Source organism: Streptomyces sp. NPDC006602 (assembly GCF_042870385.1).
GTDB lineage: Bacteria > Actinomycetota > Actinomycetes > Streptomycetales > Streptomycetaceae > Streptomyces.
In genome coordinates, this window is sequence record NZ_JBIAHG010000007.1 from 171,260 (window position 1) to 227,484 (window position 56,225).

Sequence of the window (56,225 nt, forward strand, 5' to 3'; positions counted from 1 at the left end):
GCGCCCCGGCGGGCGCGTACTCCGCGGCGGACGCAGTCTCCGGCGCCCTCGCAGGCACCCACCCCGTCGACGCGGCCCACTCCGCCGACAGCCCGTACCCCGGCGCCATGTCCGGACGGCCGCACTCCGACGGTCCTCCCTTCGCCGCCGACCTCGTCCGCGGCCCCGGCGACCTCATGCCCGCCGTACGCCGCCTTCTGCGTGGGATCGTCGTCGTCGGGACCCTGGAAGACGCCGAGGATCTCGTCTACGCGCGGCCCGATCTCACCGCCGTCACCGCTGAGGGCGACCTGCTGGGCGCGCACTTCGCGCAGGGTGGGTCCGCGGGGGCGCCCAGCCTGCTCGAGGTGCAGGCGTCCGTGGACGAGGCCGCGGCCGAGCTCGAGGAGCTGGCCGTACGGTGCGAGGCGCTGACCGAGGCGCAGCACGCGGCGGGGGAGCGGCGTAGGGAGTGTGCCGCGAGGGTCGAGGAAGTGGCGGAGCGGCGCCGGGCCGCCGACCGGGAGAAGTCGGGTGTAGCGCAGCAATTGGGGCGCCTGTCCGGGCAGGCGCGCGGGGCCGCGGGGGAGGCCGAGCGGTCCGTGGCCGCCGCCGCGCGGGCTCAGGAGGCGCTGGACAAGGCACTCCAGGATGTCGAGGAACTCGCCGAACGGCTCGCCGTCGCCGAGGAGATGCCGGTCGAGGAGGAGCCCGACACCTCGGTACGGGACCGGCTCGCCGCCGACGGGGCCAATGCCCGGCAGACCGAGATGGAGGCCCGCCTCCAGGTCCGTACGCACGAGGAAAGAGTCAAGGGCCTGTCCGGACGGGCCGACTCGCTCGACCGGGCCGCCCGCGCGGAACGCGAGGCACGCGCGCGTGCCGAACAGCGGCGGGCCCGCCTCAGACACGAGGCGACCGTCGCCGAAGCCGTCGCCTCCGGTGCCCGGCAGCTGCTGGCGCACGTCGAGGTCTCCCTCGCCCGCGCCGACGAGGAGCGCACCGCCGCCGAGGCCGCCAAGGCCCGCCGTGAGCAGGAGTTGGCCGCCGCCCGGAACGCGGGGCGTGATCTCAAGGCGGAGCTCGACAAATTGACGGATTCGGTCCACCGGGGCGAGGTACTCGGCGCGGAGAAGCGGCTGCGGATCGAGCAGCTGGAGACCAAGGCGCTGGAGGAGCTCGGTGTGGAACCGGCGGGGCTCGTGGCCGAGTACGGCCCGCACCTGCTGGTACCGCCCTCGCCCCCCGCCGAGGGCGAGGAACTGCCGGAGGACCCGGAGCACCCGCGCAACCAGCCGAAGCCGTTCGTCCGGGCGGAGCAGGAGAAACGGCTGAAGGCGACCGAGCGGGCCTATCAGCAGCTCGGGAAGGTGAATCCGCTCGCCTTGGAGGAGTTCGCGGCTCTGGAGGAACGTCACAAGTTCCTCAGCGAGCAGCTCGAAGACCTGAAGAAGACCCGGGCCGACCTGCTCCAGGTCGTCAGGGAGGTCGACGAGCGCGTCGAGCAGGTCTTCACCGAGGCATACCGGGACACGGCCCGCGAGTTCGAGGGCGTGTTCAGCAGGCTGTTCCCGGGCGGCGACGGGCGACTCATCCTGACCGACCCGGACAACATGCTCACCACGGGCGTGGACGTCGAGGCCCGGCCGCCGGGCAAGAAGGTCAAGCGGCTGTCCCTGCTCTCGGGTGGTGAGCGCTCACTCACCGCCGTGGCGCTCCTGGTGTCGATCTTCAAGGCGCGGCCCAGCCCGTTCTACGTCATGGACGAGGTCGAGGCGGCGCTCGACGACACCAACCTCCAGCGGCTGATCCGCATCATGCAGGAGCTGCAGGAAGCCTCCCAGCTGATCGTGATCACGCACCAGAAGCGGACCATGGAGGTCGCCGACGCGCTGTACGGCGTCTCCATGCAGGGCGATGGTGTGTCGAAGGTCATCTCGCAGCGGCTCCGCTAGATACGTGCTGCCTACACCGACTGCGACCTGCACGTTTCCATAGCTTCAATTCTTGAACACAAATCCCTCACCTCGCCGCTCGAAGTCCACGGCAGGCGAAGTATTGACTTCGATACTTGAAGGAATAGTCTCGGCAACGTTGTTTTTACCTTCAGTGGTGAGCGACGTGAAGGGTTCGCCCCCACTCCGGCAGCGTTGCCGGTGGCCCGAGGAGTACACGTGACCAGCACAGCGCAGGCACCCAAGTCAGGAGCCGCATCGGCTCATCCCGATCATCTCGGGCACGTCATCTTCATCGCGGCGGCGGCCGCGATGGGCGGTTTCCTCTTCGGCTACGACAGCTCCGTGATCAACGGCGCCGTCGAGGCCATCCGTGGCCGCTATGACATCGGCTCCGCGGCGCTGGCCCAGGTCATCGCCATCGCGCTGATCGGCTGTGCCATCGGTGCCGCGACCGCCGGCCGCATCGCCGACCGCATCGGCCGCATCCGGTGCATGCAAATATCGGCCGTCCTGTTCACGGTCAGTGCCGTCGGTTCGGCGCTCCCCTTCTCGCTGTACGACCTCGCCTTCTGGCGTGTGATCGGCGGCTTCGCCATCGGCATGGCCTCCGTGATCGGCCCCGCCTACATCGCCGAGGTCGCCCCACCGGCCTACCGCGGTCGCCTCGGCTCGTTCCAGCAGGCCGCGATCGTCATCGGCATCGCGATCTCGCAGCTGGTCAACTGGGGTCTGCTGAACGCCGCGGGCGGTGACCAGCGTGGCAAGCTCATGGGCCTGGAGGCCTGGCAGGTCATGCTCGGCGTCATGGTCATCCCGGCCGTCCTCTACGGCCTGCTCTCCTTCGCGATCCCCGAGTCCCCGCGCTTTCTGATCTCCGTCGGCAAGCACGAGCGGGCCCGCGAGATCCTCGAAGAGGTCGAGGGCAAGAGCGTCGACCTGGACGCCCGCGTCGCCGAGATCGAGCACGCGATGACCAGCGAGCACAAGTCCACCTTCAAGGACCTGCTCGGCGGCTCCTTCTTCTTCAAGCCGATCGTCTGGGTCGGCATCGGCCTGTCGGTCTTCCAGCAGTTCGTCGGCATCAACGTCGCGTTCTACTACTCCTCGACGCTGTGGCAGTCGGTCGGCGTCGACCCGACGGACTCCTTCTTCTACTCCTTCACGACGTCGATCATCAACATCGTCGGCACCGTGATCGCCATGATCTTCGTAGACCGCGTCGGCCGTAAGCCGTTGGCCCTCATCGGCTCCGTCGGCATGGTGATCGGCCTCGCGCTGGAGGCCTGGGCGTTCTCCTTCGACCTGGTCGACGGCAAGCTGCCGGCCACCCAGGGCTGGATCGCCCTGATCGCCGCGCACGTCTTCGTCCTCTTCTTCGCCCTGTCGTGGGGTGTGGTCGTCTGGGTCTTCCTCGGCGAGATGTTCCCGAACCGGATCCGCGCCGCCGCACTGGGTGTGGCCGCCGCCGCGCAGTGGATCGCCAACTGGGCCATCACCGCGAGCTTCCCGTCGCTGGCCGACTGGAACCTCTCCGTGACCTACGTGATCTACACGGCCTTCGCCGCGCTCTCCATCCCGTTCGTCCTCAAGTACGTCAAGGAGACGAAGGGCAAGGCGCTGGAGGAAATGGGCTGAGCCTCGTATTGAGGCCCTCGCACTCGAGGGGCCGGGCCAAGGTCCCCGCTGCCCGCCCCTCGACACCCGTAGGACGTACTGCCCCGGCTCACCCGGCCTTCACGGTCCGAGCCGGGGCAGCACGTCTTCGCAGAACAGCCGCAGGCTCCGCCACCCCTCGTCCACCGGCATCCCGCCCGCCAGCGGATGCAGGACGAGGTTGTCCAGACCCTGGGCCACGCACGCGTCGGGCGTGAGGATCCGGTACACGCCCTCGGCGCGCAGCTCGTCCACCGTCGTGGCCGCCGACCGCACCGCCGAGCGGATGTCGCCGGACTGCCAGGAGGCGTACGTCCGGGCCTCGTGCAGGAAGTGCTCGCCGTACGCGGCCCACGCCTCGTCGGGGTCCTCGGCGAGGTGGATCAGGGGAGTCTCGGCGGCGGGCATCATGGTCCAGCCCTCGGTGCCGTACTCGACGAGCCGCTCCTTGTAGTACGCCTCCAGCTCCGGCAGGTGCGCGCTGGGGAAGAAGGGCAGGCCGAGCCGGGCGGCCCGGCGGGCGGCGGCCTTCGAGGAGCCGCCGACCAGGAGCAGGGGGTGCGGGTCGGAGTACGGGCGTGGGGTGACCCGTACCGTACGGCCCCGGTACTCGAAGGGCTCGCCCGTCCAGGCCTTCAGCACCGTCTCCAACAGCTCGTCCTGGAGCCGGCCCCGCCGTTTCCACTCCACGTCGAACTGGGCGTACTCCTCGGGCCGGTACCCGATCCCGGCGACCGTCACCAGCCGCCCGCCGCTCAGCAGGTCCAGTACGGCGATGTCCTCCGCCAGCCGCAGCGGGTCGTGCAACGGGCCGATCACCGCCGAGACGGTCACCGCGATCCGGCGCGTGGCCCCGAACACCGCGCCTGCGAACGCGAACGGCGAGGGCAGCCAGTTGTTGTCGACGCCGTGGTGCTCCTCGGTCTGCACGGTGGTGATCCCCTGGCCGTCGGCGTAGGCGGCCATTTCCAGGGCGGCCCGGTAGCGGGCGCCGAGCGAGGCGGGGGTGGCGCCGGGCTCGACCAGGTTGAAACGGACGACGGTGACGGGCATGGGAGCCCCCTTCGCCGGGCGGGTGGGGTGCCGGTGCTGGGGGAGATTAGCTGACGGTTCGTCAGGTAACCAGGGGTAGGGCGTGCCCCCGTTCCGTGCCCCGTTCGGTGGCGCGGGCGACGGACCAGGCGGGGAGGGGTCGCGCATACTGGACGAGTTATGGAAATTGTCATCCTTGCTGTAGTCATCGCCGTGGTCCTGCTCGGTGTGCTCGGCGGGCTCGTAGTCGGCAGCCGGCGCAGGAAGCCGCTGCCCCCGCCGCCGCCCACCGCCCCCGACATCACCGCCCCTCCGGCCGAGCCACACATCGGCGACGAGGCCGAGACGCCGCGCGACGAACCGCGCCGGACGATCGAGGAGGTGGACCTCCCGGACGGCTCGGCTCCCGTCGCCGTGGAGGAGCCCCCCTCCGTCCCTGAACCCGAGGCTCCCGAGCTCGAGGTCCCCGAGCCGACCGAGGGCCGCCTGGTCCGCCTGCGCGCCCGCCTTTCCCGCTCGCAGAACGCCCTCGGCAAGGGCCTGCTCACGCTGCTCGCGCGCGAGCACCTCGACGAGGACACCTGGGAGGAGATCGAGGACATCCTGCTCACCGCCGACGTCGGCGTGCTGCCCACCCAGGAGCTGGTCGAACGCCTGCGCGAGCGCGTGAAGGTGCTCGGCACCCGCACGCCGGACGAGCTGCGCGCTCTGCTGCGCGAAGAGCTGCTCAAGCTGGTCGGCACCGACGTCGACCGCACGGTCAGGACGGAGCCCGAGGCCAGCAAGCCCGGCATCGTGATGGTCGTCGGTGTCAACGGCACCGGCAAGACCACCACCACCGGCAAGCTCGCCCGCGTCCTGGTGGCCGACGGCCGCAGCGTCGTGCTCGGTGCCGCCGACACCTTCCGCGCCGCCGCCGCCGACCAGCTGCAGACCTGGGGCGACCGGGTCGGTGCCCACACCGTGCGCGGCCCCGAGGCCGGCGACCCGGCCTCCGTGGCCTTCGACGCGGTCAAGGAGGGCAAGGAGATGGGCGCGGACGTCGTGCTCATCGACACCGCGGGTCGCCTGCACACCAAGACCGGCCTCATGGACGAGCTCGGCAAGGTAAAGCGCGTCGTCGAGAAGCACGCGCCCCTGGACGAGGTGCTGCTCGTCCTCGACGCGACCACGGGCCAGAACGGTCTGGTGCAGGCCCGGGTCTTCGCCGAGGTCGTCGCCATCACCGGCATCGTCCTCACCAAGCTGGACGGCACGGCGAAGGGCGGCATCGTCATCGCGGTGCAGCGCGAGCTGGGTGTGCCGGTCAAGCTGGTCGGCCTGGGAGAAGGCGCGGACGACCTGGCGCCCTTCGAGCCGGAGGCGTTCGTGGATGCGCTTATCGGAGACTGACCTGCAGACATCCGTATGCGGTCGAAGAAGCGCCCGCCCCCAAGGTGCAGTTGGGGCCGGGCGCTTCGCTGTGTACGCCTACGCTCGCGACCGGTGCGCCACGTAAGCCAGCGTCCCCAGCAACAAGCGCGCCGCCGGCGGCTTCGTCGCCGTGTCCAGTGACGGCGGCCGCAGCCAGCGCGCCGGACCCAGCCCGCCCCGGTCGGACGGCGGAGCGGTGATGTACGTGCCGAGGCCGAGGCCGTGGAGGTCCAGGGAGGTGGGGTCGTCCCAGCCCATGCGGTAGAGGAGCTCGGGGAGTCCGGCGGCGGCGCCGGGGGCGACGAAGAAGTGGGCGCGGCCCTCGGGGCCGACGGTGACCGGGCCGAGGGGCAGGCCCATGCGCTCCAGGCGGACCAGGGCACGGCGCCCGGCGGGCTCGGCCACCTCGATCACGTCGAAGGCCCGGCCGACCGGCAGCATCACCGCGGCGCCGGGGAACTCCCCCCAGGTCTTGGTGACCTCGTCGAGGGTCGCCCCGGCCGGGACGTGCGGCGCGAAGTCGAGAGGATGGGCGCCCGGGGCGGCGCAGTCGGCGCGCCCGCACGAGCAGACGCCCGCGGCGGCGCGCGCCCCCGGGACCACGTCCCAGCCCCAGAGTCCGGTGAACTCGGCGACGGTCGTGCACTCCGAAGAGCGGCCGCGCCGACGCGAGCCGGAGCGGATCTCCCGAATGCCGCCGATCGTGAAGCCCATGCCCCCTCCAACGGGTCCGGCGTGCCGGTGGTTACGTGGCGAACGCGAAATGTGACTCTCCGTTGCCATGCCCCGTGCCACTTACAGGTCATGGCGGCGCCCGGAAGCACCCCGGGTGGTGCGCTCAGCCCCGTGCGCCCCAGAGTGCACCGCTCCGCCCACTCCCGGCCGTCCTCTGTCAAGTGAATCGTGCGGAGGTGAGCGTGAGTTCATTCGAAGGGGTGGCGAATGGTGGCGTTTCCGGGATCGCCGTGGCTGGACGCGTGATCGTAGGATTACTTTGAGTGCATGAGGCCTGGGGGCACATGCACTCGTGGGTATGCCGGAGGCAACCCGGCTTCCCGTTCGAAGGATGACAACCACCGGACGGGCGGCCGTATTTACCGGCATTCTGATAGGGCTTGGCGCACTCAGTGACAAGTGGTCTCAGGGATGGGGGCGTTCCAGTGAGCGGCAACGGCGGTAGCGGGACGGGCGCTGCAAACGCAACGAACGCTGACAAGCGCCCGAACGAGCTGCTCACTTCGTGGTTCGTGCGCAGCGGCTGGTCCAAGGGCGAGCTCGCCCGCCAGGTCAACCGCAGGGCCCGCCAGTTGGGCGCCAACCACATCTCCACCGACACCTCGCGGGTGCGCCGCTGGCTGGACGGCGAGAACCCCCGCGAGCCGATCCCCCGGATCCTGTCCGAGCTGTTCTCGGAGCGGTTCGGCTGTGTTGTCTCCGTCGAGGATCTCGGCCTGCGTACCGCCCGTCAGTCACCCTCCGCGACCGGCGTCGACCTGCCCTGGACGGGCCCGCAGACGGTGGCCCTGCTCAGCGAGTTCTCGCGCAGCGACCTGATGCTGGCGCGGCGCGGCTTCCTCGGGACCTCGCTGGCCCTGTCCGCGGGCCCGTCCCTCATCGAGCCCATGCAGCGCTGGCTGGTGCCCGCGCCCCCGTCCCCGCACCACGAGCCCGAGCCGTCCTCGTCGTCCTCGGCCCGCCGCGGCCGGCTGTCCAAGCCCGAGCTGGACCTCCTTGAGTCGACGACGGTGATGTTCCGCCGGTGGGACGCCCAGTGCGGCGGCGGCCTGCGCCGCAAGGCGGTCGTCGGTCAGCTGCACGAGGTGACCGACCTCCTCCAGGAGTCGCAACCCGAGGCCACCGCCAGGAAGCTGTTCAAGGTCGCCGCCGAGCTGGCGGAGCTCGCGGGGTGGATGTCGTACGACGTCGGGCTGCAGCCCACCGCGCAGAAGTACTTCGTGCTCGCCCTGCACGCCGCCAAGGAGGCGGGCGACAAGCCGCTCGGCTCGTACGTCCTGTCCAGCATGAGCCGCCAGATGATCCACCTCGGGCGGCCCGAGGACGCCCTGGAGCTGATCCACCTCGCGCAGTACGGCAGCCGGGACTGCGCGAGCCCGCGCACCCAGTCCATGCTGTATGCGATGGAGGCCCGCGCCTACGCCAACATGGGGCAGCCCGGCAAGTGCAAGAGGGCGGTCCGGATGGCCGAGGACACCTTCGCCGACGCCGACGAGTGGGACGAGCCGGACCCCGACTGGATCCGCTTCTTCTCCGAGGCCGAGCTGTACGGCGAGAACTCCCACTCCTACCGCGACCTCGCCTACGTCGCCGGCCGCAGCCCCACCTACGCCTCGCTGGCCGAGCCTCTGATGCAGCGGGCCGTCGAGCTCTTCGCCCAGGATCCCGATCACCAGCGTTCGTACGCACTCAATCTGATCGGCATGGCCACGGTCCATCTGCTCCAGCGGGAGCCCGAGCGGAGTGCGGTGCTGGCCACCAAGGCCATGCTGGAAGCCAAGAAAGTGCGCTCGGAGCGCGTCAACACTCGTATTCGAAAGACGGTCGACACGGCTGTACGCGATTTCGGCGATCTCGCCGAGGTCGTGGACCTCACCGACCAGCTCGCGATCGAGCTCCCCGAGACCGCTGAAGCGGTCTGAGACACCGGCAGAACCCCTGAACCCCGGCCACGGCCGGCCTTCCCGAACTGCCCGACTCGGCTCCCCCCATGCCAGGTCATCGGAAGGTCGACCGTGGCCGGTTTCCTGCCTTCGCCAAAGGTTGCGCCACGATAACGATCGACGCGCCCAATATCTGCCAGTTCATCTAGGCGTAACACACGGGGCGCCTTCGTCACGGCGGCGAAACAACGAGGGGCTTCGACCGAAACGGCGCTGCGTCAATCTCATGGCGCATAACCGGCCCACCCCTCAAATCCGCTCAGGCTTCGCCCGCACGGGGCCGTACCAACGACGAGGAGACGCCGATGGCACCAGCAGCCATCACGCTCGCCGCAGAAGCACCCAAGCTGTCTGCCGCCAACACTGGCTTCATGCTCATCTGTTCCGCCCTGGTGCTGATCATGACTCCGGGTCTTGCCTTCTTCTACGGAGGCATGGTCCGCGTCAAGAGCACTCTGAACATGCTGATGATGAGCTTCATCAGTATCGGGGTCGTCACCATCCTGTGGGTGCTGTACGGCTTCTCCATGGCCTTTGGTACTGACTCCGGCAGCATCATCGGATGGAACTCCGACTGGGTAGGCCTCAGCAACATCGGCCTGACGGAGCTGTGGGATGGCTACACCATCCCGATCTTCGTCTTCATGATCTTCCAGATGATGTTCGCCATCATCACCCCCGCCCTGATCAGCGGTGCCCTCGCGGACCGCGTGAAGTTCACCGCGTGGGCGCTGTTCGTCGCCCTGTGGGCCACGGTCGTCTACTTCCCGGTCGCGCACTGGGTCTGGGGCGCCGGTGGCTGGGCCTTCGAGCTGGGCGTCATCGACTTCGCCGGTGGTACGGCGGTCCACATCAACGCGGGTGCCGCGGCACTCGGCGTGATCCTGGTCATCGGCAAGCGGGTCGGGTTCAAGAAGGACCCGATGCGTCCGCACAGCCTGCCGCTGGTCATGCTCGGCTCCGGTCTGCTGTGGTTCGGCTGGTTCGGCTTCAACGCCGGTTCCTGGCTCGGCAACGACGACGGTGTCGGCGCGCTGATGTTCGTCAACACGCAGGTCGCCACCGCCGCCGCCATGCTGGCCTGGCTCATCTACGAGAAGATCCGCCACGGCGCGTTCACCACGCTGGGCGCGGCTTCCGGTGCCGTCGCGGGCCTCGTCGCCATCACCCCGTCGGGTGGTGCCGTCTCCCCGCTCGGCGCGATCGCCGTCGGTGTCATCGCCGGTGTCCTGTGCGCCATGGCCGTCGGCCTGAAGTACAAGCTCGGCTACGACGACTCGCTCGACGTCGTCGGTGTCCACCTGGTCGGCGGTGTCGTCGGCTCCCTGCTGATCGGCCTGCTCGCCAGCGGCCACGGCCAGTCCACCGTGGAAGGCCTCTTCTACGGCGGCGGCATGACCCAGTTCTGGAAGCAGTGCGCCGGTGTCTTCGCGGTGCTCGGCTACTCGCTCGTCGCCTCGGCGATCCTCGCCTTCCTGATCGACAAGACGATGGGTATGCGGGTTCCCGAGGACGTGGAGGTCGCCGGTATCGACCAGGCCGAGCACGCCGAGACCGCATACGACTTCAGCGGCGCCGGCGGTGGTTACGACCGCAGCGCCGTGCCGGCCCCGCCCGCCTCTGAGTCCAAGAAGGTGGACGCATGAAGCTCATCACCGCCGTCGTGAAGCCCCACCGGCTCGACGAGATCAAGGAAGCCCTCCAGGCCTTCGGGGTCCACGGCCTGACGGTCACCGAAGCGAGCGGCTACGGTCGTCAGCGGGGACACACCGAGGTCTACCGCGGTGCCGAGTACACGGTCGACCTGGTCCCCAAGATCCGCATCGAGGTGCTGGCCGAGGACGACGACGCAGAGGGTCTCATCGACGTCATCGTCAAGGCGGCCCGCACCGGCAAGATCGGTGACGGCAAGGTCTGGTCCCTCCCGGTCGAGACCGCCGTACGGGTCCGCACCGGCGAGCGCGGCCCGGACGCGCTCTGACAGAAGAACAGAACAGGAGCCACTGGGTGACGAGTACGGACGTGCGCAAGGATGCAGAGGACTCGGGACCCAGCGGCTACGCGGCGGCCCGGCTGCGCCTCCTCACTGAGGGGGCGCGGTCCGGGCCGCCGCGCCGTGCCGCCCTCGCCGAACTGACCGACGACTGGCTGTCGGGCCTGTTCAACGCGGCGGGGGAGGCGCTGCGCGGGGTCTCCCTGATCGCCGTCGGCGGCTACGGCCGCGGTGAACTGTCCCCACGCAGCGACCTGGATCTGCTTCTGCTGCACGACGGCAGCGACTCCGACGCGGTCGCCGCACTGGCCGACCGCATGTGGTACCCGGTCTGGGATCTCGGCCTCGCCCTCGACCACTCCGTGCGTACGCCGGCCGAGGCCCGCAAGACCGCCGGCGAGGACCTGAAGGTCCAGTTGGGGCTGCTGGACGCCCGGCACCTCGCGGGCGACCTCGGTCTCACCGCGGGATTGCGTACGGCCGTCCTCGCCGACTGGCGCAACCAGGCGCCGAAACGTCTCCCCGAGCTCCAGGAGCTGTGCGCCGAGCGCGCCGAGCGGCAGGGCGAGCTGCAGTACCTCCTGGAGCCGGACCTCAAGGAGGCTCGCGGCGGTCTGCGCGACGCCACCGCCCTGCGCGCCGTCGCAGCCTCCTGGCTCGCCGACGCCCCGCGTGAGGGCCTCGACGACGCCAGGCGCCGGCTCCTCGACGTCCGCGACGCCCTGCACCTGACGACCGGGCGGGCGACCGACCGGCTCGCCCTCCAGGAGCAGGACCAGGTCGCGGCCGAGCTCGGGCTCCTGGACGCCGACACACTCCTCCGGCAGGTCTACGAGGCCGCCCGTGTCATCTCGTACGCCAGTGATGTCACCTGGCGTGAAGTGGGGCGCGTGCTCCGGTCGCGGGCTGTGCGGCCGCGTCTGCGCGCCATGCTCGGGGGCGGCAAGCCGGTCTCCGACCGCTCGCCGCTGGCCGAGGGGGTCGTGGAGCAGGACGGCGAGGTGGTGCTCGCCCGCGCCGCGCGCCCCGAACGCGACCCCGTGCTCCCCCTGCGTGCCGCGGCCGCCGCCGCGCAGGCCGGGCTTCCGCTCTCTCTGCACGCCGTACGGCGCATGGCGGCCGCCGCCCGCCCCCTGCCCGCGCCTTGGCCCGCCGAGGCGCGCGAACAGCTGGTGACCCTCCTCGGCTCCGGCCCGCCCACCATCGACGTATGGGAGGCGCTGGAGGCGGAAGGCCTGATCACCCGCCTGCTGCCCGACTGGGAACGGGTGCGCTGCCGGCCGCAGCGCAACGCCGTGCACGTCTGGACCGTCGACCGGCACCTCATCGAGACCGCCGTCCGCGCCTCCGAGTTCACCCGCCGCGTCAGCCGCCCCGACCTCCTGCTGGTCGCCGCGCTGCTGCACGACATCGGCAAGGGCTGGCCCGGCGACCACTCCGTGGCCGGCGAGATCATCGCCAAGGACGTGGCCGCCCGCATCGGCTTCGACCGCGCCGACGTGGCGGTGCTCGCCACGCTCGTACGCCACCACCTGCTGCTCATCGACACCGCCACCCGGCGCGACCTGGAGGACCCGGCCACCGTGCGCTCGGTCGCCGAGGCGGTCGGCTCGCAGAGCACGCTGGAGCTGCTGCACGCGCTGACCGAGGCGGACGCGCTGGCCACCGGACCGGCGGCCTGGTCGTCCTGGCGGGGCTCGCTCGTCGCCGACCTGGTCAAGCGGGTCCACGCGGTCCTGTCAGGCGACCTGCCGGACGAACCCGAGTCCGCCACGCCCACCGCCGAGCAGGAGCGCCTGGCCATCGAGTGCATCGCCACCGGCGGACCCGTGCTCGCCCTGCGCGCGCAGACCGAGCCGCCGCCGACCGACGAGCAGCCGCCCGGCGATCCCGAGCCGCTCGGTGTGGAACTGCTCATCGCCGTACCCGACCAGGCGGGCGTGCTGCCCGCGGTGGCCGGCGTCCTCGCCATGCACCGCCTCACGGTCCGCACCGCCGAACTGCGCGCCCTGGACCTGCCGGACGGTGTCGAGGGCTCGGTGCTGCTGCTGAACTGGCGGGTCGCCGCCGAGTACGGCTCCCTGCCCCAGGCCGCCCGGCTCCGCGCCGATCTCGTACGCGCCCTCGACGGTTCCCTCGACATCACCGGCCGCCTCGCCGAGCGCGACGCCGCCTATCCCCGCCGCCGGGGAGTCGTGGCGCCGCCGCCCCGGGTCACCGTCCACCCGGCCGCGTCCCGGCTTGCCACCGTCATCGAGGTCCGCGCTCAGGACGTACCGGGCCTGCTGCACCGCATCGGGCATGCGCTGGAGGAGGCGGGCGTGCGGATGCGCAGCGCGCATGTGAGCACGCTCGGGGCCAACGCGGTCGACGCCTTCTACGTGACCGGGCCACAGGGCGCGCCGCTGCCCAGCGAGGAGGCGGCGAGCGTGGCACGGAAGCTGGAGGAGACACTGCGGGGATGACCCGCGCGGGGTGGTCCGGACTGCGCCCTCGGCGCTGAAGCGTCGAGGCAGCGTCCCCGCGGAAGCGGGCTGCCGTCCCCGTCTGCTGTATGCGGCGGGCGGGGGCGATTGCCTTGCGCGGCCGGATACCCTGGAAGACGCTCACACTGCCCCCGACTCCGAGGACCGACGCCGCCGTGTTCGATACTCTCTCCGATCGCCTCTCAGCGACCTTCAAGAACTTGCGCGGCAAGGGGCGCTTGAGCGAAGCGGACATCGACGCCACGGCGCGCGAGATCCGCATCGCGCTCCTCGAAGCCGACGTCGCCCTGCCCGTCGTCCGCACGTTCATCAAGAACGTCAAGGAACGCGCGCTCGGGGCCGAGGTCTCGCGGGCGCTGAACCCGGCCCAGCAGGTCCTGAAGATCGTGAACGAGGAGCTCGTCACGATCCTCGGTGGTGAGACCCGCCGCCTGCGCTTCGCCAAGCAGCCGCCGACCGTGATCATGCTGGCGGGTCTGCAGGGTGCCGGTAAGACCACCCTCGCGGGCAAGCTCGGCCGCTGGCTGAAGGAGCAGGGCCACTCGCCCATCCTGGTCGCCGCAGACCTCCAGCGCCCGAACGCCGTCAACCAGCTCAGCGTCGTCGCCGAGCGGGCCGGCGTGGCCGTCTACGCACCCGAGCCGGGCAACGGCGTGGGTGACCCGGTCAAGGTCGCCAAGGACTCCATCGAGTACGCCAGGACCAAGGTCCACGACATCGTGATCGTGGACACCGCCGGCCGCCTCGGCATCGACGCCGAGATGATGCAGCAGGCCGCGGACATCCGGGACGTGGTCTCGCCCGACGAGATCCTCTTCGTCGTCGACGCCATGATCGGTCAGGACGCGGTCAACACCGCCGAGTCCTTCCGCGACGGCGTCGGCTTCGACGGCGTGGTGCTCTCCAAGCTCGACGGTGACGCCCGCGGTGGTGCGGCCCTGTCGATCGCCTCGGTGACCGGCAAGCCGATCATGTTCGCGTCGAACGGCGAGAAGCTCGAGGACTTCGACGCCTTCCACCCTGACCGGATGGCCTCCCGCATCCTCGACATGGGTGACCTGCTCACCCTGATCGAGCAGGCGGAGAAGACGTTCAGCCAGGAAGAGGCCCAGCAGATGGCCTCCAAGCTGGCGTCCAAGAAGGGCCAGGACTTCACCCTGGACGACTTCCTGGCCCAGATGGAGCAGGTCAGGAAGATGGGCAGCATCTCCAAGCTGCTCGGCATGCTTCCGGGCATGGGCCAGATCAAGGACCAGATCAACAACCTCGACGAGCGCGACGTCGACCGCACGGCCGCCATCATCAAGTCGATGACCCCGGCCGAGCGCCAGGAGCCGACGATCATCAACGGCTCGCGCCGCGCCCGTATCGCCAAGGGCTCCGGTGTCGACGTCAGCGCGGTCAAGGGCCTGGTCGAGCGGTTCTTCGAGGCCCGCAAGATGATGTCGCGCATGGCCCAGGGCGGCGGCATGCCCGGCATGCCGGGGGTCCCGGGCATGGGCGGCGGCCCCGGCAGGTCCAAGAAGCAGCCGAAGAAGGCCAAGGGCAAGCAGCGCTCCGGCAACCCGATGAAGCGCAAGCAGCAGGAGCAGGAGGAGGCCGCCCGCCGCGCCGCAGCGGCCCAGAACGGCGGCGCCTTCGGCGTGCCGGGCCAGCAGGCTCCTCAGGACTTCGAACTGCCGGACGAGTTCAAGAAGTTCATGGGCTGACAGCCATCACTCCTCGACGTACCGAGGGCGTCCTTCCTGCGAAGGGCGCCCTCGGTACGTCGAAGAGGCCGACGCCTAGGGAACTCGCGCTATCAGGTACCGGAACACGTTCGGCATCCACACCGTGCCGTCCCGGCGCTGATGCGGATGCAGGGCCTCCTTCAGCTCCTTGTCCACCTGGACCTGGTCCGTCGCGGAGACCGCCGCGTCGAAGAGGCCCGTCGAGAGCAGTCCGCGTACCGCGCTGTCGACGCCGGCGTACCCGAAGGGACAGGAGACGCGGCCGGAGCCGTCCGGCTTGAGGCCGGCCCGGTGGGCGACCTCCTCCAGGTCGTCCCGGCGGGCGAGGCGCCAACTGCCGGTACTGCGCAGCGGATCCGCCAGCTTGGTGGCCACCCGCAGCACGGACGACGTGGCGCACCGCTCCGGCGGACCCCACCCGGCCAGCACCACCGGCGCCCCCCGCTCGGCGAGCGGCACCGCCGAGGCGAGCAGCTCCTCGAGCCCTTCCGAGTCGCCCGCCAGACAGCCGATGGGCTCGAAGGCGGTCACCACCGTGTACGCGGGCGCAGCCGCGTCGGCCGCGTCCCCGGGCGAACCGTCGACCAGCCGGACACCGGCACGGGTGCGCGCGCCCCACGTCTGCGGCACCAGCCGCTCGCGCGCGAGGGCCAGCCGTTCGGGGGAGGAGCCGTCGACACCGGTCACCGCGGCACCTCTGGAGGCCGCTATCAGCAGGGCGAGCCCGGAGCCGCAGCCGAGGCCCAGCAGCCGCGAGGCCGGGCCCACTTCCAGTCGCTCGTAGACGGCCTCGTAGAGCGGCACCAGCATCCGCTCCTGGATCTCCGACCAGTCACGCGCGCGTGCACCGAGGTCCACACGGGGTGGCTCTCCCGTATGAGACAGGTGCTGCCGCACGAGCGTAGGTGTCATAGGTAAGCGCCCCAATCCGCCGAGAGTTGCCCCAGTGCCCGATTCCGTAGCCCCCGTGACGTCCGCACGCACTCCCCCCCCGTATGCCAGATAACTCCGCACTCGACCGTGCGTCCAGGGGTTGTCGGGCCCGGCTTGCGGGTTGGCGGTGCGAGTGGCGAGAATTCACATACCGGCAATCTGGGCCCGTACGATCGCGCCATGGCAAAGGCACCCGTACTCACGCCCCGCGCGGACGACTTCCCGCGCTGGTACCAGGATCTGATCAGCAAGGCCGAGCTTGCCGACAACGGGCCGGTGCGCGGCACCATGGTGATCCGACCGTACGGGTACGGGCTGTGGGAGCGGATGCAGGCGGAGATGGACGCCCGCATCAAGGAGACGGGCACCCAGAACGCGTACTTCCCGCTGCTGATCCCGCAGTCGTACCTCGCGCGCGAGGCGGACCACGTCGAGGGGTTCGCGCCCGAGCTGGCCGTGGTCACGCACGGCGGCGGCAAGGAGCTGGACGAGCCCGCGGTCGTCCGCCCCACCTCCGAGATGATCATCAACGACTACTTCTCGAAGTGGGTGCAGAGCTACCGCGACCTGCCCCTGCTGATCAACCAGTGGGCGAACGTGGTCCGTTGGGAGCTCAGGCCCCGTCTGTTCCTGCGGACCAGCGAGTTCCTCTGGCAGGAGGGCCACACCGCGCACGCCACCTTCGAGGACGCGCGCGACTTCGCCTCCCACATCCATCGCCAGGTCTACGAGGACTTCATGGTGAACGTCCTCGCGATGGACGTCGTCCCCGGCCGCAAGACCGTCAAGGAGCGGTTCGCCGGCGCGATCAACACCCTCACGCTCGAAGGCATGATGGGCGACGGCAAGGCTCTCCAGATGGCCACCAGCCACGAACTCGGCCAGAACTTCGCCAAGGCCTTCAACACCTCGTACCTGTCGAAGGACGGCACGCAGGAACTGGTCTGGCAGACCTCCTGGGGCTCGACCACGCGCATGATCGGCGCCCTGGTGATGATGCACGGCGACGACAACGGCCTCCGGGTCCCGCCGCGCCTGGCGCAGATCCAGGCCGTCGTCCTCGCCATCAAGGGCGACGAGGCGGTTCTGGCCAAGGTCCGCGAGCTCGGCGACCGGCTGAAGGCAGCGGGTGTACGCGTCCAGGTGGACGACCGGGTGGACACCCCCTTCGGCCGCCGCGCTGTCGACTGGGAGCTGAAGGGCGTGCCCGTACGGATCGAGATCGGGCCCCGTGACCTGGAGAACGGCACCGCGATGCTGGCCCGCCGCATCCGGGGCGGCAAGGAGCCGGTGGCCCTGGACGCCCTCGTCGGTCTCCTCCCCGCGATCCTCGAAGAGGACCAGGCCCTGCTCCTGAAGCAGTCCCGCGAGCGCCGCGAGTCCCGCACGTCCGAGGTGTCGACGATCGACGAGGCCGTCGAGGCCGCCGTCGCCGGCGGCTGGGCGCGCATCCCGTGGGCGACCCTCGGCGAAGAGGGCGAGGCCAAGCTGGCCGACCACGCGGTGACCGTACGGTGTCTGGTCAGCGAGGACGGGTTGGTGCCGGAGGACGGCGACGCACCGGGTAACGTCGCGATCGTCGCGCGCGCTTACTGAGTAGCGGCCTTCCGGCGGAAGAGCGACCGAAACGCCTCTTGCGCAACTGCGGACCCCAGTGACCCCGGCGCGCGGACACCGTCTACGCGCTGGGGCGTACGTCAGACTACGCACCGGCTTGCTACGAGCTGTGAGGCTTATCCGCAGATCAGCGCATCCGCCCTCGTCAGGACGCATCAGCGGCAACTGACGGGTACGTGCAAATTATTTGGGATGCCCCGGAATCGGAACACAGGGGCACTCTGGCTCGTTGTCATTACGTGAGCACGACACAGACACCACCTGTTCTCGCCGCAGAGCTGGCGCAGGCGTGGGCCGACATTCAGCGGTACCACCCCGAGCTGCCCGATCTTGCCGCGCCAGAGTCCCTGATCGGGGAGTCGTCGTCCGCGTGCGGTCACGAGCTCTCCTTCGAGCGACTGCTTCACGAGGCAGTCCATGGCATCGCCGCCGCGCGCGGCATCCGCGACACGTCCCGTGCCGGCCGCTACCACAACCGCAGATTCCTCGCGATCGCCGAGGAGCTGGGCCTGGACCACCCCGAGGAACCGCACCCCAGCAGCGGTTTCTCCCTGGTCACGCTTACCCCCGAGGCGAAACGCCGCTACCGCCCGACCAGCGAGCGACTGCAGCGTGCCCTCAAGGCGCACTCGGTGGCCACCACCTCCGACACGTCCCGCACCTTCCGCGGCCCGGCCGCCCGCCACGGCTCCTCCGGCGGCGGCGTCCGGGTCAAGGCGGTCTGCGACTGCGGCCGCAACGTCCGGGTCGTCCCGTCGGTTCTGGCCCAGGCGCCGATCGTGTGCGGAGGGTGCGGGAAGCCGTTCCGCATCCCAGAGGGAGTGGGCGCGGCGGCGAGCTGACCGCCACACCGGCATCTCGTGGGTGCCGGACGAGCGGATGGCCCCGGGCGTGGGATGCCGTTGCGTACGGCCGCAGCGGCACCCCGCGGCGCCGGGTGCTGCTCCGGCATGCCTCGGCGCACCCGCGGTCCGAAGCGACCCGCCGGGTATGGCACAATGGCTAGCTGTACTCGACAGCCGCACAGGAACCCTCTCGCCTCCGGCTGACGCGTCCATCGGGCACTCGGGTACCGCAACCCCACGCGGCCATCTCGCCGTGCCCAACCACGTCAAATCCAGGAGAACCCACTCCCGTGGCAGTCAAGATCAAGCTGAAGCGTCTGGGCAAGATCCGTTCGCCTCACTACCGCATCGTCGTCGCCGACTCCCGTACCCGTCGTGACGGTCGTGCGATCGAGGAGATCGGCCTGTACCACCCGGTGCAGAACCCCTCGCGCATGGAGGTCGACGCCGAGCGCGTGGCCTACTGGCTCTCCGTCGGCGCCCAGCCGACCGAGCCCGTGCTCGCCATCCTGAAGAAGACCGGCGACTGGCAGAAGTTCAAGGGCGAGCCCGCCCCGGCTCCGCTGCTGCAGCCGGCCGAGAAGGCCGCGCGTCCGTCGTTCGAGGCTCTCGGTGGCGACGACGAGGGCAAGGGTGAGGCCATCACCCCGAAGAAGAAGGCTGAGAAGAAGGACGACGCCTCCGCTGAGTCCGCGTCGACCGAGGCCTGAGCATGCTCGAGGAGGCTCTCGAGCACCTCGTGAAGGGCATCGTCGACAACCCTGACGATGTGCAGGTCGCCTCGCGCGACCTGCGTCGCGGGCGGGTGCTGGAGGTCCGGGTCCACCCCGACGACCTCGGCAAGGTGATCGGCCGCAACGGCCGCACGGCACGTGCCCTGCGCACCGTCGTGGGCGCCATCGGCGGCCGTGGTGTCCGCGTCGACCTCGTCGACGTCGACCACGTCCGCTGACGCCAAACGCAGTACCGGCTCGGGCCGGGGAGGGCCACTGGGCCGTCCCCGGCCCGATGTCGTATGTTCCGACGTCGAATGCGCGACGTCGGACGGCCCGTCGTATGACAGGAGAGCAAGCACAGTGCAGCTGGTAGTCGCACGGATCGGCCGTGCCCACGGCATCAAGGGCGAGGTCACCGTCGAGGTACGTACCGACGAGCCGGAGCTCAGGCTCGCTCCCGGCGCCGTCCTGGCCACCGACCCGGCCGCCACCGGTCCGCTGACCATCGAGACGGGCCGAGTCCACAGCGGCCGCCTCCTGCTGCGCTTCGAAGGCGTGCACGACCGCACGGCCGCCGAAGCGCTGCGCAACACCCTCCTGATCGCCGAGGTCGATCCGGAGGAGCTGCCGGAGGACGAGGACGAGTACTACGACCACCAGCTCATGGACCTGGACGTCGTCACCAAGGACGGCGTCGAGGTGGGCCGGATCACCGAGATCTCGCACCTGCCCTCCCAGGACCTCTTCATCGTCGAGCGCGCCGACGGGAGCGAGGTGATGATCCCCTTCGTCACCGAGATCGTCACCGAGATCGACCTCGGGGAACAGCGGGCGGTCATCGATCCGCCGCCGGGCCTGATCGACGACAACGCGGAGATCGCGTCGGCCAGGGACTCCTCCGGGGAAGAGGCGTAATGCGGCTCGACGTCGTCACGATCTTCCCCGAGTACCTGGACCCCCTGAACGTCTCCCTCGTCGGCAAGGCACGCGCGCGTGGACAGCTGAACGTCCACGTGCACGACCTGCGGTCCTGGACGTACGACCGCCACAACACCGTCGACGACACTCCGTACGGCGGCGGTCCGGGCATGGTCATGAAGACCGAGCCCTGGGGCGAGGCGCTGGACTCCGTCCTGGCCGACGGCTACGAGACCGGCTCCCACCGGCCCGCCCTCATCGTCCCCACCCCCAGCGGCCGCCCCTTCACCCAGGAACTCGCCGTCGACCTCTCCGAGCGCCCCTGGCTGATCTTCACGCCGGCCCGTTACGAGGGCATCGACCGCCGGGTCATCGACGAGTACGCGACCCGGATGCCGGTCTACGAGGTCTCCATCGGCGACTACGTCCTCGCCGGTGGCGAGGCGGCCGTACTCGTCGTCACCGAGGCCGTGGCGCGGCTGCTGCCCGGTGTCCTCGGCAACGCCGAGTCGCACCAGGACGACTCCTTCGCGCCCGGGGCCATGGCCAACCTCCTGGAGGGGCCCGTCTACACCAAGCCGCCCCGGTGGCGCGACCGCGGGATCCCGGACGTGCTGCTCAGCGGCCACCACGGCAAGATCGCACGCTGGCGCCGGGACGAAGCACTGAAGCGTACGGCGGCCAACCGGCCCGACCTCATCGAGCGCTGCGACCCCAAGGTCTTCGACAAGAAGGACCGCGAGATGCTCTCCATTCTCGGCTGGGCGCCGGATCCGGCCGGGGAGCCGTACGGCCGATTTTGGCGCAGGCCAGAGGGCATGGAACAATAGGCTGCTGTTGTGCGTCGTCCGGCGTGCGTCCCTGCCGCAGGGGGACACGACGCCCGCCCCGACCCGCGCGACCCCACCCAGAAACCTAGTTTCCGTTGATGACCTGTGGCATCAGCGAGGAAAGCAGACGAAATGTCCAACCTGCTCGACATCGTCGACTCCGCGTCGCTGCGCAGCGACGTCCCGGCCTTCCGCCCGGGTGACACCGTCAACGTCCACGTCCGCGTCATCGAGGGCAACCGCTCCCGTGTGCAGCAGTTCAAGGGCGTAGTCATCCGTCGCCAGGGCGCCGGTGTCCGTGAGACCTTCACGGTCCGCAAGGTCTCCTTCTCCGTCGGCGTCGAGCGCACCTTCCCGGTGCACACCCCGATCGTCGAGAAGATCGAGCTCGTCACCCGCGGTGACGTGCGTCGCGCCAAGCTCTACTACCTGCGCGAGCTGCGCGGTAAGGCCGCGAAGATCAAGGAGAAGCGCGACAGCTGATCTCGCGCGGGGTCCCACAGAGGGGCCGGATAGCATCTGGCCCCGATGGACACCGAAGCACAGCCGACGGAGCGCGACCGCTCCTCCAGCCCTTCCGATGCCGAGGAGATCTCGGACACAGGAGGACCGGAGGACCGGTCGCGTTTCGTGTTGGTGTCGCGAGCCGCCGAGTGGCTACCCGGCGGGCGGATCACCCTGACGCTGCTGGCCTGTCTGCTGTTCCTGCTGCTGCTCGGCAACTTCGTGCTGCAGCCCTTCCAGATTCCCAGCGGATCCATGGAAGGCGGATTGAGGATCGGGGACCGCGTTCTCGTAAATAAGTTGGCGTACCGTTTCGGTGCCGATCCGCAGCGCGGCGATGTCGTCGTGTTCGACGGAACCGGGTATTTCGGGGACGGGGACTACGTCAAGCGCGTTGTGGGGGTCGGGGGAGACCACGTGGTCTGCTGTGACAAGGAGGGGAGGATCGAGGTGAACGGCCGGTCGGTCGACGAGTCGACGTTCCTGTACGCCGGTGACAGCCCCTCCACCGTGCCCTTCGACGTCGAGGTGCCCGCCGGCACCCTGTTCGTCCTCGGTGACCACCGCAGCGACTCCAGCGACTCCCGCGACCACCTGGGCTCACCGGGCGGCGGCATGATCCCCGTCGACGAGGTCATCGGACGGGCCGACTGGATCCTCTGGCCCGCCGGCCACTTCACCCGCCTGCACCGCTCCGGTGCCTACGAGCGCGTGCCCGCCCCGGAGGCGAGCGAGCCGAAACCGGCGGACGGCGCCCATGGGTAACCGCGGCAAACCGCGCGGCGTGTCCGAGAGCGCCGCCGACAACCTGCTGCCCACCGGCTCCCGACGCTCCTTGGGCCCGGCCGGCGGTCGTACCCGCGCCGAGCGGCGCAAGCTCCAGCGCAAGGTCAAGCGGCGTCGCAGGCGCGGAGCGGTCAAGGAGATACCGCTCCTCGTCGGCGTCGCCGTCCTCATAGCCCTCGTCCTGAAGACCTTCCTCGTCCAGGCGTTCGTCATCCCGTCCGGCTCCATGGAGCAGACGATCCAGATCGGCGACCGGGTGCTGGTCGACAAGTTCACCCCGTGGTTCGGCTCCGAGCCCGAGCGCGGGGACGTGGTCGTCTTCAAGGACCCCGGGGGCTGGCTCCAGGACGAGACGACGACCACGAAGAAGGACGACCCCATCGTCGTCAAGCAGGTCAAGGAAGGGCTCACCTTCATCGGTCTGCTGCCGTCCGACGACGAGAAGGACCTCATCAAGCGGGTCGTCGGAGTCGGCGGCGACCGTGTCAAGTGCTGTGACACGCAAGGGCGGGTCACCGTCAACGGCGTTCCCCTGAACGAGGACTATCTGTATCCCGGAAACGCCCCGTCCACGACACCGTTCGACATCACCGTCCCGAAGGGACGACTGTGGGTGATGGGCGACCACCGGGCCAACTCCGCGGACTCCCGCGCGCACCAGAACACCGACTACGGCGGCACGGTCTCCTTGGACTCGGTGGTGGGCCGGGCCAGGGTCATCGCCTGGCCGTTCGGCCACTGGAGCTCGCTGAAGGAGCCGCAAACCTACGCTTCCGTGTCCGACTCGGCGTCCGGGTCGACCGCGGCTCCCCAGATGTCGCTTAGGGTTGATCCCGACGATCCGAACGCATCGATCCGACTCCCGAGCCCTGCGGAACTCCCGCTCGTTATGGGAGTGGTGGGCCTGCGCCGAATCTGGGGCAGGCAGCGGCACAGAGTAAGGAGTTGGCGTGGGGGATGTGGCGGTTGGCGCACGGTCCGGGCACGACGGCGAGGAGCACCGCGGGCGCCCCGCGGAATCAGCCGGCCCGGCCGCGGACAGCGCCGTGACCTCCGGGAGTGACTCCGGGGTGACCAAGGACGGCACGAGGACCGAGGAGACCGGGACGGACGACCAGGGCTCGGGTGGCTCGACCCCCAAGGAGAAGAAGCCGCGCTCTTTCTGGAAGGAACTGCCCATTCTGATCGGCATCGCGCTGGTACTCGCGCTGCTGATCAAGACGTTCCTGCTGCAGGCGTTCTCGATCCCCTCCGACTCGATGCAGAACACCCTGCAGGAGGGTGACCGGGTCCTGGTGGACAAGCTCACACCGTGGTTCGGTTCCGAGCCCGAGCGCGGCGAGGTCGTCGTCTTCCACGACCCGGACAACTGGCTCGCGGGCGAGCCGACGACGGACCCGAACGCGGTGCAGACCTTCCTCAGCTGGATCGGCCTGATGCCGTCCCCGTCGGAGAAGGACCTCATCAAGCGGGTCATCGGCGTCGGCGGCGACACCGTCTCCTGCAAGGGCACCGGCCCGCTGATGGTCAACGGCAAGGAACTGAACGAGCCGTACGTGTACCCGGGCAACACCCCGTGCAGCGACGACGAGGGCGGCCAGTTCACCGTGAAGGTCCCCAAGGGCTCCATCTGGGTCATGGGCGACCACCGGCAGAACTCGCGCGACTCGCGCTACAACCAGAACGACAGGCACAAGGGCATGGTCCCGGTCGACGAGGTCGTCGGCCGCGCCATCGTGAAGGCCTGGCCGATCAGCCGCTGGGGCACCCTGCCGGTCCCGGACACCTTCGACCAGTCCGGCCTGAACACCCAGTCGTCGGCGTCCGCCGCCCTGACGGTCGCGCCGGACGCGCTGGCCTTCGTGGGTGTGGTGCCGGTGGCGCTGTGGCGCCGTCGGAAGATCGCCGTCGCCGTGACCCGCTGAGGTCAAGCCTCGACAAAACCCTCGCGGAGCTTGTGACCTTGGTCGCGGCCGAAGGGCTGACCGGGTCAGGTACCGCCGGGTAGGGTGCGGACCCATGGGTGGCGAGAGCACGACGCGTACGGCCCCGCGCAGCGGCGGCACGGACACAGGCCCGGTGGGCAGCCGGACCGGACAGCGACTGTCCGGACTGGCCGTCGCGCTGGGCCTTGTGCTGTTCCTCGGGGGCTTCGCCTGGGGGGCGGTGGTCTACCGCCCCTACACCGTGCCCACCGGTTCGATGACGCCCACGATCGCTGCGGGCGACCGGGTTCTGGCCCAGCGCGTGGACGGCGGCGAGATACGCCGTGGCGACGTCGTCGTCTTCACGGACAGGAATTGGGTGAGCAACGCGCCCGTGGTCAAGCGGGTGGTCGCGATCGGCGGCGACACGGTGGCCTGCTGCAGCGAGGGCAAGCTGACCGTCAACGGCAAGCAGATCGACGAACCGTATCTGCCGGAGGGCAGCACGGCCGAGATCACGGGCTTTCCGACCGTGACGGTGCCGGAGGGCCGGCTGTTCCTGCTGGGCGACGAGCGAGCGGGCTCCCTGGACTCCACGGCCCACCTCACGGACGCGGCGAGCGGCACGGTGGCCCGGAGCGCCGTGACGGCCCGGGTGGAGGCCGTCGTCTGGCCCATGAACGGCATGCTGGAGCGGCCGACAGGCTTCGAGGCGCTCGGCGCGCTGTCCTCGCCGGGCCCGCTCCGTACGATCGTCGCGCTGATCGTCATCGGGGCCGTGCTCGTCCTCGGCGGTGGCGCGTACGGCCCGGTCGCCAAGCTGCTCGGCGGGCGCTCCCGGACGCGGACGGAGCCGGTCGGTGCCCGCTGAGGCGACGGACGCCGACCGGGACACGTACGAGGGCGGTCTGCGCAAGGTGGCCCGGGTCGTCCTCCTCGATCCCGAGGACCGCATCCTGCTGCTGCACGGCCACGAGCCGGACGATCCGGCCGACGACTGGTGGTTCACACCCGGCGGCGGTCTGGAGGGCGACGAGACACGTGAAGAGGCCGCGCTCAGGGAACTCGCGGAGGAGACCGGCATCACCGAGGTCGAGCTCGGCCCGGTGCTCTGGCGGCGGAGGTGCTCGTTCCCGTTCGCCGGCCGCCGCTGGGACCAGGACGAGTGGTACTACCTGGCCCGGACCACCCAGACGGCCACCGCGGCCACGGGGCTGACCGAGCTGGAGCGGCGCAGTGTCGCCGGAGCTCGCTGGTGGACGTGTCAGGAACTGAGCCGGGCACATGAGACGGTGTATCCGACCAGACTGGCCGAGCTGCTGCGCAGGCTGCTCGACGAAGGTACCCCGGCCGGACCCGTGACCCTGGACACCGAAATCGTCTAGGGGCTGGCGGGACTGGCGCACAATGGTGGGATCGCACGGCTGAAGGGGAACATGCCATGAGCGCCGAGGACCTCGAGAAGTACGAGACCGAGATGGAGCTCAAGCTCTACCGGGAGTACCGCGATGTCGTCGGTCTGTTCAAATACGTGATCGAGACCGAGCGGCGCTTCTATCTGACCAACGACTACGAGATGCAGGTGCACTCGGTCCAGGGCGAGGTGTTCTTCGAGGTGTCCATGGCGGATGCCTGGGTGTGGGACATGTACAGGCCGGCTCGGTTCGTGAAGCAGGTGCGGGTACTCACGTTCAAGGACGTGAACATCGAGGAGCTGAACAAGAACGACCTGGAGCTGCCCGGCGGGTGAGGGGCGGCTGAGGTTCCCCCGCCGGAGTGGCGGAGTTTTCCACAACCGGTGAGTAGTCCACCAAGATCAATTTGGTCGGCCTGTTTGCGTGACGGTTGGCGCCGGAGGTGGTGCCGATATGAACACACATCAGGCACGCAGTGCCCTTGGCAGGTACGGCGAGACGCTGGCCGCGCGGCGGCTGGCGGAGGCCGGGATGACGGTCCTGGAGCGAAACTGGCGCTGCGGCAGGACCGGCGAGATCGACATCGTGGCTCGGGACGGCGACGTCCTGGTCGTCTGCGAGGTCAAGACACGACGGGCCGGGCCCTTCGAGCACCCGATGGCCGCGGTGACACCCGACAAGGCGGTGCGCCTGCGAGGTCTCGCCGAACGCTGGATCCACGCACACGGAGGAGCGCCGCCGGGCGGCGTCCGCATCGACCTGGTGGGCGTCGTCCTGCCCAGCCGCGGCGCGCCCGTGGTCGAGCACGTGCGGGGCGTGGTCTGAGATGGGTTTCGCACGTACGTGCTCGGTGGCGCTCGTGGGCGTCGAGGGCGTGGTGGTCGAGGTCCAGGCCGACCTGGAACCCGGGGTCGCGGCCTTCACGCTGGTGGGGCTGCCGGACAAGAGCCTGACGGAGAGCCGGGACCGGGTTCGGGCGGCGGTGGTCAATTCGGGCGCCTCGTGGCCCCAGAAGAAGCTGACGGTCGGCCTGAGTCCGGCATCCGTCCCGAAGAGCGGCAGCGGGTTCGATCTGGCCATCGCCGCCGCGGTGCTGGGGGCGGCCGAGCGGGTCGATCCGCGGGTGCTTGCCGACATCGTGATGATCGGGGAGGTGGGACTCGACGGCCGGGTGCGGCCGGTGCGGGGCATCCTCCCGGCGGTGCTGGCCGCGGCGGACGCCGGCTACGAGCAGGTCGTGGTGCCGGAATGCGCCGCCGCCGAGGCATCCCTGGTGCCCGGTGTGTCGGTGCTCGGGGTGCGCAGCCTGCGGCAGCTGATCGCGGTCCTCGCGGACGAGCCCGTGCCGGACGAGGAGCCGGACGACGTGGGCCGCCCCGACCCACTCCTCGCTGGCCTGCGCGTACCGGGCACCGGCGCGGCCACCGGGATGCACAGCACGGGTGCCGGACAGCTCGACCACGACCTCGCCGACGTCGTGGGCCAGACCTCGGCGCGCACGGCCGTGGAGGTCGCCGCGGCGGGCGGACATCACCTGTTCCTGGAGGGTCCGCCCGGCGCAGGGAAGACGATGCTCGCGGAGCGGCTGCCCGCCATCCTCCCGCGCCTCGGCCGGCAGGATTCGCTGGAGGTCACAGCGGTGCACTCGGTGGCGGGCCTGCTGCCTCCGGGCAAGCCCCTGATCGACGTCGCCCCCTACTGCGCCCCGCACCACTCGGCGACGATGCAGGCGCTGGTCGGCGGGGGTCCCGGCATCGCCCGGCCCGGCGCGGTGTCGCTCTCGCACCGAGGTGTTCTGTTTCTGGATGAAACACCCGAATTCAGCAGTCGGGCCCTGGACGCCCTCCGGCAGCCCCTGGAGGCGGGGCATGTCGTGATCGCACGCAGTGCGGGCGTCGTGCGCTTCCCGGCGAGGTTCCTGATGGTGCTGGCGGCCAATCCCTGCCCGTGCGGCCGCTTCTCGCGGACGGACGACCTGTGCGAGTGCCCGCCCTCCTTGATCCGGCGCTACCAGGCCAGGCTGTCCGGCCCCCTGCTCGACCGGGTCGATCTGCGGGTCGAGGTGGACCGGGTCACCCGCGCCCAGCTGACCGAGCGCGGCGCCCGGGGCGAGTCCACGGCCACGGTGGCCGACCGGGTCCGGGAGGCCAGGGAACGAGCGGTGGCCCGGCTGGCCGGTACGCCGTGGCGCACCAACAGCGAGGTTCCCGGACGCGAGCTGCGCAGCCGCTGGAGTGCCGTACCCGGCGCCATGGACGACGCGGAGCGGAACCTGGAGCGGGGCGTGCTGACCGCTCGCGGGATCGACCGCGTGCTGCGTGTGGCCTGGACCGTCGCGGACCTCGTCGGTCACGACCGTCCCGACGCGACGGACGTCGCCCTGGCGCTGCAACTGCGCACGGGAGTGCCGCGGGGTGTCCCCATGGCCATCGGAGCGCTGACGTGAGCGTCGACGACGAGCCGGACGGCGAGCTGGTCGGACGCGTCTTCCTCGCCCGGGTCGTCGAGCCCGGTGACGAGGTCGCCGGGCGGTGGGTTCGGGAGTACGGGGTGGGGGAGGTGGTCCGGCGGTTGCGGGGAGGTGGGGTGCCGTTTCCGGGGGTGAGCGACAAGCGGTGGACCGGGTTGCTCGGACGGGCGGCGGCGGCCGAGCCCGCGCGGGATCTCGCAGTAGCTCAGGAGGCCGGTGTGCGGTTCGTGCGTCCGGGTGACGCCGAGTGGCCGGGGCAGCTCGACGACCTGGGAGACGCGCGGCCCGTGGGGCTGTGGGTGCGCGGAAGGCCCAGCCTGCGGATGTGGGCGCTGCGGTCGGTGGCCGTCGTGGGCGCCCGCGCCTGCACCGAGTACGGCGCCCACATGGCGGCCACCCTCGCCGCAGACCTCGCCGAGCGCGGCTGGGTCGTGGTGTCCGGCGGTGCCTACGGGGTCGACGGCGCCGCCCACCGCGGTGCCCTCGGCGCCGGCGGCGCCACCGTCGCCGTACTCGCCTGCGGAGTGGACCGGCCCTACCCGCGCGGACACACCCAGTTGATCACCAGGATCGCGGAACAGGGGCTGGTGATCGGGGAGTTGCCGCCCGGCGATCACCCGACGCCGAGCAGGTTCGTGCTGCGGAACCGGGTGATCGCCGCGCTCACCCGGGGCACGGTCGTCGTCGAGGCCGCCCATCGCAGCGGTTCGCTGGTGACGGCACGTGCGGCCCAGCGTCTGGGCCGACACACCATGGGCGTGCCCGGACCGGCCACCAGCGGCCTCTCGGCGGGTGTGCATGAGCTGCTGCGCGGGGACGCGGTGCTGGTCACGGACGCCGCGGAAGTCGTCGAACTCGTCGGCGACATGGGGGAGCTGGCGCCGGACCGGCGGGGGCCCGTGCTGCCACGCGATCTTCTCGACGCCGCCGCCCGGCGGGTCCTGGCCGCGCTGCCAGGGCGCAGGGCGGCGACACCGGACGAGATCGCGCGCGGCGCGCTGACGACCCGGGACGACGCGATCGCGAGACTGTACGAACTCCGATCACTTGGTTACGTCGAACGACACGGCGACGGCTGGAAGTTGACACGCCAGGCGATGATCTCCGCGGACGGTGGTGGACGCGGGTATTGACCGAGCGTGTTCGGCCGTCCGGGGGAAACCTGATGCCCTTGGAAATTCCCGCAGTTGGCGGCGTCCGGTGATCACGTAGAGCGACGGGTGTGACTCGGCGGGGCGCCCAGCGGAACGTATCTGCGCATGGCCGGAGGCACGTAGTTCGCTCACCGCGACACTTCAGTCACGCTACGCTCACGTGGATTCCGACATCAGGCAGGCGAAGACAGGCGACTCGGCACCAGAACGACATCAGCCCGACAGCTCACCCAGGAACCCCCACTTCACGGCAGAACGGCACAAGGCGACGAATGCCCCAGCACACCTCCGGGTCCGACCGGGCGGCGATCCCCCCAGCCGCCCGCGACGGTGGCAGCGTGCGGCCGCCCGCTCCCTCGACACTCGACGAGCTGTGGCGGTCGTACAAGGCGACGGGGGACGAGCGGCTGCGCGAGCAGCTGATCCTGCACTACTCACCGCTCGTGAAGTACGTGGCGGGACGGGTGAGCGTCGGGCTGCCGCCCAATGTGGAGCAGGCGGACTTCGTGTCGTCGGGGGTCTTCGGGCTCATCGACGCGATCGAGAAGTTCGACGTCGACCGGGAGATCAAGTTCGAGACGTACGCGATCACCCGGATCCGGGGCGCGATGATCGACGAGCTGCGGGCGCTGGACTGGATCCCGCGGTCCGTGCGGCAGAAGGCGCGCAACGTAGAGCGGGCGTACGCCACGCTGGAGGCGCGGCTGCGGCGGACACCGAGCGAGGGGGAGGTCGCCACCGAGATGGGCATCGGGGTCGACGAACTCCACGCCGTCTTCAGTCAGTTGTCGCTGGCCAACGTGGTGGCGCTGGAGGAGCTGCTGCACGTCGGCGGTGAGGGCGGCGGCCGGCTGAGCCTCATGGACACGCTGGAGGACACCGCCGCGGACAATCCCGTGGAGGTGGCCGAGGACCGGGAGCTGCGGCGGTTCCTGGCGCGGGCGATCAACACGTTGCCCGAGCGGGAGAAGACCGTGGTCACGCTGTACTACTACGAGGGGCTCACGCTCGCCGAGATCGGGAACGTGCTGGGGGTGACCGAGAGCCGGGTGAGTCAGATCCACACCAAATCGGTGCTCCAGCTGCGGGCCAAGCTGGCGAGTTTCGGCCGCTGAGGCGGTGGAGCCGGGGAGCCACTCCCGTCGGCGGTGGTCCGTCCGTAGAGTGGTTGACGTGCCAAGGATTAGAGCGGCCTCCGTGGCCGAGCACCGGTCGATGCAGCGAGCCGCCCTGCTGGACGCGGCTCGTTCCCTGTTGTCCGAGGGCGGGACGGAGGCGCTGACCTTCCCGGCCCTGGCCGAGCGGACGGGGCTCGCGCGGTCGTCCGTGTACGAGTACTTCCGGTCGCGGGCCGCCGTGGTCGAGGAGCTGTGCGAGGTCGACTTTCCCGTCTGGGCTGCGGAGGTGTCGGCGGCGATGGAGCGGGCCGGGACGCCTGAGGGCAAGGTCGAGGCGTATGTGCGGCAGCAGCTGGCGTTGGTCGGGGATCGGCGGCACCGGGCTGTGGTGGCGATCTCCGCGAGTGAGCTCGACGCGGGGGCTCGGGAGAAGATCCGGGCCGCGCACGGGGGACTCGTGGCGATGATCGTCGAGGCGTTGGGGGAGATGGGGCACGAGCAGCCTCGGATGGCGGCGATGTTGTTGCAGGGGGTTGTGGACGCGGCCGTGCGGCGGATTGAGCTGGGGGCGGCGGAGGAACCTGCGGTGATTACCGAGGCCGCGGTTTCCATGGCACTGCGGGGTGTCCAGGGCTGAGGCCGAATGTGGGCGGGGGTGGGTCGCGCAGCCCGGTGCTGACCGGTGCCGCTGCGCCCACCCGTGCCGCCCCAGCGGCACGACTGCCCGCAGCTGCGGAGGTGCCCGCTTGCTGGTTCGGTTACGAGGGCGTCGGTAGACCGATCACTGGCAACAGTCGTGACGGGCCTCGATGTAGTAGCCAGGGTGGCAGCAGCGACAGCGGGTTCAGGTAGGTCCCGGCTCTTTTCAGGCCCCAGTGCAGGCACGTGCTCGTGCAGTGGGAGCCCGTCGGTTCGACCGTGCCCACCGGCTCGCCCGCTGCCAGCTCGTCGCCCTTCTTCACCGAGGCCCGGACCGGCTCGTATGTCGTCCGGAGTGGTGGGGCGCCCGTTCCCGGCAGTTCCACCGCGATGACGCCCTTGCCCGCCACCCGGCCCGCGAAGGACACCCGGCCCGCCGCGACCGCTCGTACCGGTGTGCCGGGAGCGGCCCCGAGGTCGATGCCTCGGTGGCCGCGGCCGTATGGCGTCGCGGGGGGTTCCCAGCCGCGCAGGACCGGGGGGCGGTCGCCCACGGGCCAGGTACGGCCGAGGGGCGGGACGGAGGTGTCCGTGGCCGCCGGGCCCAAAGGGGTCGGCCGGCTGGTCGACGGGGGCGTGCAGGTCAGCACCGCCGCCGTGAGAAGCAGCAGCAACCCCGTCCACGCACCCACACATCGCGTACATCGCATCGCTCGCATGCGAGAACCGTCCCGCACCCGCCTCGATCGCGGCCTGGACCTGTGGACCACTCCCGGGTTGTGGACAGCGGCGTCACCCGGTACCTCCCGGGTCCCGTACACTTCTTCTGGCGATCCGGGTCACCGGGTCGACTTCGCACGCCCCGACATCAGGCCGTCAAACAGCCGGTGTCAGCGCCTCTCGGTCCCTAGCGGCACGGCGCATCGCGGGCGTCAGGAGCGAGTGCCATCCGGCACCCGCGGCACAACCGAGAACACCAAGGAGAACGGCCATGGCCGTCGTCACGATGCGGGAGCTGCTGGAAAGCGGCGTCCACTTCGGTCACCAGACCCGTCGTTGGAACCCGAAGATGAAGCGGTTCATCTTCACGGAGCGCAACGGCATCTACATCATCGACCTGCTCCAGTCGCTGTCGTACATCGACCGCGCCTACGAGTTCGTCAAGGAGACCGTCGCCCACGGCGGCACGGTCATGTTCGTCGGCACGAAGAAGCAGGCGCAGGAGGCCATCGCCGAGCAGGCCACCCGCGTCGGCATGCCCTACGTCAACCAGCGCTGGCTGGGCGGCATGCTCACCAACTTCTCGACCGTCTACAAGCGTCTGCAGCGCCTCAAGGAGCTCGAGCAGATCGACTTCGAGGACGTCGCCGCGTCCGGTCTGACCAAGAAGGAGCTTCTCGTGCTCTCGCGCGAGAAGGCCAAGCTGGAGAAGACCCTCGGTGGTATCCGCGAGATGTCCAAGGTGCCCAGCGCCGTCTGGATCGTGGACACCAAGAAGGAGCACATCGCGGTCGGCGAGGCCCGGAAGCTCAACATCCCGGTCGTCGCCATCCTCGACACCAACTGCGACCCCGACGAGGTCGACTACAAGATCCCGGGCAACGACGACGCGATCCGCTCCGTCACGCTGCTCACCCGTGTGATCGCCGACGCGGTCGCCGAGGGCCTCATCTCCCGCTCCGGTGTCGCCACCGAGGGCAAGGGCGACAAGGCCGCGGGCGAGCCGCTGGCCGCGTGGGAGCGCGACCTGCTCGAGGGCGAGAAGAAGGCCGACGAGGCCGAGGCCCCCGCCGCTGCCGAGGCTGCAGCCGAGGCCCCCGCCGCTGAGGCTCCGGCCGAGGAGGCCGCTGCTGAGGCTCCGGCCGAGGCTGCCGCCGAAGCCCCCGTCGAGGCCGAGGCCCCCGCCGCCGAGGCCCCCGCCGCGGACGCCGAGCAGGCCTGACCCTCACACACCTTCGGGTTCTGGACGGCGGGGGCCCACGAAGCCCCCGCCGTCCGGCACCGGTAGATCTTCAGACTTCGAGAGAGATTCCAGAATCATGGCGAACTACACCGCCGCCGACGTCAAGAAGCTCCGCGAGCTCACCGGCGCCGGCATGATGGACTGCAAGAAGGCGCTGGACGAGGCCGAGGGCAACGTCGAGAAGGCCGTCGAGGCGCTCCGCATCAAGGGCCAGAAGGGCGTCGCCAAGCGCGAGGGCCGCTCCGCCGAGAACGGCGCCGTGGTCTCGATCATCGCCGACGACAACTCCTCCGGCGTTCTCGTCGAGCTGAAGTGCGAGACGGACTTCGTCGCCAAGGGTGACAAGTTCCAGGCCGTCGCCACCACGATCGCCGAGCACGTCGCCAAGACCGCCCCGGCCGACCTCGAGGCCCTGCTCGCCTCCGAGATCGAGGCCGGCAAGACCGTCCAGGCGTTCGTGGACGAGGCCAACGCCACCCTGGGCGAGAAGATCGTCCTGGACCGCTTCGCGGCGTTCGCCGACGGCTTCGTGACGGCGTACATGCACCGCACGATGCCCGACCTGCCGCCGCAGATCGGTGTCCTGGTCGAGCTCGACAAGCCCAACGCCGAGATCGCCAAGGGCGTCGCCCAGCACATCGCCGCCTTCGCGCCGAAGTACCTCTCCAAGGAGGACGTGCCGGCCGAGGTCGTCGAGTCCGAGCGCCGCGTCGCCGAGGAGACCACCCGCGCCGAGGGCAAGCCCGAGGCCGCCCTGCCGAAGATCGTCGAGGGTCGCCTCAACGGCTTCTTCAAGGACGCCACGCTGCTCGGTCAGCCGTACGCGCTCGACAACAAGAAGTCCGTCCAGAAGGTTCTGGACGAGGCGGGTGTCACCCTGAAGCGCTTCTCGCGCATCAAGGTCGGCATCTGAGTCCGTACCGCGATCGACGGGCGACCCCGATAGGGTCGACAGCAGTCGTCCGCGTACGCCGCCACCTGTGTGTGGCGGACGACAGCAGATCTGACGAGGAGGCCATTGCCGCGCATGGGATGCGAACCACACCCCGCCGGCAATGGCCTCCTCGTATGTGCACCATGAGGAGAACGCCATGACCACCAAGGCCCAGAAGAGCGACGACGGCAAAGTACGCGGGCGGTTTCTGCTGAAGCTGTCCGGAGAGGCGTTCGCCGGTGGCGGGGGCCTGGGCGTCGACCCCGATGTGGTGCACAAGATCGCCCGCGAGATCGCGGCGGTCGTGCGGGACGGCGCGGAGATCGCCGTCGTCATCGGCGGCGGCAACTTCTTCCGCGGTGCCGAACTGCAGCAGCGTGGCATGGACCGGGCCCGCTCGGACTACATGGGCATGCTCGGCACCGTCATGAACTGCCTCGCCCTTCAGGACTTCCTGGAGAAGGAGGGCATCCAGTCCCGGGTGCAGACCGCCATCACCATGGGGCAGGTCGCCGAACCGTACATTCCGCTGCGCGCCATCCGGCACCTGGAGAAGGGCCGCGTGGTCATCTTCGGCGCCGGTATGGGCATGCCGTACTTCTCCACCGACACCACCGCCGCCCAGCGTGCCCTGGAGATCGACGCCGAGGCGCTGCTCATGGGCAAGAACGGCGTGGACGGGGTCTACGACTCCGACCCGAAGACCAATCCCGACGCGGTCAAGTTCGACGCCCTCGGCTACGGCGAGGTCATCACGCGCGACCTCAAGGTCGCCGACGCCACCGCCGTCACGCTGTGCCGCGACAACAAGCTGCCGATCCTGGTGTTCGAGCTTCTGGCCGAAGGCAATATCGCGCGCGCCGTCAAGGGTGAGAAGATCGGCACGCTGGTGGGTGACCAAGTCAGCCAGGGCTGATGACCCTGACCGGGGGATGGACAATGTCCCGCCGGTCGGGAACCGTGCAAAAGGAAGACGCGACGCAGCCGGCCGCCGCCCCGTCAAGGAACCGCAGCCGGGCCTACTTCAAGACACGCAGGAGCAAGTGGTGATCGAAGAGACCCTCCTCGAAGCCGAGGAGAAGATGGAGAAGGCCGTCGTGGTCGCCAAGGAGGACTTCGCCGCGATCCGCACCGGCCGTGCGCACCCGGCGATGTTCAACAAGATCGTGGCCGACTACTACGGTGCGCTGACGCCGATCAACCAGTTGGCTTCGTTCTCCGTGCCGGAGCCGCGCATGGCGGTCGTGACCCCGTTCGACAAGAGCGCGCTGCGCAACATCGAGCAGGCGATCCGGGACTCCGACCTGGGCGTCAACCCGAGCAACGACGGCAACATCATCCGGGTGGTGTTCCCCGAGCTCACCGAGGAGCGCCGCCGCGACTACATCAAGGTCGCCCGGAGCAAGGCCGAGGACAGCAAGGTCTCCATCCGCTCGGTGCGTCGCAAGGCCAAGGACGCCATCGACAAGCTGATCAAGGACGGCGAGGTCGGCGAGGACGAAGGCCGCCGTGCGGAGAAGGAGCTCGACGACACCACCCACAAGTACGTCGCCCAGGTGGACGAGCTCCTCAAGCACAAGGAAGCGGAGCTGCTCGAGGTCTGATGAACGACTCTTCCTGGGGGCCGCCGCCACAAGCCGGGTACTGGGGGCCGTCCGAGCAGGGGCCGGTCCAGGGGGCTGCCCCGCCGGGTCCCGCGTACGATGCGCATGACGCGCAGCACACTCGGCCCATGCCCATCGCGCCCGACGTACCCGCACACGGCGGAGACCAGGATGACGACCGGGGGGCCGCTCGGCTGAGCGGCCCCTTGTTCCGCGACGAGACGCCGCAGCCGCCGTACGACGTACGGCAGTCGCAGCAGTACGACCCGCCGCAGGCCCCGTCCTACGGCCCTTACGACATGCCGCAGACGCCGTCCTACGGGACGGTGCCGCAGAATCCGGAGCCCATGCCCGACTCCTCGCAGCCGGCGTCCGCGCCGCAGAAGAAGAGCGCGGGCCGCGACCTGAGTGCGGCCATAGGGGTCGGTGTCGGCCTGGGCGTGGTGATAGTCGCGTCGCTGTTCTTCGTCAAGGCCGTGTTCGTCGGCGTGATAGCGGTCGCCGTCGTGGTGGGCCTGTGGGAGCTGACCAGGCGGCTGGAGGAGCGCAAGGGCATCAAGGCGCCCCTCGTTCCGCTCGCGCTCGGCGGCGCGGCCATGGTCGTCTCCGGGTACGTCCGGGGTGCCGAGGGCGCGTGGGTCGCGATGGCGCTGACCGCGCTGGCCGTCCTGGTCTGGCGGATGACGGAACCGCCGGAGGGCTACCTCAGGGACGTCACCGCGGGCGTCTTCGCGGCCTTCTACGTCCCGTTCCTGGCCACGTTCGTCGCCATGATGCTCACCGCCGACGACGGCCCGCGCCGCGTGCTGACGTTCCTGCTCCTGACCGTCGTCAGCGACACCGGGGCGTACGCCATCGGCTGGCGCTTCGGCAGGCACAAGCTCGCCCCGCGCATCAGTCCCGGCAAGACCCGCGAGGGTCTGGCCGGCGCGGTGAGCTTCGCCATGGTGGCGGGCGCGCTCTGCATGGAGTTCCTGATCGACGACGGCACCTGGTGGCAGGGCCTGCTGCTGGGCTTCGCGGTCGCGGCCAGCGCCACGCTGGGCGACCTCGGCGAGTCGATGATCAAGCGGGACCTGGGCATCAAGGACATGGGCACGCTGCTGCCGGGGCACGGCGGCATCATGGACCGCTTGGACTCGCTGCTCCCGACGGCTCCGGTGGTCTGGCTGCTGTTCGTCGTCTTCGTCGGGTCCGGCTGAGGTGATCTTCGTCGGGTCCGGCTGACCGGCGTACGTCGTTTTTCGTAGGGCCCCCGCTTCGGTGGGGGCCCCACGTGTTCCGGGTGATGGCCTCCGCGGTCGCCAAGTGGGACGATTCCGGTGTAAGCCCGCAAATGGGTTCACCGTGGAAGGAGGGCGCGATGTCCGCCATCCGAGAAGTGATCGACGTCGACTGCAGCCCCGACGACGTCTACGCGTATGTCACGGACCCCTCTCACCTGCCGGACTGGCAGCTGAGCGCGGTCTCCGCACAGCGGCTCGACGAGGGTCCGCTGCACGAGGGCTCCCGGGTCCGGGTCACCCGGCGTATCGGCAGCCGCGAGATGCCGATGACCGTGGAGTTCACCGAGATGGTCGCGCCGCTCAGCTGGGGTCTGCACGGTGTCGACGGTCCCGTCAGGCCGCGCGTCCACGGCGAGATCGAACCGCTCGACGAGGGCCGGCGCTCCCGCGTGACGATCGACATCGACTTCGAAGGTCACGGCCTCGGCAAGGTCCTCGTTCCTCTCGTCGTCCGCCCGCAGCTCCGCAAGGAACTGCCGCGCGACGAGCGACTGCTCAAGGACCGGCTGGAGCACCCGATGGCTTAGGCCGGCCAAAAGCGCGTTGTGAGGCGGCGTGGTCAACGTAGCTGGTTGACCAGAGCGAATGCCTCCTCGGTCTTGGGGTGGGTCTCGCCCAGTCGGGTGCGCAGGATCTGCGCACCTCGGTGCGCGAGGTCCGCTGCGGTCGGGTCGTTCAACGTGTGCAGGGTCCGGGCCTTGAGCAGCAGGACGTACCCGATGTACAGGTGGTCCGGCGCGTAAACGGCCTCGCGGATCCGCAGCGCCCGCGAGATCAGCGGCAGGGCCGTGGCGTGGTCGCCGAGGTCGAGGTGGACGTTCGCCAGTGCGATCAGGTCGAAGCTCACGTACGGGTCGACCGGCCCGTACGCCGCCTCGTCGATCTGCAGCGCCCGCTCGGCCAGCGGCTGCGCCGCCCTGTGTTCACCGAGCAGGCACAGTGTCCGCGCGAGCGTCGCCAGGTCCGTCGCGATGACGGGACTGTCCGCCGGCAGGCAGGACTCGTGCAGGCGCAGCGCGCGTTCCACCAGCGGGCGTGCCCTCTCCGGCGCGTCGAGGTCCCGGTGGATGTGCGCCAGGGTGATCAGGTCGAAACCGACCTCCGCATCCCGGCCCTCCAGCGACTCGTCGATCGCGAGGGCACGTTCACACAGGGGCAGCGCCACCGAGAAATCCCCGATCTGGATGAGGAACTCCGACGCCAGCCTCAGCAGCACCGCCGTCTGCGCCGCGCACTCGGCCGGGGGATCGTCCTTGGTCACGGCGATCACGTGCGGGAGCAACTCCTGCCAGCGCGGCCGGGCATCCGCGTCACCGTGGATGTCGTGCGGCACGGCCGCGAGCAGCGCACTGCACAGCTGGACCCGAGCCTCGGTGTGCACCTCGTCCGGCATCGGGGCCCGGACGGCGGCCTGAACCAGCCGGTGCAGCACCAGGGACGCGTTCTCGCGCCTGGCGAGACCCAGACCGGCCAGGGCGCCGACCGTCGTGTCCCACGCCAGCGGGTCGGCTGCGGCTCCGTCCAGCATGTCGGGGCTGCCGGTGAACAGATCCAGCGGGATCGGCTCCGGCGCCAGCAGAGCGCACAGTTCCAGCAGCCGCACCGCCTGGGGCTGTTCCGTCACCAGCCTGTCCACACTGAGCTGCCACAGGGTCGCGACCACCACCCTCGGCCGATCGGCCAGCTCGCCCTGCGCGATCATGTCCTCCAGTCGCGACGTCAACAGAGTCAGGTACTCCTGGGGCGGCGTGCGGTTGAAGCCCATGTATCCGGCCGCCTGTTCCAACGCCAGTGGCAGGTCCCCCAGTTGCTCGGCGATCCGGTCCGCCATCGCCTCGGTCATGTCGGGCACCCGCCGGACCAGCAGCGCCACCGACTCCTGCCGGGTGAACTCAACCAGGTCGATGACGTCGGCTCTGCTCGACCAGCCACTCACCCTGGTCGTGACGATGACATGACCGTTGTTCCCGAGGCCGGCCGACGGCAGCGCGTGTGTGAGCGTGCCCGGTTTCTCCCCGTTGTCGAAGATGATCAGCCAGGGCCTGCGGTCCAGCAACTTGCCGTACACCCGTGGGAAGGCCTGGTCGGAATTCACGTCCGTCAGCCCCAGCTCCCCGGCCAGCGATACGAACTGCGACGCCACCAGATCGGGGTCCTCGGCGTTCACGAACGCGACGAATCGGTACTTCGGCAGATAGCGATAGGCGTACTCGATCGCGAGCTGGGTCTTGCCGACGCCACCCATCCCCTGCACGACCAGCGTCGCGACGTCGTTCCCCGAGGTGAGGCGCTGCCGCACCTCCCGCAGCGCGGCGTCGCGGCCGGTGAAGTTGATGTTGCGCGACGGCAGCCGGTACGGCTCGAGCGCGAGCGGATCCTGCGGACGGTCACGGCGCGGCGCCTGCCACAGCCCGATCAACGCCAGTGGTATCAGGACGAGGAGCACCACCCACGGGTGGACGCGCACAAAGTCGAGCGGGCCCGGCCAACGGCTCTGGCCGGATGCCGCGTTGAAGGCAAGACTGCCGACGAACAGCACGAGCAAACCGGCCACCGCGCTGGGAAGCGTTCGCCACATGGCTCCCTCTTCGATACGACGGCGACCACGAAACGAGCAACAGCCGGTGTGATCTTATCCCGGGAGCCACACCGCCCGAGGGGAATCGGCCAACGTCAGCGGATCGGCAGCACGGCCTGCGACGCCGACCGAAGAGACCGAACCCGACTCCTGTCAGGAACGGCGCCGGCCTGTGGCGCTGTCAATCAGCACCGTATTGGTGGGGTCGGTCGCCCTGCCATTCCACCCAGTGCGGATCGTCCAGCAGCTCCCACGCGTCCGACAGGCCCGCGCGGCGCAGAAACTCGACCAGGTCGGCGTCGCTGTGAGCGAGGCCGGCGAACTGGGCACGGATCGACACCCGGCGGCCACCGGTGTCCGCCACGCGATGCACGACGACGGGTGCGGTGCCCTTTCCCTCGCATTGCGCCTGTTCGCGGTTCACAACACACCGAGGTCGGTGTCGGGCCGGCAGTAGGGGCACACAGTGACGCCGTCTTCCGTAATCGCTCGCAGGGCCTGCTCGCGTGCCAGTGGTTTCGTGTTCTTGCCGGCCATGCCGCAGTCGCTTGTGTGGACGGCGTCGGGGGTCGGCTTGCCGCCCGCTCGCCGCGTCGCGAGCTTCCACCCGGGCGTGACCGAGGGCAGAGTGCGCGCGGTACGGGCAGCGGCAATCTCCTGCCGCTCCAGCTCGGCGATGGTGTCGTCAGTGCGGCGCAGCTGCCAGACCAGCCATTCGCGGACGCTGCGCAAGCGATCCAGGCGAGACACTTTCTCGTACACGCGTTCGATTCTAGTCCCAGGTGTGGCTCTTGTGACAGCGCACCACCCGAGCGGCATGGCTTGGGGCCCAGGTCACATGATTCGATCTGCGACACTGGTACAGCCATGCCTAAGCCCGGAGAACTCACTTTCGTCGCCCCGCGCGGAGCCAAGAAGCCGCCGCGGCATCTCGCCGACCTCACGCCCGCCGAGCGCAAGGAAGCGGTGGCCGCGGTCGGTGAGAAGCCGTTTCGTGCCAAGCAGCTCTCGCAGCACTACTTCGCGCGGTACGCGCACGATCCGCAGGAGTGGACGGACATCCCGGCCGGCTCCCGCGGGCGGCTTCAGGAGGCGCTGCTTCCGGACCTGATGTCGGTCGTCCGGCATCAGTCGACCGACCAGGACACCACCCGCAAGACGCTGTGGCGGCTGTTCGACGGGACCCTCGTCGAGTCGGTGCTGATGCGCTACCCGGACCGGGTGACCATGTGCATCAGCTCCCAGGCGGGCTGCGGCATGAACTGCCCGTTCTGCGCCACCGGACAGGCGGGCCTGGACCGGAACCTGTCCACCGCGGAGATCGTGCACCAGATCGTGGACGGGATGCGGGCGCTGCGGGACGGCGAGATCCCCGGTGGTCCGGCGCGGCTGAGCAACATCGTCTTCATGGGCATGGGGGAGCCCCTCGCCAACTACAACCGGGTCGTCGGTGCCATCCGGCGGCTCACCGACCCCGAGCCGGACGGGCTCGGGCTGTCGCAGCGTGGGATCACCGTCTCGACGGTCGGACTCGTCCCGGCGATCAACCGCTTCGCCGACGAGGGCTTCAAGTGCCGTCTCGCCATCTCGCTGCACGCGCCGGACGACGAGCTGCGCGACACCCTCGTCCCCGTGAACACACGGTGGAAGGTGCGCGAGGTCCTCGACGCGGGCTTCGAGTACGTCGAGAGGTCCGGGCGCCGGCTGTCCATCGAATACGCGCTGATCCGGGACATCAACGACCAGGCATGGCGGGGCGACCGGCTCGGGCGGCTGCTCAGGGGCAAGCCCGTGCACGTCAACCTGATCCCGCTGAACCCGACGCCGGGTTCGAAGTGGACCGCCTCCCGCCCCGAGGACGAGAAGGCGTTCGTCGAGGCCATCGCCGCCCATGGTGTACCGGTCACCGTCCGGGACACCCGTGGACAGGAGATCGACGGGGCGTGTGGTCAGCTCGCCGCGACCGAGCGGTAGTGTGACGTCCGTACGTACATCTTCATATTCCGACAGGGGAGCGCCACAGCGCTGAGAGTGCGGCACCGGCCGCAGACCCTCTGAACCTCGCCCAGGTCATTCTGGGTAGGAAGTTCGGTCACTACTCGAGCTGTTGCGCCCTGCCCGGGAGCCCTCGGATTCTTCGAGGCGCCCGGGCAGGGCCGCGTCTCTTCCTGGCCACCCCCAGGAGGAATTCTGTGAGCATCACCAAGAAGGCCACGGTTGTCGCCGTGGGACTCGGCCTCGTCACGCTCGCCGCGTGCGGGTCCTCCGACGCCGGAAGCGGCGGCGGCGAATCCAAGACCGTGACCCTCGTCAGCCACGACTCGTGGGCCGTCTCCAAGAGCGTCCTCGCGGGCTTCGAGAAGCAGTCCGGCTACAAGGTCAAGGTCCTCAAGGACGGCGACGCCGGGCAGGCCGTCAACAAGGCGATCCTGACCAAGGACAACCCGCAGGGCGACGTCTTCTTCGGCGTCGACAACACCCTGCTGTCGCGGGCGCTCGACAACGGGCTCTTCCAGTCGTACGAGGCGAAGGGCTCCGACCAGGTCGACCCCCAGTACCGGGTCGACCAGGACAAGCACCGGGTCACGCCGATCGACACCGGCGACATCTGCGTCAACTACGACAAGGCGTACTTCAGCAAGCACAAGCTGGCCCCGCCCACCTCGCTCGACGACCTGATCAAGCCCGCGTACAAGAACCTCCTCGTCACCGAGAACGCCTCCACCTCCTCGCCCGGCCTCGGCTTCCTGCTGGGGACCGCCGCCAAGTACGGCGACGACGGCTGGTCGGACTACTGGAAGAAGCTGAAGGCCAACGGCGTGAAGGTCGTGGACGGCTGGGAGCAGGCCTACAACGAGGAGTTCTCCGGTTCCGCCGGCGGCAAGAAGGCCAAGGCCGACCGGCCGCTGGTCGTCTCGTACGCGTCCTCGCCGCCCGCCGAGGTCATCTACGCCGACCCGAAGCCGACGACCGCGCCCACGGGCGTCGCCGCCGGCACCTGCTTCCGCCAGGTCGAGTACGCGGGCCTGCTGAGCAACGCCGAGAACACCAAGGGCGGCAAGGCGCTCCTCGACTTCCTGCTCACCAAGGAGTTCCAGGAGGACATGCCGCTCAACATGTTCGTCTACCCGGTGCGGGAGGGCGCGCAGGTGCCGGCCGAGTTCACCAAGTACGGTCCGCAGGCCAAGGATCCCGAGACCATGGACCCGGCCGAGATCGCCGACAACCGTGACCAGTGGGTCAAGTCGTGGACCTCGCTCGTACTGAAGTAGCCCCGCGCAAGGGCCCCGGGAGGAGCGCGGCGGCGCGGCTCGGCCTCATCGCCGTGCCCGTCGCGTTCTTCGCGGTCTTCTTCGCCTACCCCGTCGCCGCGATCGTCGTACGCGGCCTCAAGGTCGACGGGGTGTGGCAGCTCGGCCGGATCGTGGACGTCATCGGGCAGTCCGACATACGGCACGTCCTGTGGTTCACCACCTGGCAGGCGCTCGCCTCCACCGCGCTCACCCTGCTGATCGCGCTGCCCGGCGCGTATGTCTTCGCCCGCTTCGAGTTCCCGGGCAAGCAGGTCCTGCGGGCGGCCGTGACCGTGCCCTTCGTGCTGCCGACGGTCGTCGTCGGTACGGCGTTCCTGGCGCTCGTCGGGCGCGGCGGGCTGTTGGACGAGCTGTGGGGCGTACGCCTGGACACCACCGTGTGGGCGATCCTGCTGGCGCACGTCTTCTTCAACTACGCGGTGGTCGTACGGACGGTCGGCGGGCTCTGGTCCCAGCTCGACCCGCGGCAGGAGGAGGCCGCCCGGATGCTCGGCGCCTCCCGGCTCGCGGCCTGGCGGAAGGTCACGCTGCCGGCGCTCGCGCCCGCTGTCGCCGCCGCCGCGCTCATGGTGTTCCTCTTCACCTTCACCTCCTTCGGTGTGGTGCAGATCCTCGGCGGGCCGACCTTCTCGACGCTCGAAGTGGAGATCTACCGGCAGACGTCCGAGATCTTCGACCTGTCCACGGCCGCCGTGCTGACGCTGATCCAGTTCGTGGCGGTCGGCGCGATCCTCGCCCTGCACGCGTGGACCGTACGGCGGCGGGAGACCGCCCTGCGGCTGGTGGACGCGTCCGTGACCGCGCGCCGGCCGCGCGGGGCCGGGCAGTGGGCGCTGCTGGCGGGCGTCCTCGTCTCCGTCGTCGTACTGCTTCTGCTGCCGCTCGCCGTGCTGGTGCAGCGGTCCCTCGACGCGCCCGACTTCGCCTACTACCGGGCGCTGACCAGTGAGGACGGCGGGCTTTTCCTGGTGCCGCCGATCGAGGCGATCGGCAACTCGCTGCAGTACGCCGTCGTGGCCACCGCCATCGCCGTGCTGATCGGCGGACTGGCCGCCGTGGTACTCACCCGCCGGGACGCGGGGCGGTTCGTGCGCGGCTTCGACGCCCTGCTGATGCTGCCGCTCGGGGTGTCCGCGGTGACCGTCGGGTTCGGTTTCCTGATCGCGCTGGACGAGCCGCCGCTGGATCTGCGGTCCTCGTGGATCCTGGTGCCGCTCGCGCAGGCGCTGGTCGGTGTCCCCTTCGTCGTACGGACCATGCTGCCCGTGCTGCGGGCGGTGGACGTACGGCTGCGGGAGGCGGCGGCCGTGCTCGGGGCGTCGCCGTGGCGGGTGTGGCGCGAGGTCGATCTGCCGATGGTACGGCGGGCGCTGCTGATCGCGGCGGGGTTCGCCTTCGCGGTGTCGCTCGGGGAGTTCGGGGCGACGGTGTTCATCGCGCGGCCCGACAACCCGACCCTGCCGGTCGCCGTGGCGCGGCTGCTCGGGCGGGCCGGAGAGCTCAACTACGGGCAGGCGATGGCCCTTTCGACGATTCTGATGATCGTGTGCGCGGTGGCGCTGCTGGTGCTCGAGCGGCTGCGGACCGACCGGGCCGGGGAGTTCTAGATGCCGGGGAGTTCTGGATGCTGTTGAGCCTTGAGGACGCGACCGTACGGTTCGGTGGGCGGGCCGTGCTGGACGGGGTCGGTCTCGGTGTCGCCGAGCACGAGATCGTGTGCGTGCTCGGGCCCAGCGGCAGCGGCAAGTCGACGCTGCTGAGGGTGGTGGCCGGGCTCCAACCCCTGGACGGGGGGCGTGTGTTGCTCGACGGGCGTGACCAGGCGGGCCTGCCGGCGCACAAGCGCGGCGTGGGGCTGATGTTCCAGGACCATCAGCTGTTCCCGCAGCGGGACGTGGGCGGCAACGTCGGGTTCGGGCTGCGGATGCACGGGGCGTCGAAGGAACAACAGGGCCAGCGTGTACGGGAGTTGCTGGACCTGGTCGGGCTGCCGGGGGCCGGGCGGCGGGCCGTCGCCTCGCTGTCCGGAGGGGAGCAGCAGCGGGTGGCGCTGGCCCGGGCGCTGGCCCCCCGGCCGCGGCTGCTGATGCTGGACGAGCCGCTCGGGCAGCTCGACCGGTCGCTGCGGGAGCGGCTCGTCGTCGAACTGCGGGAGCTCTTCGGGCGGTTGGGGACGACCGTGCTCGCCGTGACCCACGACCAGGGCGAGGCGTTCGCGCTCGCCGACCGGGTCGTGGTGATGCGGGACGGGCGGATCGCCCAGTCCGGTACGCCTCTTGAGGTGTGGCAGCGGCCGGCGGACGAGTTCGTGGCTCGCTTCCTCGGCTTCGAGAACGTGGTCGAGGGGACGGTCGCCGGGGAGGCCGCGGACACGCCGTGGGGCAAGGTGCCGGTGCCTGCGGGGGCTGCGCAGGGGGTGCGCCCCTTGCTGGTGCGGCCCGCGGGGGTACGGCTCGTGGGTGCGGATGAGGGGTTGCGGTGTGTGGTGGCCGGGCGGACGTTCAAGGGCACGCATGTCGCCGTGCATCTGCAGCCGGAGGAGGATGCGCCTCGGTTGGAGGCGGCGTGTGCGTTGCGGGTGGCGCCGGGGGTGGGGGACGTGGTGGGGGTGGAGTTCGACGGGGATGAGATCGTCGTGCTCGGTTGATCCAGGTGGCGGCCGGCGCTGAGCCCTGTGCTGCCGTCGGTTGCGTGGTGCCCGGCGTGGGGGCCGGCGGCGAGTGGGTTCGCTCGCCCGCGCCGGCGGGGCGCCGCTGCGCCCACCCTCCCCCACTCTCGGCTTCGCTCGAGCGGTGGGCCCCATCGCCCAGCGGCACGACTGCCCGCAGCCACGTGCGGCAGCGCGGATGTTCGCACCCACGCGCCGTGGCCCGCCCCCTCTGGCGTGAGGGGACGGGCCACGGGGCGGCGTGCGGAAGGTGTCAGCGGCTGCTGTTCGTGCCGCGGCGGCGCAGGCCGAAGAACACGGCTCCGCCGCCGATCGCGACCAGGGCGGCCGCGAGGCCGGCGATGATGCCGGTGTTGGAGTTCGCGCCGGTCTCGGCGAGGTTGGAGTCACCGGCAGCGGGCGACGGAGCGCTGCTCGCGGTGTCCGCCGGGGCGGTGCTGCTGCTCTCCGAGGCCGACGGGGCCGGGGTGATGGTCTCCTCGGCCGGGGTCGAGGCGGACACCGACGGAGTCGGGGTGGGCGTCGGCGTCGGGGTGTCCTCGGTCTTGCAGGCCGTCGACGGGGTGGTCAGATTCGGCGTGATGTCCTCGTCGACGTAGTTCGCGGCCTTGATGTGGATGCGGTACTCGGCGTTCGGCAGCCAGTCCTCTTCGAAGGTGATGGTGGTGCCTTCGGCCGAGCCCTTGACCACCTGCTGGCCGATCTTCTTCACGTCGGCGCCGTTGTTCTCGAGGAACACGGAGACGGTGGCCGGGACACCGCCGGCGTCCACGTCGGTGACGGTGATGACGCCCTTGGTGCCGTCGCACTTGGCTTCGGCGGAGAAATCACTGATGTTGCAGGCGAGCGCGCTGCCGGCGGCACCGAGCGCGAGCGCGGCCGAGGCGGATGCGACACCGAGGATGCGCACGGAGCGTGCGACGGTACGGCGAGTTATGGACACGTTTGTCCTTCATGAGTTAAGCAACTGCGGGGGGCTGATGGGACGTTGGGACACCAACATCCCCAAGAGGCTCACAGGTCTATAAGCGCTACATAAGAAGTGTCAACGCATATGCAGGCTACAAGCGTTTGCTTTGCCTTCTGTTTAACTGACGAGACGTTTCAGCGCCCCCGGAGCCTCCTCGATCCGGTCAACCAGGGCGATTCGGGCCTCCATCGAACGCTCCCGCGCGAGTGCCTGAAGAAGCGGCCACGTGGGCAGTCGCTCCGTCCAGTGGTCGCGGTCCACGAGGACCATCGGCGTGGGCTCGCCGCGCGACTCGTAGTAGTTCGGCGTCGCGTTGTCGAAGATCTCCTGTACGGTCCCGGCAGCGCCCGGCAGGAAGACCACACCGGCGGTGCAGCGGGCCAACAGGCCGTCCTCGCGCGTGGCGTTGGCGAAGTACTTGGCGATGTGCGAGGCGAAGGCGTTCGGCGGCTCGTGGCCGTAGAACCAGGTCGGAACGCCGACGGAGGTGCCGCCCTTCGGCCAGCGGGTGCGTACCTCGAAGGCGGCCGACGCCCATTCGGTGATCGAGGGCGTGAACTTCGGCGCCTTGGCGAGGAGTAGGAGCGACTCGGTCAGCATGTCGTCGTCGTACGGGGCGGCGTACGCGCCGAGGTTCGCCGCCTCCATCGCGCCCGGGCCGCCGCCGGTGGCGACCGTGAAACCGGCACGGGCCAGCTCCCGGCCGAGCCGCGCGGCACCGGCGTAGGCCTCCGTGCCGCGGGCCATCGCGTGGCCGCCCATCACGCCCACCACCCGTGTCCCGCACAGGAGTTCGTCGAGGGCGTCCGAGATGGAGTCGTCGTGGACCGAGCGCAGCATCGAGGCGAATATGTCGCCGTCGGCCTTCGTCCGCTGGAACCACGCGTACGCCAGGGCGTCGGGCGTGGCCTCATAGCCGTCCGCCAGGGACGCGAACAGCTCGTCGGGGGAGTGGAGCAGGCCCCGGTACGGGTCGAAGGGCAGGTCGGGGACGGGCGGGAAGACCATCGCGCCGTCCGCCCGGACCTTGGCCGCCGCGTCCTGGCGCATGGGGCAGCCGAGAAAGACGGCGCCCGCCGTGTCGGTCGCGAGCAACTCCCGCGTACGGTCCGTCAGATCGACGGCCTGCACCCGGAATCCGGCGAGGGTCGCACGGGTCGACACGGTCGCGTCGAACTCGTCGAGGGTCTCGATCTCACGGTCGTCGTGGTGGGCCGCATGGGCGGGCATCGTCTGCACCCGCCCATGCTAGGCACAGTGGTTCACCCCTCGATGGCGGACGGGTCCATCCACACGACCTCCCAGGTGTGGCCGTCGAGGTCGTCGAAGGAACGGCCGTACATGAAGCCGTGATCCTGGGTCTCGCCGGACGGGAAGCCGCCCGCGGCGAGGGCCTTCTCGACCAGCTCGTCCACCTTCTCGCGGCTCTCGGCGCTCAGCGCGATCAGTACCTCGCTGGTCTTCGTGGCGTCGGCGATCTCCTTCTTGGTGAAGGTCGCGTAGAAAGGCTTGGTGAGCAGCATGGCCACGATCGTGTCGCTGATCACAACGGAGGCCGCGTCCTCGTTGCTGAACTGTGGGTTGATCGTGTAGCCCAGCTCGGTGAAGAACTTCTTCGAGGCGTCGAGGTCGTTCACGGCCAGATTCACGAAGATCATCTGCTGGTACGTCGAGGTCATCGGTCTCTCCCATCGGTGTGTGGCGTTCGGTGGGGTAGACGGTGCGTCCCGGCGGAACTCATCGGTCGGCGGAGATTTTTTCGTGTGAGGTTCTCGTCCGGGCTTTCAGCCGGCCAGCGGCAGCGCCGCCAGCTCGGCCACGATCAGCGTCAGCGGGCCGAACAGGGCCAGCAGCGCGCCGGCGCGGAGGGCGGCGGCGCTGCGCAGCATCGTGGCGGGCGCGCCGAGCCGCAACAGCGCGGCCGTGGTCTCGGCGCGGGCGTGCTTCGCCTCGACGGCGGCGGTGAGCAGCGTCGCCACCGTGCAGCCGGTCACCAGGAGCAGGCCGAGGAGGGTCAGCGGGCCGGGCTCCGCCGTGTCGTACAGCGCGGCCATCGCGTACGTGCCCGACGCCACCGCGCAGACGACGCCGAGGGGGCGGCCGACGCGGGTGGCTTCCGCCATGAGGACGCGGCCGGCGAGGAGGCGGAGGGCGCCGGGGCGGGCGGTCTGGAGGAGGCGGCCGCAGAGGTGGGTGAGGCCGGGGCCGGCGAGGGCGAGGCCGGTGGCGGTGAGGATCCAGCCGATGAGGACGGAGGCCGGGCCAGGGGTGGGGAGCCCGCCGGGCGTGGTGACGGGGGTGCCGGGTGTGGTGCGGGTGGCGTATGCCTCTACCGCGAGGCCTGCGGCGAGTACGGCGGTGCCCCAGGGGAGGCCGCGGGGGGCCTCTTGGGTGGCTGGGGAGAGGGTGCCGGGGTCGAGGTCGGGGGTGCGCGCGTCCTGGACCGGTACGTGCAGGTGGGTTTCACTCGCCCACGTTTGCGGGGTGCCGCCTGCGCCCACCCTCCCCCACTCTCGGCTTCGCTCGAACGGGGGGACCCCCATCGCCCCAGCGGCACGACTGCCCGCGGGCTGCGCGGCTGGGTCGGGCTCGGGCTGTGCGGGTTGGTCGGTCACGGGCTGCGTGCCCCCGTGGCTTACGGGCTGTGTGGCGGCTCCCAGGCGGGCGCCGAAGCGGCCGTGTGCTCCGAAGGTCTCCCTCGCGGGCGAGTTGCCGTACGCGCCGAAGCGGCCGTACGACCTGCCCCGCGGGCGGGTCGATGACGGGCTGTCTTCGCGGGAGCGCAGTGCCCAGCCCACCGCGGCCGATGCGGCGGCCGGGGTCAGGGCGAGCAGGGTCAGGGCGGCCGGCAACGGCAGTGGGTGCTTGGCTGCGAGGAACTCCGATGCCGCGCCGTCGAAGGGCATGCCCCTCAGGTCGCCTCGCAGGTGGAGAAAGACCAGAAGGGCGAGCATCGAGCCCAGCGTGCAGGACAGGGCCGTCGTGGTCGCCGAGACCGCCATCAGGCGGGTCGGGCCCAGGCCGATGGCCGAGAGGCCGGGGCGGGGTCTGGTGGCGGGGTCGGTGCGGGCCACGGCGACGGCGAAGTGGACCGTGGCTGCCAGGGGGGTCGCGCACCAGGCCAGGCGGAGGATCGAGGCGCCGGGGGCGTCCGGGTGGCTCATCGCGTAGCCGAGGGTGCAGAGCAGGAGGAAGCCCGTGCCGGCCGCGGCCGCCGTCACCAGGAGGCGGCGGAGTCGGACGGCCGGGTGGGCGCCGCGGGTCAGACGGAGAGCGAGCACGTGGCCCGGCCTTCGGGCTCGGTGACGGGGGGCAGGTGCACGGTCTTCACGCGCCGTCCGTCCAGCAGCGACACCGTGCGGTCGGCGAGGGCGGCCGTGTCCGCGTCGTGGGTGGCCAGCACCACCGTGATGCCGTGCGAGCGGGCCGCCGTGGTGAGCGTGCGCAGGACGTGGGCGCTGTCGGCGCGGTGCAGGGACGCCGTCGGCTCGTCGGCGAACAGGACCGTCGGAGCGGGGGCCAGGGCCCGCGCGATGCAGACGCGCTGGCGCTCGGACTGGCGTAGTTCGTGGGGGCGTTTGCGGGTGCTGTCGCCGATGTCCAGGCGCTCCAGCCACTCCAGGGCGGCGGTCTTGGCGCGGCGACGACTGGTGCCGCGCAGCATCAGGGGGAGGGCCGCGTTCTCCCAGACGTTCAGCTCGGGGACGAGGGCCGGGGCCGGGTCGATCCAGCCGAAGCGGTCGCGGCGCAGGCGTTCGCGGGTCGTCGGGCGCATGGTGTGCACGGGCGCGCTGTTGAACCAGACCTCGCCGCGCTGCGGGGGAACCAGGCCGGACAGGCACCGCAGCAGGGTCGACTTGCCGCTGCCGCGCGGGCCGCTGACGGCGAGGATCTCGCCCTCGCGGACGCCGAGCGAGACGCCGTTGAGCGCGGGCGAGCCGTCGTTGTGGGTGAAGTGCAGGGCGCGAGCCCAGAGCACGTCGTTGTCCGGCGGGGCCACCATGGGCGTACACCTCGTTCAGATCCGTATTCCCTGTGCCGATCCCCCGTGCGGGGGAACGAAGGCAGGGCCGATCGGTTACAGGGCACGCTAAGGATCCGGGGCCACGACGCCGGACAGCGCGCGGCCCGGGTGCACCCTTCTCACTCGTACGGGTGCACCCGGGCCGCGGAGGCGCCGGGGGCTAGAGCTTCGTCCAGGCCTCCGTCAGCGTCGCGCGCAGGATCTGCTCGATCTCGTCGAACGTGCCCTGGTCGGAGATGAGCGGCGGGGCGAGCTGGACGACCGGGTCGCCGCGGTCGTCGGCACGGCAGTACAGGCCGTTGTCGAAGAGGGCCTTGGAGAGGAAGCCGTACAGGACGCGCTCGGTCTCCTCGTCGTTGAAGGACTCCTTCGTCGCCTTGTCCTTCACCAGCTCGATGCCGTAGAAGAAGCCGTTGCCGCGGACGTCGCCGACGATCGGCAGGTCGTGCAGCCTCTCCAGGGTGGAGCGGAACGCGCCCTCGTTGTCGAGGACGTGCTGGTTGAGGTTCTCGCGCTCGAACAGGTCGAGGTTGGCCAGACCCACCGCGGCCGACACCGGGTGGCCGCCGAAGGTGTAGCCGTGCAGGAAGGTGTTGTCGCCCTTGTAGAACGGCTCGGCGAGGCGGTCGGAGATGATGCAGGCGCCGATCGGGGAGTAGCCCGAGGTCATGCCCTTGGCGCAGGTGATCATGTCCGGGACGTAGTCGAACTTGTCGCAGGCGAACATCGTGCCCAGGCGGCCGAAGGCGCAGATGACCTCGTCGGAGACCAGCAGGACGTCGTACTGGTCGCAGATCTCGCGGACCCGCTGGAAGTAGCCGGGCGGGGGCGGGAAGCAGCCGCCCGCGTTCTGTACCGGCTCCAGGAAGACGGCGGCGACCGTTTCCGGGCCTTCCATGAGGATCTGCTGCTCTATCTGGTCGGCGGCCCAGCGGCCGAAGGCCTCGGGGTCGTCGCCGAAGAGCGAGGCGCGGTAGATGTTGGTGTTCGGGACCTTGTGCGCGCCCGGCACCAGCGGCTCGAAGGGAGCCTTCAGGGCCGGCAGGCCGGTGATGGACAGGGCGCCCTGCGGGGTGCCGTGGTAGGCGACGGCACGGGAGATCACCTTGTACTTGGTGGGCTTGCCGGTCAGCTTGAAGTACTGCTTGGCGAGCTTCCAGGCGGTCTCGACCGCCTCGCCGCCGCCGGTGGTGAAGAAGACCTTGTTCAGGTCGCCCGGCGCGTGGTGGGCCAGCCGCTCCGCCAGTTCCACGGCCTTGGGGTGGGCGTAGGACCACACCGGGAAGAACGCCAGCTCCTGGGCCTGCTTGAAGGCCGCCTCGGCCAGCTCCACGCGGCCGTGGCCGGCCTGGACCACGAACAGACCCGCGAGACCGTCCAGGTAGCGCTTGCCCTTGTCGTCGTAGATGTAGGTGCCCTCACCCCGGACGATCGTAGGGACGGGGGAGTTCTCGTACGAGGACATGCGGGTGAAGTGCATCCACAGGTGGTCGTACGCGGTCCTGCTGAGGTCCTTGGGGCTGTCGGTGCTCACGATTATCGGGTTCCCCACATGTAGGTCTGCTTCTTGAGCTTGAGGTAGACGAAGCTCTCGGTGGAGCGCACTCCGGGGATGGCTCGGATGCGTTTGTTGATGACTTCCAGAAGGTGGTCGTCGTCCTCGCAGACGATCTCCACCATCAGGTCGAAGGAGCCTGCGGTCATCACCACGTACTCGCATTCGGACATTGCGGTGACCGCGTCGGCGACGGACTCCACGTCACCTTCCGCGCGGATGCCGACCATCGCCTGCCGTCGGAAGCCCACGGTGAGCGGGTCCGTGACGGCGACGATCTGCATCACGCCCTGGTCGAGCAGCTTCTGCACGCGCTGACGCACGGCGGCCTCGGAGAGACCGACGGCCTTGCCGATGGCGGCGTACGGCCGGCGGCCGTCCTCCTGGAGCTGTTCGATGATGGCGAGGGAGACGGCATCCAGGTGGGGGGTGCCGTGCCTGGACTCGCGGGAGTCACTGGGGTCTGCGCTTCGACTGGCCACGACGTCACTGTGCACGACGTCTCGACACTTCCGCAAGGTCGAAGCGATGAAATTCGTTGTTTACGTGACTGAGACTTGCGGATTTCGCAGCCTTGACGCAATCGGGGGTGTTGAAAACGTGGGCGGGCGGATTAGGGTGGGTGTCTCAGTCAATGGACAGTTCGACCCGACACATTCGACCCGACACAGGAGGCCGGCAGTGAGCACCGAGCTGCGTCGTCTGCGCAACTTCATCGACGGTGAGTTCCGGGACGCCGCCGACGGACGCACCACCGAGGTGGTCAACCCCGCGACCGGCGAGGCGTACGCGACCGCGCCGCTGTCCGGGCAGGCGGACGTGGACGCCGCCATGGCGGCCGCCGCCGCGGCCTTCCCCGGCTGGCGCGACAAGACCCCCGCCGAGCGCCAGAAGGCCCTCCTGAAGATCGCCGACGCCTTCGAGGAGCGCGCCGAGGAACTCATCGCGGCCGAGGTCGAGAACACCGGCAAGCCGGTCGGGCTGACCCGCGACGAAGAGATCCCGCCGATGATCGACCAGATCCGCTTCTTCGCGGGCGCGGCCCGGATGCTCGAAGGCCGCTCGGCCGGCGAGTACATGGAGGGGCTTACCTCGATCGTCCGCCGCGAGCCGGTGGGCGTCTGCGCGCAGGTCGCGCCGTGGAACTACCCGATGATGATGGCCGTATGGAAGTTCGCCCCGGCGCTGGCGGCGGGCAACACGGTCGTGCTGAAGCCCTCGGACACCACCCCGGCGTCGACGGTCCTGATCGCCGACATCCTCGGCTCGATCCTGCCCAAGGGCGTCTTCAACGTCATCACCGGTGACCGAGAGACCGGCCGCATGATGGTCGAGCACCCGATCCCGGCGATGGCGTCCATCACCGGCTCCGTACGCGCCGGCATGCAGGTCGCCGAGTCCGCGTCGAAGGACGTCAAGCGGGTCCACCTGGAGCTGGGCGGCAAGGCGCCGGTCGTCGTGTTCGAGGACACCGACATCGCCAAGGCCGTCGAGGGCATCTCCGTCGCGGGCTTCTTCAACGCCGGGCAGGACTGTACGGCCGCCTGCCGAGTCCTCGTCCACGAGGCCATCCACGACGAGTTCGTGTCGGCGCTCGCCAAGGCCGCCGCGGATACCAAGACCGGGCAGCCGGACGACGAGGACGTCCTGTACGGCCCGCTGAACAACCCCAACCAGCTCGCGCAGGTCGAGGGCTTCATCAACCGCCTCCCCGCCCACGCGCGCGTGGAGACCGGCGGCAAGCGCGTCGGCGACAAGGGGTACTTCTTCGCCCCGACCGTCGTCTCCGGCGTCAAGCAGGACGACGAGATCATCCAGAAGGAGGTCTTCGGGCCGGTCATCACCGTCCAGTCCTTCCGCGACGAGGACCAGGCCGTGGAGTGGGCCAACGGCGTCGAGTACGCCCTCGCCTCCTCCGTGTGGACCAAGGACCACGGCCGCGCGATGCGGATGTCCAAGAAGCTCGACTTCGGCTGCGTGTGGATCAACACCCACATCCCGCTGGTCGCCGAGATGCCGCACGGCGGCTTCAAGAAGTCCGGCTACGGCAAGGACCTTTCGTCGTACGGCTTCGACGACTACACGCGGATCAAGCACGTGATGACGTCGCTGGATTCCTAGTCATACGGCGTCAGCAGGGCGTCGGTACGGCGTACAGCGCGGCCCCCGGACGGAAGTCGACCGTCCGGGGGCCGCGGTGTTCCCCTCCGTGGTGGCCTCGGACGCTGCTCGTCAGCGCGGCATCCAGGACGGCTTTGCCATCTCTTTACAACCCGTTCTCCCGCTGCCTCGTCTCTCCCGTCGATCTGCAACCCAGCCCGCCGAGCCACGGCCGGGCGGACCGACGAGAGAGAGCGATTCATGCGCCGAACTGTCCTGAGCGCCATGGCACTTGCGGGCACCGCCGTGCTGGCGGGAGCCGTGCCGGCGTTCGCCGACGGGGGGACCCCGACCCCGGCCCCCACCAGCCCCCCGGCCGCGAGCGCCGTACCGACCCCGGTCCCGTCCGCGACCACCGCTCCGAGCGAGGCTCCGACCGCCGATCCGAGTGCCGAACCCACTCTGGCGCCTTCCCCGGGCCAGGTGTCCGTCGTGCCGAGCGGAGCTCCTGACACCGGTGTCGCCGAGGAGTCTGCGAAGTCCGGGTCCACGAGCGGGCTGATCGGCGGGGGCGCCGCCGCGGCGTGCGCTGTCGGGGGCGCCGCGTTCTACGTCGTACGGCGTCGGCGGGCGACCGGGGCATGACCACGTTCTCCAGGCGCGCTTTCGTCACCGCGGCGACGGCCTCGCTGCTCGTGAGCTGTGGCGGTGGCGGTGGCGGTGGTCCGACCGGAGGGCGCACGGGCAGCAGCACGCCACCGCCTTCGCGGAGTTCCGCGAAGGCGGTGCACGCCCTTGGACGTTCGGTCCCGGTCGGGCTGCTGATCCCGGCACTCGGCGTCGACACCCCGGTGATGCAGCTGGGGCTGGCCCCGGACGGCAGTGTGCAAGTGCCCCCGATCACCGCGCACGACCGGGCGGGCTGGTACCGGCACTCGCCGACGCCGGGGCAGACCGGTCCGTCGGTGATCCTCGGTCATGTCACGGTCGGGGCCTACGGGGACGGGGTCTTCCGTCACCTCGACCGGCTGCGCCGGGGCGACCGGATCGCGGCGCGCCTGGAGAACGGCACGACGGCCGAGTTCGTCGTCACCGACGTACGGACGGTCGCCAAGGCGGACTTCCCCGCGAAGGACGTCTACGGGAACGTGAACCGGCCGGAGTTGCGTCTCGTCACATGCGGCGGACCTCGTACCGGTGAGGGCTATCGCGACAACGTGATCGTCTTCGCCGCACTGGGTTCGGCGCCGGACTCCGCAGGAGAGCGTTGAAACGGTCCCGCGAGAAGGCAGCGTCCGAGCTGTTCGCCGCCCTCTATCCGCGCCTCGCCGGCTGGTGCCGTCGGCTGGTCGACGACGACGAGACGGCCCACGAGATCGCCTCGGAGGCATTCACCCGGCTCTGGGGCCGCTGGACCTCCGTGGCGGAGCCCCGGGGCTTCCTCTACGTGACCGCGGCCAACCTCGTCCGGGACCACTGGCGCAAACTGGAGCGCGAACGCAGGGCCGTGCGCCGTGCCACCGCCGAAGCCGCCGTACGCCCGCAGACCGAACAGGCCGATCCGTCCGTACGCCTGCTCGTGCAGTCGCTGCCGGAACGACTGCGCGTGCCGATCCTGCTGCACTACTACGCCGACATGCCGATCCGGGAGGTGTCCGTGCTGACCGGGCGCAAGGAGGGAACCGTCAAGGCCGACCTCCACGCGGCCCGTGAACTGCTCCGCGCCCATCTGGGGAGAAGCCTTGATCACACACTCTGACGAGGGTCCGGAGTTCGAGCCCGACGACCCGCTGGCGGTCGTCCTGCGGCCCGCCTCCGACTATCTCGGCCCGCCCGCCGGCCGCTACGAGGCGATCCGCCGCCGTGCGGTCCGCCGCCGCCTGGTGCGTGCCGCGGCCGGAGTGGGCGTGACGTGCGCGGTCGCCGCCCTCGCCGCGCTGCCGTTCCGTCTGGCCACGCACGAGGCACCCGTGACCCCCTCGGTCCCTCTGGCCCCGCGGCCCGCGAGCAGCCCTTCGGTCCCGCCCAACCCGTCGGCGACCCCCGTGCCCGTCAACCCCTACCCCACCGGGAGGGGCGCGAGCCCCGGACCCTCCACCCCGGCCGACGCGTCCGCCCCCACCAGCGCGCCGTCGACCACTGCGACGTCGCAGCCCAGCGAGGCACCCGTCCCGACCGCGAGCAGCACCGGACCATAGTTTTGAACGTGTTCAATTAAGGGCGTACGCTGCTGCCATGAGCGACAGAGCCGCCCTCCTTCGGGGCATCCGCGCATGGTTGGTCCTCTTCGTCGTCTGCCTGGTGCTCAGCGGCGCCACGGCCTTCCCCCTCGTCCACGAACTGCGCTGGACCGAGGACCTGTTGCGGGCACTGTCCGCGCCGGAGTACCTGCCCGGGCTCATGGACTGGATCGAACAGGTCCGGCAGGGGCTCGACG

56 protein-coding genes and 1 riboswitch (2 of these 57 running past the window's edge) are annotated in these 56,225 nt (G+C 70.2%); of the genes, 42 read left to right on the forward strand and 14 right to left on the reverse strand.

All coding sequences use genetic code 11. From position 1 onward, the window contains the following. Both ACFYO2_RS20655 and ACFYO2_RS20660 read left to right on the forward strand, forming a co-directional pair. Window positions 1-1,934 carry the 3' portion of an AAA family ATPase gene (locus ACFYO2_RS20655; RefSeq protein ID WP_388350766.1) on the forward strand. It extends 1,855 nt beyond the left edge of the window, so the window shows 1,934 of its 3,789 coding nt (coding positions 1,856-3,789); its start codon lies beyond the left edge, outside the window; it ends in the stop codon at window positions 1,932-1,934. Window positions 1,935-2,153: 219 nt separating this feature from the next. After that, window positions 2,154-3,572 (forward strand): sugar porter family MFS transporter, encoded by a 1,419-nt coding sequence (locus tag ACFYO2_RS20660; protein WP_388350769.1) that lies wholly within the window; start codon window positions 2,154-2,156, stop codon window positions 3,570-3,572. 99 nt (window positions 3,573-3,671) lie between these two features. On the opposite strand, the gene ACFYO2_RS20665 is transcribed toward ACFYO2_RS20660, so the two are convergent. Then, on the reverse strand, window positions 3,672-4,643 hold the full coding sequence (locus ACFYO2_RS20665; protein WP_388350771.1) for an LLM class flavin-dependent oxidoreductase: 972 nt from the start codon (window positions 4,641-4,643) through the stop codon (window positions 3,672-3,674). A gap of 159 nt (window positions 4,644-4,802) precedes the next feature. Between ACFYO2_RS20665 and ftsY the strand changes: the two genes are divergently transcribed. Further along, on the forward strand, window positions 4,803-6,014 hold the full coding sequence (gene ftsY, locus ACFYO2_RS20670) for a signal recognition particle-docking protein FtsY (RefSeq protein WP_388350774.1): 1,212 nt from the start codon (window positions 4,803-4,805) through the stop codon (window positions 6,012-6,014). A gap of 78 nt (window positions 6,015-6,092) precedes the next feature. On the opposite strand, the gene ACFYO2_RS20675 is transcribed toward ftsY, so the two are convergent. Continuing rightward, window positions 6,093-6,749 (reverse strand): bifunctional DNA primase/polymerase, encoded by a 657-nt coding sequence (locus ACFYO2_RS20675; protein WP_388350777.1) that lies wholly within the window; start codon window positions 6,747-6,749, stop codon window positions 6,093-6,095. Window positions 6,750-7,195: 446 nt separating this feature from the next. On the opposite strand from ACFYO2_RS20675, the gene ACFYO2_RS20680 reads away from it, so the two are divergent. The 5 genes from ACFYO2_RS20680 (at window position 7,196) to ffh (ending at window position 14,901) form a co-directional block, all read left to right on the forward strand. Then, entirely contained in the window at window positions 7,196-8,692 is a 1,497-nt protein-coding gene (locus tag ACFYO2_RS20680; protein ID WP_388350780.1) for a hypothetical protein, read from the forward strand. A 326-nt stretch (window positions 8,693-9,018) separates the two neighbouring features. Further along, complete coding sequence (locus ACFYO2_RS20685) at window positions 9,019-10,359, forward strand: ammonium transporter (RefSeq protein ID WP_388350783.1); 1,341 nt, start codon at window positions 9,019-9,021, stop codon at window positions 10,357-10,359. Beyond that, window positions 10,356-10,694 carry a P-II family nitrogen regulator gene (locus ACFYO2_RS20690; protein WP_006379495.1) on the forward strand — a complete coding sequence of 113 codons (339 nt, stop codon included), beginning with the start codon at window positions 10,356-10,358 and terminating at the stop codon, window positions 10,692-10,694. The genes ACFYO2_RS20685 and ACFYO2_RS20690 overlap by 4 nt, the downstream gene beginning before the upstream one ends. Window positions 10,695-10,720: 26 nt before the next feature. Further along, entirely contained in the window at window positions 10,721-13,171 is a 2,451-nt protein-coding gene (locus ACFYO2_RS20695; protein ID WP_388350786.1) for a [protein-PII] uridylyltransferase, read from the forward strand. Between the two features lie 176 nt (window positions 13,172-13,347). Beyond that, the gene (gene ffh / locus ACFYO2_RS20700; protein WP_388350789.1) at window positions 13,348-14,901 is read left to right on the forward strand and encodes a signal recognition particle protein; all 1,554 of its coding nucleotides are present in this window, start codon (window positions 13,348-13,350) and stop codon (window positions 14,899-14,901) included. A 75-nt stretch (window positions 14,902-14,976) separates the two neighbouring features. Here the strand turns inward: ffh and ACFYO2_RS20705 are convergent, their stop codons facing one another. Beyond that, window positions 14,977-15,834, reverse strand: coding sequence for an SAM-dependent methyltransferase (locus ACFYO2_RS20705; RefSeq protein ID WP_388350791.1), 858 nt, complete (start codon window positions 15,832-15,834; stop codon window positions 14,977-14,979). Between the two features lie 201 nt (window positions 15,835-16,035). On the opposite strand from ACFYO2_RS20705, the gene proS reads away from it, so the two are divergent. From proS to ACFYO2_RS20795, 18 genes are all read left to right on the forward strand, one after another. Continuing rightward, window positions 16,036-17,451 (forward strand): proline--tRNA ligase, encoded by a 1,416-nt coding sequence (gene proS, locus ACFYO2_RS20710; protein WP_388350794.1) that lies wholly within the window; start codon window positions 16,036-16,038, stop codon window positions 17,449-17,451. 260 nt (window positions 17,452-17,711) lie between these two features. Next, the gene (locus tag ACFYO2_RS20715) at window positions 17,712-18,314 is read left to right on the forward strand and encodes a hypothetical protein (RefSeq protein ID WP_388350796.1); all 603 of its coding nucleotides are present in this window, start codon (window positions 17,712-17,714) and stop codon (window positions 18,312-18,314) included. 293 nt (window positions 18,315-18,607) lie between these two features. Further along, entirely contained in the window at window positions 18,608-19,027 is a 420-nt protein-coding gene (rpsP, locus tag ACFYO2_RS20720; protein ID WP_388350799.1) for a 30S ribosomal protein S16, read from the forward strand. Between the two features lie 2 nt (window positions 19,028-19,029). Beyond that, window positions 19,030-19,269, forward strand: a complete 240-nt coding sequence (locus tag ACFYO2_RS20725; protein ID WP_005479813.1) for an RNA-binding protein — start codon at window positions 19,030-19,032, stop codon at window positions 19,267-19,269. Window positions 19,270-19,393: 124 nt separating this feature from the next. After that, the gene (rimM, locus tag ACFYO2_RS20730) at window positions 19,394-19,948 is read left to right on the forward strand and encodes a ribosome maturation factor RimM (protein ID WP_388350803.1); all 555 of its coding nucleotides are present in this window, start codon (window positions 19,394-19,396) and stop codon (window positions 19,946-19,948) included. Then, a complete protein-coding gene (gene trmD / locus ACFYO2_RS20735) occupies window positions 19,948-20,781 on the forward strand; it encodes a tRNA (guanosine(37)-N1)-methyltransferase TrmD (protein ID WP_388350806.1) in 834 nt (277 codons plus the stop codon). Before rimM ends, trmD begins: the two co-directional genes overlap by 1 nt. A 132-nt stretch (window positions 20,782-20,913) precedes the next feature. Further along, the gene (gene rplS, locus ACFYO2_RS20740) at window positions 20,914-21,264 is read left to right on the forward strand and encodes a 50S ribosomal protein L19 (protein ID WP_388350809.1); all 351 of its coding nucleotides are present in this window, start codon (window positions 20,914-20,916) and stop codon (window positions 21,262-21,264) included. A 45-nt stretch (window positions 21,265-21,309) separates the two neighbouring features. Next, on the forward strand, window positions 21,310-22,050 hold the full coding sequence (gene lepB, locus ACFYO2_RS20745) for a signal peptidase I (protein ID WP_388350812.1): 741 nt from the start codon (window positions 21,310-21,312) through the stop codon (window positions 22,048-22,050). Then, on the forward strand, window positions 22,043-23,134 hold the full coding sequence (lepB, locus tag ACFYO2_RS20750; protein WP_388350814.1) for a signal peptidase I: 1,092 nt from the start codon (window positions 22,043-22,045) through the stop codon (window positions 23,132-23,134). Before lepB (ACFYO2_RS20745) ends, lepB (ACFYO2_RS20750) begins: the two co-directional genes overlap by 8 nt. Beyond that, window positions 23,022-23,996 (forward strand): signal peptidase I, encoded by a 975-nt coding sequence (gene lepB / locus ACFYO2_RS20755; protein ID WP_388350817.1) that lies wholly within the window; start codon window positions 23,022-23,024, stop codon window positions 23,994-23,996. Before lepB (ACFYO2_RS20750) ends, lepB (ACFYO2_RS20755) begins: the two co-directional genes overlap by 113 nt. A 94-nt stretch (window positions 23,997-24,090) precedes the next feature. After that, window positions 24,091-24,867: a signal peptidase I gene (lepB, locus tag ACFYO2_RS20760; protein WP_388350819.1), complete on the forward strand. Its 777-nt coding sequence runs from the start codon at window positions 24,091-24,093 to the stop codon at window positions 24,865-24,867. Then, complete coding sequence (locus tag ACFYO2_RS20765) at window positions 24,857-25,381, forward strand: NUDIX hydrolase (protein WP_388350822.1); 525 nt, start codon at window positions 24,857-24,859, stop codon at window positions 25,379-25,381. The genes lepB (ACFYO2_RS20760) and ACFYO2_RS20765 overlap by 11 nt, the downstream gene beginning before the upstream one ends. Before the next feature lie 56 nt (window positions 25,382-25,437). After that, a complete protein-coding gene (locus tag ACFYO2_RS20770) occupies window positions 25,438-25,746 on the forward strand; it encodes a DUF2469 domain-containing protein (RefSeq protein WP_069765426.1) in 309 nt (102 codons plus the stop codon). Between the two features lie 88 nt (window positions 25,747-25,834). Further along, a complete protein-coding gene (locus ACFYO2_RS20775) occupies window positions 25,835-26,236 on the forward strand; it encodes a YraN family protein (RefSeq protein ID WP_388350825.1) in 402 nt (133 codons plus the stop codon). A gap of 1 nt (window position 26,237) precedes the next feature. Next, entirely contained in the window at window positions 26,238-27,857 is a 1,620-nt protein-coding gene (locus ACFYO2_RS20780; RefSeq protein ID WP_388350828.1) for a YifB family Mg chelatase-like AAA ATPase, read from the forward strand. Next, the gene (gene dprA / locus ACFYO2_RS20785) at window positions 27,854-29,014 is read left to right on the forward strand and encodes a DNA-processing protein DprA (protein WP_388350831.1); all 1,161 of its coding nucleotides are present in this window, start codon (window positions 27,854-27,856) and stop codon (window positions 29,012-29,014) included. The genes ACFYO2_RS20780 and dprA overlap by 4 nt, the downstream gene beginning before the upstream one ends. Before the next feature lie 293 nt (window positions 29,015-29,307). Next, window positions 29,308-30,150, forward strand: coding sequence for an RNA polymerase sigma factor WhiG (gene whiG / locus ACFYO2_RS20790; protein ID WP_388350834.1), 843 nt, complete (start codon window positions 29,308-29,310; stop codon window positions 30,148-30,150). Window positions 30,151-30,232: 82 nt separating this feature from the next. Beyond that, on the forward strand, window positions 30,233-30,790 hold the full coding sequence (locus ACFYO2_RS20795; RefSeq protein WP_388351286.1) for a TetR/AcrR family transcriptional regulator: 558 nt from the start codon (window positions 30,233-30,235) through the stop codon (window positions 30,788-30,790). Between the two features lie 121 nt (window positions 30,791-30,911). Here the strand turns inward: ACFYO2_RS20795 and ACFYO2_RS20800 are convergent, their stop codons facing one another. Continuing rightward, complete coding sequence (locus ACFYO2_RS20800; protein WP_388350837.1) at window positions 30,912-31,511, reverse strand: murein hydrolase activator EnvC family protein; 600 nt, start codon at window positions 31,509-31,511, stop codon at window positions 30,912-30,914. A gap of 272 nt (window positions 31,512-31,783) precedes the next feature. Here ACFYO2_RS20800 and rpsB point away from each other — a divergent pair, with 272 nt between their 5' ends. The 6 genes from rpsB to ACFYO2_RS20830 all read left to right on the forward strand — a co-directional run bounded on the left by rpsB (window position 31,784) and on the right by ACFYO2_RS20830 (window position 37,106). After that, window positions 31,784-32,734 (forward strand): 30S ribosomal protein S2, encoded by a 951-nt coding sequence (rpsB, locus tag ACFYO2_RS20805; RefSeq protein WP_388350839.1) that lies wholly within the window; start codon window positions 31,784-31,786, stop codon window positions 32,732-32,734. A gap of 97 nt (window positions 32,735-32,831) precedes the next feature. Beyond that, on the forward strand, window positions 32,832-33,668 hold the full coding sequence (tsf, locus tag ACFYO2_RS20810) for a translation elongation factor Ts (protein WP_388350842.1): 837 nt from the start codon (window positions 32,832-32,834) through the stop codon (window positions 33,666-33,668). Between the two features lie 178 nt (window positions 33,669-33,846). Further along, window positions 33,847-34,605, forward strand: a complete 759-nt coding sequence (gene pyrH, locus ACFYO2_RS20815; RefSeq protein WP_388350845.1) for a UMP kinase — start codon at window positions 33,847-33,849, stop codon at window positions 34,603-34,605. A gap of 130 nt (window positions 34,606-34,735) precedes the next feature. Next, the gene (gene frr / locus ACFYO2_RS20820; RefSeq protein ID WP_388350848.1) at window positions 34,736-35,293 is read left to right on the forward strand and encodes a ribosome recycling factor; all 558 of its coding nucleotides are present in this window, start codon (window positions 34,736-34,738) and stop codon (window positions 35,291-35,293) included. After that, window positions 35,293-36,495 carry a phosphatidate cytidylyltransferase gene (locus ACFYO2_RS20825; protein WP_388350851.1) on the forward strand — a complete coding sequence of 401 codons (1,203 nt, stop codon included), beginning with the start codon at window positions 35,293-35,295 and terminating at the stop codon, window positions 36,493-36,495. The genes frr and ACFYO2_RS20825 overlap by 1 nt, the downstream gene beginning before the upstream one ends. Before the next feature lie 161 nt (window positions 36,496-36,656). Next, window positions 36,657-37,106, forward strand: a complete 450-nt coding sequence (locus ACFYO2_RS20830; RefSeq protein ID WP_388350854.1) for an SRPBCC family protein — start codon at window positions 36,657-36,659, stop codon at window positions 37,104-37,106. 32 nt (window positions 37,107-37,138) lie between these two features. On the opposite strand, the gene fxsT is transcribed toward ACFYO2_RS20830, so the two are convergent. The 3 genes from fxsT to ACFYO2_RS20845 all read right to left on the reverse strand — a co-directional run bounded on the left by fxsT (window position 37,139) and on the right by ACFYO2_RS20845 (window position 39,919). Continuing rightward, window positions 37,139-39,157 carry an FxSxx-COOH system tetratricopeptide repeat protein gene (gene fxsT / locus ACFYO2_RS20835; protein WP_388350857.1) on the reverse strand — a complete coding sequence of 673 codons (2,019 nt, stop codon included), beginning with the start codon at window positions 39,155-39,157 and terminating at the stop codon, window positions 37,139-37,141. A 181-nt stretch (window positions 39,158-39,338) separates the two neighbouring features. Then, entirely contained in the window at window positions 39,339-39,581 is a 243-nt protein-coding gene (locus ACFYO2_RS20840; RefSeq protein WP_388350860.1) for a hypothetical protein, read from the reverse strand. Beyond that, on the reverse strand, window positions 39,578-39,919 hold the full coding sequence (locus ACFYO2_RS20845) for a DUF6233 domain-containing protein (protein ID WP_388350863.1): 342 nt from the start codon (window positions 39,917-39,919) through the stop codon (window positions 39,578-39,580). The genes ACFYO2_RS20840 and ACFYO2_RS20845 overlap by 4 nt, the downstream gene beginning before the upstream one ends. A 105-nt stretch (window positions 39,920-40,024) precedes the next feature. On the opposite strand from ACFYO2_RS20845, the gene rlmN reads away from it, so the two are divergent. The 4 genes from rlmN (at window position 40,025) to ACFYO2_RS20865 (ending at window position 45,118) form a co-directional block, all read left to right on the forward strand. Beyond that, window positions 40,025-41,131 carry a 23S rRNA (adenine(2503)-C(2))-methyltransferase RlmN gene (rlmN, locus tag ACFYO2_RS20850; protein WP_388350866.1) on the forward strand — a complete coding sequence of 369 codons (1,107 nt, stop codon included), beginning with the start codon at window positions 40,025-40,027 and terminating at the stop codon, window positions 41,129-41,131. A gap of 24 nt (window positions 41,132-41,155) precedes the next feature. Continuing rightward, window positions 41,156-41,261: riboswitch (TPP riboswitch) on the forward strand. 88 nt (window positions 41,262-41,349) lie between these two features. After that, window positions 41,350-42,429 carry a thiamine ABC transporter substrate binding subunit gene (locus tag ACFYO2_RS20855; protein ID WP_388350869.1) on the forward strand — a complete coding sequence of 360 codons (1,080 nt, stop codon included), beginning with the start codon at window positions 41,350-41,352 and terminating at the stop codon, window positions 42,427-42,429. After that, entirely contained in the window at window positions 42,405-44,078 is a 1,674-nt protein-coding gene (locus ACFYO2_RS20860; RefSeq protein ID WP_388350872.1) for an ABC transporter permease, read from the forward strand. The genes ACFYO2_RS20855 and ACFYO2_RS20860 overlap by 25 nt, the downstream gene beginning before the upstream one ends. A 17-nt stretch (window positions 44,079-44,095) precedes the next feature. Beyond that, complete coding sequence (locus ACFYO2_RS20865; RefSeq protein WP_388350875.1) at window positions 44,096-45,118, forward strand: ABC transporter ATP-binding protein; 1,023 nt, start codon at window positions 44,096-44,098, stop codon at window positions 45,116-45,118. A gap of 274 nt (window positions 45,119-45,392) precedes the next feature. Here ACFYO2_RS20865 and ACFYO2_RS20870 read toward each other — a convergent pair whose 3' ends face one another. From ACFYO2_RS20870 to ACFYO2_RS20900, 7 genes are all read right to left on the reverse strand, one after another. Next, a complete protein-coding gene (locus tag ACFYO2_RS20870) occupies window positions 45,393-46,082 on the reverse strand; it encodes an LAETG motif-containing sortase-dependent surface protein (protein ID WP_388350878.1) in 690 nt (229 codons plus the stop codon). 144 nt (window positions 46,083-46,226) lie between these two features. Continuing rightward, a complete protein-coding gene (locus ACFYO2_RS20875; RefSeq protein ID WP_388350881.1) occupies window positions 46,227-47,348 on the reverse strand; it encodes an LOG family protein in 1,122 nt (373 codons plus the stop codon). A gap of 23 nt (window positions 47,349-47,371) precedes the next feature. Beyond that, entirely contained in the window at window positions 47,372-47,788 is a 417-nt protein-coding gene (locus ACFYO2_RS20880; protein ID WP_388350884.1) for a VOC family protein, read from the reverse strand. Between the two features lie 105 nt (window positions 47,789-47,893). After that, complete coding sequence (locus ACFYO2_RS20885) at window positions 47,894-49,390, reverse strand: hypothetical protein (protein ID WP_388350887.1); 1,497 nt, start codon at window positions 49,388-49,390, stop codon at window positions 47,894-47,896. After that, a complete protein-coding gene (locus ACFYO2_RS20890) occupies window positions 49,372-50,112 on the reverse strand; it encodes an ABC transporter ATP-binding protein (RefSeq protein ID WP_388350889.1) in 741 nt (246 codons plus the stop codon). Before ACFYO2_RS20890 ends, ACFYO2_RS20885 begins: the two co-directional genes overlap by 19 nt. Window positions 50,113-50,293: 181 nt before the next feature. Beyond that, a complete protein-coding gene (locus ACFYO2_RS20895) occupies window positions 50,294-51,685 on the reverse strand; it encodes an aspartate aminotransferase family protein (protein ID WP_388350892.1) in 1,392 nt (463 codons plus the stop codon). Further along, complete coding sequence (locus ACFYO2_RS20900) at window positions 51,670-52,185, reverse strand: Lrp/AsnC family transcriptional regulator (RefSeq protein WP_388350895.1); 516 nt, start codon at window positions 52,183-52,185, stop codon at window positions 51,670-51,672. The genes ACFYO2_RS20895 and ACFYO2_RS20900 overlap by 16 nt, the downstream gene beginning before the upstream one ends. Window positions 52,186-52,369: 184 nt before the next feature. Between ACFYO2_RS20900 and ACFYO2_RS20905 the strand changes: the two genes are divergently transcribed. The 6 genes from ACFYO2_RS20905 to ACFYO2_RS20930 form a co-directional block, all read left to right on the forward strand. After that, a complete protein-coding gene (locus ACFYO2_RS20905) occupies window positions 52,370-53,809 on the forward strand; it encodes a gamma-aminobutyraldehyde dehydrogenase (RefSeq protein ID WP_388350898.1) in 1,440 nt (479 codons plus the stop codon). A 240-nt stretch (window positions 53,810-54,049) separates the two neighbouring features. Further along, on the forward strand, window positions 54,050-54,433 hold the full coding sequence (locus ACFYO2_RS20910; protein ID WP_388350901.1) for a sortase-dependent protein: 384 nt from the start codon (window positions 54,050-54,052) through the stop codon (window positions 54,431-54,433). Beyond that, a complete protein-coding gene (locus ACFYO2_RS20915) occupies window positions 54,430-55,059 on the forward strand; it encodes a class F sortase (RefSeq protein WP_388350904.1) in 630 nt (209 codons plus the stop codon). The genes ACFYO2_RS20910 and ACFYO2_RS20915 overlap by 4 nt, the downstream gene beginning before the upstream one ends. Further along, entirely contained in the window at window positions 55,056-55,547 is a 492-nt protein-coding gene (locus ACFYO2_RS20920; protein ID WP_388350907.1) for an RNA polymerase sigma factor, read from the forward strand. The genes ACFYO2_RS20915 and ACFYO2_RS20920 overlap by 4 nt, the downstream gene beginning before the upstream one ends. Further along, complete coding sequence (locus ACFYO2_RS20925; protein ID WP_388350910.1) at window positions 55,531-55,986, forward strand: hypothetical protein; 456 nt, start codon at window positions 55,531-55,533, stop codon at window positions 55,984-55,986. Before ACFYO2_RS20920 ends, ACFYO2_RS20925 begins: the two co-directional genes overlap by 17 nt. A 37-nt stretch (window positions 55,987-56,023) precedes the next feature. Continuing rightward, on the forward strand, window positions 56,024-56,225 hold the beginning of the coding sequence (locus tag ACFYO2_RS20930; protein ID WP_388350913.1) for a hypothetical protein. The gene runs 335 nt beyond the window's last position; only the first 202 of its 537 coding nucleotides appear in the window; the start codon lies at window positions 56,024-56,026; its stop codon lies beyond the right edge, outside the window.

Excerpts from the sequence above, each read along its gene's own strand:
- ACFYO2_RS20780 (WP_388350828.1), top strand. The coding sequence starts at position 26,238 with ATGGGTTTCGCACGTACGTGCTCGGTGGCGCTCGTGGGCGTCGAGGGC.
- trmD (WP_388350806.1), top strand. The coding sequence starts at position 19,948 with ATGCGGCTCGACGTCGTCACGATCTTCCCCGAGTACCTGGACCCCCTG.
- whiG (WP_388350834.1), top strand. The coding sequence starts at position 29,308 with ATGCCCCAGCACACCTCCGGGTCCGACCGGGCGGCGATCCCCCCAGCC.
- lepB (WP_388350812.1), top strand. The coding sequence starts at position 21,310 with ATGGACACCGAAGCACAGCCGACGGAGCGCGACCGCTCCTCCAGCCCT.
- rlmN (WP_388350866.1), top strand. The coding sequence starts at position 40,025 with ATGCCTAAGCCCGGAGAACTCACTTTCGTCGCCCCGCGCGGAGCCAAG.
- ftsY (WP_388350774.1), top strand. The coding sequence starts at position 4,803 with ATGGAAATTGTCATCCTTGCTGTAGTCATCGCCGTGGTCCTGCTCGGT.
- proS (WP_388350794.1), top strand. The coding sequence starts at position 16,036 with ATGGCAAAGGCACCCGTACTCACGCCCCGCGCGGACGACTTCCCGCGC.
- ACFYO2_RS20675 (WP_388350777.1), bottom strand. The coding sequence starts at position 6,749 with ATGGGCTTCACGATCGGCGGCATTCGGGAGATCCGCTCCGGCTCGCGT.
- ACFYO2_RS20725 (WP_005479813.1), top strand. The coding sequence starts at position 19,030 with ATGCTCGAGGAGGCTCTCGAGCACCTCGTGAAGGGCATCGTCGACAAC.
- ACFYO2_RS20705 (WP_388350791.1), bottom strand. The coding sequence starts at position 15,834 with ATGACACCTACGCTCGTGCGGCAGCACCTGTCTCATACGGGAGAGCCA.
- ACFYO2_RS20910 (WP_388350901.1), top strand. The coding sequence starts at position 54,050 with ATGCGCCGAACTGTCCTGAGCGCCATGGCACTTGCGGGCACCGCCGTG.
- ACFYO2_RS20915 (WP_388350904.1), top strand. The coding sequence starts at position 54,430 with ATGACCACGTTCTCCAGGCGCGCTTTCGTCACCGCGGCGACGGCCTCG.
- ACFYO2_RS20770 (WP_069765426.1), top strand. The coding sequence starts at position 25,438 with ATGAGCGCCGAGGACCTCGAGAAGTACGAGACCGAGATGGAGCTCAAG.
- ACFYO2_RS20890 (WP_388350889.1), bottom strand. The coding sequence starts at position 50,112 with ATGGTGGCCCCGCCGGACAACGACGTGCTCTGGGCTCGCGCCCTGCAC.
- ACFYO2_RS20800 (WP_388350837.1), bottom strand. The coding sequence starts at position 31,511 with ATGCGAGCGATGCGATGTACGCGATGTGTGGGTGCGTGGACGGGGTTG.
- ACFYO2_RS20825 (WP_388350851.1), top strand. The coding sequence starts at position 35,293 with ATGAACGACTCTTCCTGGGGGCCGCCGCCACAAGCCGGGTACTGGGGG.
- rpsB (WP_388350839.1), top strand. The coding sequence starts at position 31,784 with ATGGCCGTCGTCACGATGCGGGAGCTGCTGGAAAGCGGCGTCCACTTC.
- ACFYO2_RS20880 (WP_388350884.1), bottom strand. The coding sequence starts at position 47,788 with ATGACCTCGACGTACCAGCAGATGATCTTCGTGAATCTGGCCGTGAAC.
- ACFYO2_RS20665 (WP_388350771.1), bottom strand. The coding sequence starts at position 4,643 with ATGCCCGTCACCGTCGTCCGTTTCAACCTGGTCGAGCCCGGCGCCACC.
- tsf (WP_388350842.1), top strand. The coding sequence starts at position 32,832 with ATGGCGAACTACACCGCCGCCGACGTCAAGAAGCTCCGCGAGCTCACC.
- pyrH (WP_388350845.1), top strand. The coding sequence starts at position 33,847 with ATGACCACCAAGGCCCAGAAGAGCGACGACGGCAAAGTACGCGGGCGG.
- ACFYO2_RS20690 (WP_006379495.1), top strand. The coding sequence starts at position 10,356 with ATGAAGCTCATCACCGCCGTCGTGAAGCCCCACCGGCTCGACGAGATC.
- lepB (WP_388350819.1), top strand. The coding sequence starts at position 24,091 with ATGGGTGGCGAGAGCACGACGCGTACGGCCCCGCGCAGCGGCGGCACG.
- ACFYO2_RS20830 (WP_388350854.1), top strand. The coding sequence starts at position 36,657 with ATGTCCGCCATCCGAGAAGTGATCGACGTCGACTGCAGCCCCGACGAC.
- rplS (WP_388350809.1), top strand. The coding sequence starts at position 20,914 with ATGTCCAACCTGCTCGACATCGTCGACTCCGCGTCGCTGCGCAGCGAC.
- ACFYO2_RS20685 (WP_388350783.1), top strand. The coding sequence starts at position 9,019 with ATGGCACCAGCAGCCATCACGCTCGCCGCAGAAGCACCCAAGCTGTCT.
- lepB (WP_388350814.1), top strand. The coding sequence starts at position 22,043 with ATGGGTAACCGCGGCAAACCGCGCGGCGTGTCCGAGAGCGCCGCCGAC.
- ACFYO2_RS20865 (WP_388350875.1), top strand. The coding sequence starts at position 44,096 with ATGCTGTTGAGCCTTGAGGACGCGACCGTACGGTTCGGTGGGCGGGCC.
- fxsT (WP_388350857.1), bottom strand. The coding sequence starts at position 39,157 with ATGTGGCGAACGCTTCCCAGCGCGGTGGCCGGTTTGCTCGTGCTGTTC.